Here is a 56580-nt window from a genome sequence, read left to right as displayed (position 1 = left end):
CACGGCCCGCGGCAGGAACCAGCTCGCCGCGGATTCCGGCACGATGCCCCGGCGTGCGAACACGAAGCCGAACTTCGCCGAGGTCGAGGCCAGCCGGATGTCCATCGGCAGGGTCATACTGGCCCCGACGCCCGCCGCGGGGCCGTTGACCGCCGCGATGACCGGCTTGGTGCTGGAGAAGATCCGCAGCGCGACCCGGCCGCCGGTGTCCCGGTGCCAAGCTCCAGCCCTGCGGTGGTCGAAGGACGACCCGCCGGAACTGACATCGGCCCCCGCACAGAACCCGCGCCCGGCTCCCGTCACCACGATCACCCGTACGTCGTCGTCGGCGTCGGCCGCGTCGAAGACGTCGAGAAGGTCGCCCATCATCCGCGGGTTGAAGGCGTTCAGCTTCTCGGGCCGATTGAGCGTGACGGTGAGGATCCGGTCCACCACCTCGGCCCGCACGGTCTCGTACTCCTGCTCCGGCATGCGCGTCCTCCGTCGGGCTCGGCACTCCACGACCTGATTCTCATAAAGCTCAATTAGTTATAGCATTCAACTCTACTGAACTGTTCCTGGATGGTGGCGGTGGAGATGACGGATCTGGTGGTGACGGCCCTCGGGCCGGTCCGACTGATCGAGCTGAACCGGCCGGACCAGCTCAACGCGATGAGCGAGGAGCTGCACTCCGGCCTCGCGTCGGTCTGGGACACGGTCGCCGAGGACCCCGAGGCACGGGTGGTCGTGCTCACCGGCCGGGGCAGGGCGTTCAGCGCGGGCGGCAACTTCGACATCATGACCCGGGTCCAGCGCGACCCCGTCTTCCGGCAGCAGAACGTCGACGAGGCCCGGCGGATCATCATCGGCTTGGTCCGCTGCCCGTTGCCGGTGATCGCGGCGGTCAACGGGCCTGCCGTGGGCCTCGGTTGCAGCCTGGCCCTGCTGAGCGACCTGGTGCTGATCGCGGACGACGCCTATGTGGCCGACCCGCACGTCCAGGTCGGTCTCGTCGCGGGCGACGGCGGCGCGCTCGTCCTGCCCCTGCTCGTCGGCCTGACCCGCGCGAAGGAACTCCTGTTCCTGGGCGAGCGGGTGAGTGCCGAGGAGGCCGTCCGGCTCGGCATCGCCAACCGTGTCGTACCGAAGGACAAGCTCCTGGACGAGGCCATGGACCTGGCCGGACGGCTGGCCGCCCTGCCCGCGCAGGCCCTGCGCGGCACCAAGCGGGCGGTGAACCTGCATCTGGAACAGGCCATGGCCGCCGTACTCGAGCCGGCACTGCTCGCGGAGCGGGACAGCATGCACGACCCGGACCACATCGCCGCGGTGGAGCAGATCATCGCCTCGCGCGGGCGTCGCCGCGCCGGTACGGAGGGCTGAACGGCATGGACTTCGCGTTCAGCGACGAGCAGGAGGAACTGCGGCGCACGGTAAAGGCGTTCCTCGCGCACACCTCGCCCGAGACCGAGACGCGGCGGCTGATGGAGACGCCGGAGGGCTTCGACCGGACGCTGTGGCACCGGATGGGAACGGAACTCGGCCTCCAAGGGCTGGCCGTCCCCGAGGAGTACGGCGGTGCCGGGTGCGGGCCGGTCGAAGTGGGCGCGGTCATGGAGGAGTTGGGCCGGGCGCTGGTGTGCACGCCCTTCCTCTCCTCGGCCGTGCTGGCGACGACCACGCTGCTGCGCTGCGACGACGAGGACGCCCGCAAGCGTCTGCTGCCGGGGCTCGCCTCGGGCGAACTGGTCGGGACACTGGCCCTGACCGAGGACTCCGCCCGCTGGGATGCGACGGGAGTTCGACTCAACGCCCGTGAAACAGGCGGGCGTTGGCTGCTCGCCGGCCATAAGACGTTCGTTCTCGACGGCGCCACCGCTGATGTAGTCCTCACCGTGGCGAGAACCGACGACGGCATCGGCGTCTTCTGGGTGGACGGCGACGCGGCCGGACTGACCCGCACTCCTCTGCCCACGATGGACCCGACCCGCCGACAGGCCCGTCTCGACTACGACGACGTACCGGCGACCAGACTGCGTACGCACGGCGATGGCTGGGACCTCGTCTCGCAGGTGCTCGACCGGGCCGCGGTAGCACTCGCCGCCGAGCAGGTCGGGGTGGCCTCCCGGGCGCTGGACATGGCAGTGGACTACGCCAAGGTGCGGCACCAGTTCGGGCGGCCCATCGGCTCCTTCCAGGCCGTGAAGCACCTGCTCGCCGACGTCCTCCTCGAAGTCGAGTCGGCGCGTGCCGCCGCGCACTACGCACTGCTCGCGGCAGCGAACGAGGACCCGGAACTGCCTGCGGTGGCGAGTCTGACCAAGGCCTTCTGCTCCGACGCGTGTCTACAGGCGACGGCGGAGAACATCCAGGTCCACGGCGGCATCGGCTTCACCTGGGAGCACCCGGCCCACCTGTATCTGAAACGGGCCAAGACATCTCAACTCCTGTTCGGAGACCCGGCGTACCACCGCGAACTCCTCGCGCGTCGCATCGGGTTGGACGCGGTCACAGTGGACGGAGCGGCATGAAGGTCGACGGAAAGCTCAGCGTGTGGGGTACCGCGGAGGTCGTGGCGGAGGCCCGGCACCACGAGAAGGCGGGCTACGACGGGCTGTGGGCCTCGGAGTCGAAACACGACCCGTTCCTGCCGCTGCTGCTCGCGGCCGAGCACACCGACCGGCTGGAAGTGGGCACGGCGATCGCGGTGGCGTTCGCCCGCTCCCCCATGCAACTCGCCTACACCGCACACGACTTGCAGACCTACTCCGGCGGGCGCTTCTCGCTCGGTCTCGGCAGCCAGATCAAACCGCACATCGAGCGGCGCTTCGCCATGCCGTGGAGCCGTCCCGCCGCCCGTATGCGGGAGTACGTGAGCGCGCTGCGCGCCATCTGGGCCGTCTGGAACGAGGGTGAGAAGCTCGACTTCCGCGGTGACTTCTACACGCACACGCTCATGTCCCCCTTCTTCTCTCCCCCGCCCGCGCCCGGCGGCGCCCCGAAGGTCTTCGTAGCGGCGGTCGGGGAGGCGATGACCCGGGTGGCGGGCGAGGTGGCCGACGGACTCCTGGCGCACGGCTTCACCACCGAGCGGTACCTGCGGGACGTCACCCTCCCGACCGTCGAGTTGGGCCTCGACCGGTCCGGTCGCACACGCGCCGACTTCTCCGTCTCCCATCTCCTCCTCACCGCGACCGGCCGCACCGAGAAGGAGTTGGCCCGCGCGATCGACGGCACCCGCCGCCAGATCGCCTTCTACGGCAGCACACCCGCCTATCGCGGAGTCCTGGAACTGCACGGCTGGGGCGAACTCGGCGACGAGCTGAACGCGTTGTCGAAGTCGTCCCGCGAGGACAAGTGGGAAGCGATGGGCGGGCTCGTCGACGACGAGGTCCTGCACACCTTCGCGGTCGTCGCGGAGCCGGAGCGGGTGGCGGGCGAGATCAGTCGCCGGTACGGGAGTCTGGTCGACCGGGTGTCCTTCTACACCGCGTACGAGATCGACGCCGAAGTATGGGAGCCGATCGTGCAGGAGCTGCACGGGAGTTGACGGCACATCAGCCGAGCAGGTCCAGGACCGTCGTCATGGACCTGCTCTGCAACAGGTAGTCCTCGGCCTCCTGAAGATGCAGGCGCCACAGCTCCTCGGCGGCCTCGGTCCGGCGCCCGGCGACCAGTTCGACGAGGGCGCCGTGGGCGCGGAAGCCCCGGCGGTTGGCCCGGATGTTCTCGGGGCTGCCTGCATCGAGGTCGACGTGGGACCAGTTCGCCTGGTCGATGATGTGCCGGACCATGCCGTTGAGGACGCTCAACGTCTCGTTGCCGGCGAGTTCGACGACGAGGGCGTGGAACTCCATGTGGGCACGGATGAAGGCCGAGGGGTCGTCCATCAGTCCTTCCGCCTCGGCGACGGAGGCCCGCAGCCGCTCAAGGTCCCGGTCGGTACGGCGCTGGGCCAGCAGTCCGGCGCACGGCGCCTCGATGACCGTACGAGCGTCGTAGACGTCCTTGAGGGTCGTGCCGCGATACTCCAGGACGACTCCCGCGTAGCGGGCGGCGACCGTGCCCTCCGGGACCTGCACCCGTGCCCCGCCCCGCGCGCCCCGGCGCACGCTGATCAGCGACTCCGACTCCAGTACCCGGAACGCCTCGCGCAGCGTCGGCCGGGAGACGGCGAACTCGGCCATCAGGGCCGTCTCCGCGGGCAGCGCCTCCCCCTCGGCCAGTTCCCCGCGCACGATCTTGCGGCGCAGCTGTGCCGCCACCAGCTCGGCCATCTTGGGGACCCGTACCGGCGTGTTCGCCACGGCATCCATCTCCTTCAGTCGCCTGGGACCGGCACGAAGTACGGCAGGGTGATCTCGTCGGTGAGGGACCGGAAGTCCACGCGCACCCGCATGCCGATGGTCACGTCGTCCGGGTCGCCCGCGTCGACGTGGGACAGCAGGGTGCCGCCTTCGTCCAGGTCGATCACGGCCAGCGCGAACGGTGTCCCGAAGCCGGGGCCGGGCGCGCGGTGGACCACGGTCACGGCGTAGACGGTGCCCCGGCCTGCGCTCGGCACGTACCGCCAGTCCGCCGACATGCAGCCGGGGCAGGCGGGTTCGGGGACGAGGAAGCGCAGCCCGCAGGCCGGGCAGTGCGGAACGACGAGGTCACCGCGCCGGGCCGCGTCCCAGAACGGCTGGGACAGCGCGGTGGGGACGGGGACGGGCCGGCTCATCGTGTCCTCCCCAGGACGCTCATCTCGTAGTGCTGCGCGCCGGAGCCCGCGTTGCCGACGACCGCGAGTTCCGCGCCCTCGACCTGGTGGACGGCCGTTCCGCGCAACTGCCGTACGGCCTCGACGACTTTGAGGGTCATCTGCTGGGTTCCGTTCCACGCGTACGCCAGGCAGCCGCCGTCGGGATTGACGGGGTGCTTGCCGCCGACGGCGATGGCGCCGCTGGCGGCCAGGGGCCCTCCTTCGCCCTCGCCGCACAGCCCGAGGATCTCCAACTGCCGGATGATCTCGAAGGAGTTGGGGTCGTAGAGGGAGAAGACGTCCACGTCCTGGGGGCCGATGCCCGCCATGGCGTAGGCACGCGTGGCCGCGTCCCGGCCGAGTTGGCCGACCTCCCGGTACAGCGCGGGGTTGGCGTACGCGGCCTGGTGGTACTCCATGCCGCCGCCGAGCACGGCGACGGGCGGGTGGGGCAGGTCCCGGGCCCGTTCGGCGGTGGTCACCACGAGGGCGGCGCCACCCTCGCCGACGATGCAGCAGTCCAGCAGGTGGAACGGCGTGGCCACCATGCGGGAGGCGAGCACGTCGTCGGCTGTGTACGGGCCGCGGCCGTACATCATCGCCTCGGGGTTGGTGGTTCCGTTGTTGCGGACGGTGGCGGCGACCTCCGCGAGCTGGTGGGCGGTCGTCCCGTACTGGTGCATGTGCCGGGCCGCCACCAGCGCGAACTGGGCGACGACGTAGCTGCCCCAGACGTCGGCGAACTCCAGCGGGACTCCGGCACCGACGGGGCCCGCGCCGCGCGAGACCAGCTTGCAGCCGCCGACCACGACGGTGTCGGCGAGTCCGGCCCGTACGGCCGCCGCCGCCTTCAGCAGGCCCCGCGAGCCGGCGTTGTCGAGCATCGAGTCGCTGGTCCAGCGCAGGTCCCGGCCGAGCATCCGCGCCCAGGAGCTGCCCTCGCCGGGCACCCCGCCCGGGCCGGGCCAGTCGACCTGGGCGCCGTCGACGTCCGCCGGGGTCAGCCCGGCGTCCTCGATCGCGCCGCGCACCGCTTCGAGGGCAAGGCCCATCGCGTCGCGGTGCGGGAGGGACAGGGCCTGCTCGGTGGCGTGCACGCCGACGACGACGGGTTGGCGGTCGGTCACGGCGTCACCGCCCCGCGCCGAGCGTGTCGCCACCGGGATAGCCGCCCCCGCCGAAGCGCTCGTCGAGCGCCTCGTAGTCCTTGGCGAAGTCCTTGGTGCGCGGCAGCGCCTCGACGAACTCGACCGTCTTCGGCTTCTTGTACGAGGCGATCCGCGCCCGGCAGTGCTCGATGACGTCCGCGGCCGTGACCGGTTCGGCGTCCGGGTGGAGGACGACGACCGCTTTGACGTCCTGCGCCCAACGCTCGTTCGGGACGCCGATCACTGCGGCCTCCTTCACCGCCGGGTGCGACTCGATGCAGTTCTCCACCTCGGCCGGGAAGATGTTCTCGGCCGCCGACTTGAGCATGCGGGTCGTGGTGCCGAGGAAGCTGATCGTGCCGTCCGCCTCACGCCGGCCGAGGTCGGTGGTGTGCCACCAACCGAAGCGGAAACGCTCCTCGTTGATCTCGGCCCGGTTCCAGTAGCCGAGGTGCACGAGGTCGCCCCGGGCGCAGATCTCACCGGCCTGGCCGATCCCGCACTCCTTGCCGGTGCCGTCCAGGATGCGTACGGCGGTGAAGGGGCCGGGGCGTCCGGCGTTGCCGGTGCCCGTACCGCCGTAGGCGCCGGTCACGGCGAAGCCCGTCACCTCGGTCTGGCCGTAACCGCGACCCTCGCCGCCGCCATTGCGGGTGAAGCGGCTGGTGTCGGTGGGGACCGTGCCCTGCCACAGGGGGGCGGCGACGCTGGCCCGGAGGTTCGAGAGGTCGTGGCCCGCTTCCCGGTTGAGGGCGACGAGTTGGGCGATCGTCGGCGGCATCAGGTACGCGTGCGTGCACCGCTCCGCCGCCAGCAGCGGGAGCAGGTCCTCGGCGACGACCCGGCGGACGACGACGTTCTTGCCGCCGTGCACGAAGGCCGGGACGCCCCAGAACTGGTAGTTGCCGATGTGGAACATCGGTCCGGCGCCGAGGAAGGCCGTCTCGGTGCCGATGTCCCCCATCCAGGCGGCGCTCGCGCCCATGGCCAGGAGGTTGCGGTGCGAGAGCATCGAGCCGGACTGGCGTCCGGAGATGGCCGCGGTGTAGATGACCAGGAGCGCGGAGTCCGGGTCGACGTCGACGGCCGGGTCCTCGGCCGAACCGGAGGCCAGGAAGGACTCGTAGGAGCCGGGGCCCTCGGAGTCGTGCCGAAGCCACAACGCCCGGTGGTCGCTGCCCAGTTCGGCTCTGGCCTTGGCGACCGTGTCGCCGATCTCCTCGTCCTGCCAGACCACGACCCTGGGGTTGAAGTCCTCGACGGCGAACGCCATTTCGGGGGCGGCCCAGCGCCAGTAGCCGGCACAGACCATGGCGCCGATCTTCGCGGCGGCGCCGAGCAGTTCCCAGATACGGAAGGAGTTCTGTCCCAGCCAGAGGATCCGGTCACCGGGGCCGACCCCCGCGATCGTGAGGGCGTTGGCGAGACGATTGGTGCGCTCGTCCAACTGCGGCCAGGTGAGACGGACTTCGCCGTCGACGAGGGCGATGCCCTCGGGGTAGGACCTTCGGTGCTCGCGGATGATGTCGCCGAACGTCAGGCGGCGGGCGGAATGCATGCTCTTGGCTCCCAGGGCTTTCGGAAGGCGGGTGTCAGACGCGGCTAATGCCGACACCCTTGACGTGGACGAACTCGTCGAGACCCGCCTTGCCGCCCTCCCGGCCGAACCCGCTCGTCCCGACGCCGCCGAACGGCGTGGTGGGCGAACTGATGGGGTTGGGGCCCGGGTTGACGTAGACCGTCCCGGCTTTCAGACGGGGCACCAGACGGTTCACGCGCCCGATGTCACGGGACTGGATGTAGGCGGACAGGCCGTACTCGGTGTCGTTGGCGAGGGCGACGGCCTCGTCCTCCGTGTCGAAGGGGGTGACGGCCAGGACCGGGCCGAAGATCTCCTGCTGGGCGAGGTCGCTGCGGTTGTCCACGTCGGCGAAGACGGTCGGGGAGACGAAGTAGCCGTCGGCGCCGATGCGTTCACCGCCGTACACGAGCCGCCCCGCACCACTCTCGACCGCCTTGTCGATCACTCCCTGGACACGGTCGCGGGCGGCTTCGTCGATGAGGGGTCCGATGTACGTCGCCGGGTCGAGCGGGTCACCGACGGGCAGGTGCGCGACCACACCGGCGACGCGCGCGACGACCTCGTCGTAGATCGACCGCTCGACCAGCAGCCGGGTCGGCAGTGCGCAGCCCTGGCCGGTGTTGCTCATGGCGAAGGCCGCGCAGTACGGCACCACGGTGTCGAGGTCGGTGTCTGCGAAGAGCAGGTTGGCGGACTTGCCGCCGAGTTCGAACAGGACGGGTTTGAGGGTCAGCGCCGCGTCGGCCATGATGCGGCGTGCGGTGGCGGGTCCTCCGGTGAAGGAGATCTTGTCCACGCCGGGGTGGGTGACCAGGGCCGATCCCGCGTCGCCGAGTCCGGTGACGACGTTGACGACTCCCTCGGGGATGCCTGCCTCGCGGGCCAGGTCGGCGAAGAGCAGCGCGGAGAACGGCGTGGACTCGGCCGGTTTGATGACCACGGTGTTGCCGGCGGCGAGCGAGGGCGGGACCTTCATCGCCAGGGACAGTGCGGGTGAGTTCCAGGTGATGATGTGGCCGATGACGCCGTAGGGCTCGGCGATGGTGTACTCGACGTTCTCGTGCGGGCTGTAGGCCGCGCCGACCATGCCCTCGATCTTGTCGGCCCAGCCGGCGTAGTACTCGGTCCATTCGGCGACATGCGGTCCGACGTTCGTAGCCCAGCCGCCGACGCAGATGCCGTTCTCCAGCGGGCAGATCGCCGCGAAGTCGGGGATGTGGTCGCGGAGGAGCTGCGCGAAGCGGGTGAGCAGGCAGCGGCGCTCGGCGGGGCGCATGGTGCCCCACACCTCGAAGGCCTGGCGTGCGGCGGCGACGGCCCGGTCCACCTCGGCGGGGCCCGCGAGCGGGATGTGCGCCTGGACGAGGCCCGTCGCTGGGTTTCGGTGCTCGTACTGGCCACCGCTTGTGTCGGTGAGGTCCTTACCGCCGATGACCAGGCGGGGGCGCGGCAGGTCGTGCTCGGCTCTGTCCTGGTGCAGCTTCACGTCGACCGTGACCACGGTTGCCTCCTTGAGCCGCATCCCGCATCCCGCGCATCTCGCTTAAATAGCTAACCTATTTATCCAAGACAGTCAATGCGTTCGCCCGAGTGTCACAACCCCAGCGACCGCCCGATGATCTCCTGCATGATCTCCGAGGTCCCGCCGAACACCCGCTGCACCCGGCTGTCGCGCCAGATCCGGGCGATCTCGTACTCGTTGACGTAGCCGTAGCCGCCGAACAGCTGCATACAGCGGTCGATGACCTGCCAGCCGGTCTCCGAGGTCCAGTACTTGGCCGCCGCGGCCTCCTCGGGCGTCAACTCGCCCTGGAACAGGGCCATGATGCAGCCGTCGACGTAGACGCGGGCGGCGCCCAGCTTGGCCTTGACGTCGGCGAGGGCGAACCGGTTGGCCTGGAACTCCCCGATCGGCTGCCCGAAGGCGGTACGGGTCTTGGCGTAGTCCAGCGCCAGTTCGTACGCCCGCTCTGCGGCCGCCAGCGAGGAGACGGCGATGGCGAGGCGCTCGGTCGGGAGGTTGCCCATCATGTGATAGAAGCCGCGGTTCTCCTGCCCGATGAGGTTCTCGGCGGGGACGCGGACCTGGTGGAAGAAGAGTTCGGCGGTGTCCTGCGCCTTCATGCCGACCTTGTCCAGCTTGCGCCCGCGCTCGAAGCCCTCCATGTCCCGCTCGACGACGATCAGGCTGATGCCCTTGTGCCCGGCTTCGGGGTCGGTCTTGCATGCGACGATCACCAGGTCGGCCAGGATGCCGTTGGTGATGAAGGTCTTGGAGCCGTCGATCACCCACTCGTCACCGTCCCGGCGGGCGGTGGTGCGGATGGCCTTGAGGTCGGATCCGGCAGCCGGCTCGGACAGCGCGAGTGCGCAGATCGTCTCGCCGCTGGTCACTCCGGGCAGCCAACGGGCCTTCTGCTCAAGGGTGGTCAGGTGCATCAAGTAGGGCGGGATGACGTCGTTCTGCAGCCCGAGCCCGATGCCGACCGAACTGGTGGCCGCCATCTCCTCCGCCATGATGGCGTTGTAGCGGAAGTCCCAGATCCCCTGGCCGCCGTACTCCTCCGGGAACTGCCAGCCGATGAGTCCGGCCTTGCCCGCCGCCGCCCACGCGGCCCGGCTCACCTGCCCGTCCCGCTCCCACTGCTCGGCGTACGGGGCGCATTCCCGCAGGTAGTAGGAGCGGGCGGTCTCCCGGAACAGCTCGTGCTCCTCGGTGAAGATCGTTCGGCGCATGCTCGACTCCGCTCAGGCATCTCGCTTATTTAGCTGAAGTAGTTATACGATAGCGCTGTATCGGCAGCCGGACGAGGGAGGGCGCGTGAGCGTACGGGACAAGGTGGCTCTCGTCACCGGAGCGGGCCGCGGCATCGGCGAGGCGATCGCCGACCGGCTCGCCGCCCAGGGAGCCGCTGTCGCCGTCTGCGATCTCGACGCGGAGGCGGCCGGCAAGGTCGCGGGCCTGCTCGCGGAGCGGTACGGCGTGCGCGCCGCGGGAGTCGGCGCGGACATCTCCGACAGCGCGGCCGTACGCACGGCCGTGGACCGGGTGGCCGCCGAACTCGGCACGGTGGATGTCCTGGTGAACAACGCGGCCGTCGACGTCATCGGGCGGTTCGCCGACAGCTCCGAGGAGACCTGGGACCGGATCATCGCCGTCAATCTGCGCGGGACGATCACGATGACCCGGGCCGTCCTCGACCCGATGATCGAGCGGGGCGGCGGCCGGATCGTCCACATCGCCTCGGACGCCGGCCGGGTCGGCTCGTCCGGCGAGGTCGTGTACTCGGCGACGAAGGGCGGGGTCATCGCCTTCGGCAAGGCTCTGGCCCGCGAGGTCGCCCGGCACGGCATCACCGTGAACAGCGTCTGCCCGGGGCCCACCGACACCGCGCTGCTCGGGCAGGTCGCCGAGTACAGCCAGAAGATGTACGACGCGACCCTGCGGGCGATCCCGCTGCGCCGCGTCGCCCAGCCCGCCGACATCGCCGGTGTGGTGGCCTTCCTCGCGTCCGACGACGCCGCCTACATGACCGGGCAGACGCTCTCGGTCAGCGGCGGACTCACGATGGTCTGAGGTGAACACCGTGCTGCGTGTCGAACTCCGGGACAGAATCGCCGTGTTGACCCTCGACCGGCCGGGGCAGCTCAACGCGATCGGGTCCGAGACCGTGGACCGGCTCACCCTCGCCCTGGCCGAGCTGCGCGACAACGACGACGTACGCGCCCTGGTCGTGACCGGGGCGGGCCGGGCCTTCTCGGCCGGGGCCGACATCGGGGAGATCGAGTCGTTCACGGCACCCCGGCAGTTCCACTCCTTCGTCCAGCGACTGACCGACGCGTACGCGCTGTTGGAGGACTTCCCCAAGCCCTCGGTCGCGGCCGTCCACGGGTTCGCCTTCGGCGGCGGCCTCGAACTCGCGCTCGCCTGCGACCTGCGGGTCGCGGAGCGGAGCGCCCGGCTCGGCCTGCCCGAGATGAAGCTCGGCGTGCTGCCGGGCGCGGGCGGCACACAGCGGCTGCCACGCCTGATCCCACCCGCGATCGCCAAGCAGATGATCCTCACCGGCGAACCGATCGACGCGGAACGGGCCCACGCGCTCGGACTGGTCAACGAACTCGCCGAGCCCGGCGAGGTGTTGGGCGTCGCCGAGAAACTCGCCGTGGCGCTGACGGCCGGGGCCCCGCTGGCCCTCGCGGCGGGCAAGCGGCTGATCGACTACGGCCTCGGGATGGATCTGGAGGCGGCGATCTCGTACGAGCGCGAGACCGTCTCGGTGCTCTTCTCCACCGAGGACAGGGTCGAGGGGCTGAAGGCCTTCCGGGACCGCCGACCCGGCGATTTCCAGGGCAAGTAGCGGGCGTACCGACAGACAGGGAGGTGGGTTGTGCGGCCACTGGAGGGCATTTCGGTCGTCGAGCTGGGCATGTGGGTGGCGGCTCCGGCCGCGGCCACCATGCTCGCGGACTGGGGCGCGGACGTGGTGAAGGTGGAGGCGCCGACCGGCGATCCCAACCGCTACACGCTCCGGCACGTCGGCCAGGACATCGACAGCGCGCCCCCGTTCGAGACGGACAACCGCGGTAAGCGCGGGATCGTCCTCGACCTGCGCTCGGAGGACGGCAAGGCCGTACTGGAACGGCTGCTGGAGCGGGCCGACGTCTTCGTCACCAACCTCCGCCCCGGCGCGCTGGAGCGGCTGGGCCTGGACCCGGACGAGCTGCGTACCCGCCATCCCCGTCTGGTCGTCGGCACGTTGACCGGTTACGGCTGGACGGGCGCCGAGCGCGACCGCGCCGGCTACGACGTCTCCGCCTTCTGGGCGCGGCCCGGCATCGCCGCCATGCTCAACCCGGCGGGCGAACCACCGCCCGGCATCCGCCCAGGGCTTGGTGACCGCACGGCCGCGGCGAACCTGGTGGCGGGCGTACTCGCCGCGCTGCTGCGCCGCGAACGCACCGGCGAGGGCGGTGTGGTGGACGTGTCACTGCTGCGGTCCGGCACCTACGCGAACGGGAACGACCTGGCCCTGCAGAACTTCTTCGGCAGGCGCGGCCGCACCCGGCACCGCACCGAGCACGAGTCCCCGCTCTACAACTCCTACCGGGCCGCCGACGACCGCTGGTTCTGGCTGGTCGGCCTGGAGGGCAACCGGCATTGGCCCGGCGTTATCAAGGCACTCGACCGCGCGGACCTGGAGACGGACGAACGGTTCGCGACGGGCAAGCAACGACGTGCGCACGTAAGGGAGTTGATTGCCGTGTTCGACGAGGAGTTCGCTCGGCGGCCACTGGCCGAATGGGCGGCGCGGTTCGACGCCGAGGGCGTGTGGTGGGCGCCGGTGCAGACGCTCGCGGAGGTCGCGGCCGATCCGCAGGCCGAAGCCGTCGGGGCGTTCGTCGAACAGCCCGGCATGGGTGACGCGCCACCGCTGCGGACCGTGGCGACACCGGTCAGTTTCTGGGGTGTTGACGACAAACCGCGCAGCGGTGCGCCGACGCTCGGCGAGCACACAGACGACGTACTCCGCGAACTCGACACAACCGGGAGGTAGCAGGTGGGCATCCTCGACGACAAGGTCGCCGTCGTGACCGGCGGTGGCCGGGGTCTTGGCCGGGCGCACTGCCTGGCGCTGGCCGAGGCCGGCGCGACCGTGGTGGTGAACGACCTCGGCTCCGGCGTGCACGGCGAGAGCACCGGCGACTCCCCCGCCGACGAAGTCGTGGCCGAGATCACCAAGTTGGGCGGGCAGGCGGTCGCCAACCACGCGTCGGTGACGGACTGGGCGGCGACCGAGACCTTGGTCGCGGACACGGTCGCGGAGTTCGGGCACCTGGACATCGTCGTGAACAACGCGGGGATCGTGCGCGACCGCATGCTGTTCTCGATGACCGAGGCGGAGTTCGACGCCGTGATCGCGGTCCATCTCAAGGGCACCTTCGCGCTCACCCGGCACGCCTGCGCGTACTGGCGCGAGGCGTCGAAGCGGGGTGAGCGCGTCACCGGCCGCGTCATCAACACCACGTCCGGGACCGGCCTGTTCGGCAACCAGGGGCAGTCCAACTACGGTGCCGCGAAGGCCGGTATAGCCGGGCTCACCGTGCTCACCGCCCTGGAGATGCGCAAGTACGGTGTCACGGCGAACGCCATCTCGCCGATCGCGGCCACCCGGATGACGGACGGCCTGTCCGTAGGCGCCTCCCTCCAGGCCGTCGACGGCTTCGACCCGCGCGACCCCGCCAACGCCTCGGGCGTCGTCGTCTACCTGGCCTCCGACAGCGCGGCCTGGCTGACCGGCCAGGTCCTGCGCATCGAGGGCAACCGGCTGAACCGGCTCCAGGGCTGGACCGTCGCCGGCGTCCACCCCAGCGTGTCGGGACAGGCCCTCACCCACGACGAACTCGTTGACGCCGTACCGCAGTTGTACGGCGTCGCCCCCGCGGGACGGGCCACCGGAGTCGCTCAGTGAGGGCGCCGGGCCATGACGTCGCCGCGCTCGTGCTGCGGGCGACGCTAGGCCCGATGCTCTTCGCGCACGGCTGGAACAAAGTCGCCGGGCCTGGCAGGCTCAAGGGCACGACGGGCTGGTTCGAGTCACTCGGACTGCGGCCCGCGGAGGTCCACGCACGTATGGCCGCCGGGACGGAGATGGCGGCCGGCGTGGGGATCGCGCTGGGCGCGGCCAATCCCCTCCCGGCGGCGGCAACCGTCGGTCTGATGACGGTGGCGGCCCGAACCGACCATCGAGGCAAGGGTTTCTTCGTCTTCAAGGGCGGCTGGGAGTACGTCGGTGTCGTGGGCGGCGCGGCCGTCGCCCTGGCGGCGCTGGGCCCCGGCAGATACTCGCTGGACGGGGTGCTGCGCCGCCAACGCGCGGGCGCGGGGCCCGCGTTGCTGGCCCTGGGGGTCGGCACGGCGAGCGCCGCCGCGCTGCTGGCCGCGTGCTACCAGCCGGAGCGAAAGCCGGACGAGACGGAAACAGACAACCAAGGGCGATAAGGGAGTCGACATGGACGCGGCTGACTTCAGCGCGGTGCTGTCCGAGGTCCGGCGCTTCGTGCGCGAGCGCGTCGTACCACTTGAGGCGGAGATCGACGAGAAGGACGAGATGCCCGCGGAGATCCGCGAGGCGGCCAAGAAGATGGGCCTGTTCGGCTTCGCACTGCCCGAGGAGTACGGCGGGCTGGGACTGTCGATGTACGAGGAGGCTCAGTTGATGTTCGAGCTGGGGTACACCACCCCGTCCCTGCGCTCGATGTTCGGCACGAACAACGGCATCGCCGGGCATGTCCTGATGGTCGGCGGCACCGAGGAGCAGAAGGCGGACTGGCTGCCGAGGATCGCCACGGGTGACGTCCTGGCCTCGTTCGCGCTCACCGAGGCGGAGGCGGGTTCCGATCCCTCGACCCTGACCACGCGGGCGCACCTGGAGGGCGACGAGTGGGTGATCAACGGTGCCAAGCGGTACATCACCAACGCCCCGCTCGCCGACGTCTTCATGGTCTTCGCCCGCACCGACCCCGACGCCCCGCGCACCCGCGGCATCTCCACCTTCCTGGTCCCGGCCGACACCCCGGGCCTCACCGTGGCTCCCAAGGACCACAAGATGGGCCAGTTCGGCGCCTGGACGGCGGACGTGTACTTCGACGACGTCCGCGTACCGGCGTCCGCGCTCGTCGGTGGCGAGGCCGGCCTGAACCGGGGCTTCGGCACGGCGATGGGCTGCATCGCGCACGGCCGGGTGCACATCTCGTCCCTGTGCGTGGGCATGGCCGAGCGGCTGGTCGACGAGTCCGTCGCATACGCCCGCACCCGCCGCCAGTCCGGGAAGCTCATCGGCTCCTTCCAGCTCGTACAGGGTCTGATCGCCGACTCCATGACCGACTACTACGCCGGCCGCGCCACGGTCCTGGAGGCCGCCCGCGCGTTCGACGCCGGAACGGACACCAAGATCGGCCCGTCCTGCACGAAGTACTTCGCCAGCGAGATGGTGTGGCGGGTCGCCGACCGCGCGGTCCAGGTCCACGGCGGAGCGGGCTACATGCGCGGGGTCGCGGTCGAGCGCTTCTACCGCGACGCCCGGCTGTTCCGCATCTACGAGGGGACGAGCCAGATCCAGCAGGTCATCATCGCGAAGGCGCTGCTGGGCGAGGCGGCCCGGGGCTGACCCACACCGAAGACGAAGGCCCCCGCTGCCCCGGGGGCCTTCGTCTTCGTGCAGACCCAGGCTCAGATCCCGAGCCGGTCCAGCAGCCGCTCGTGATACACGGCGGGCCCGCCGAACAGCAGCTGCGAGGACTTCGCCCGCCGGAAGTACAGATGCGCCGGGTGCTCCCAGGTGAAGCCGATGCCGCCGTGGACCTGGATGTTCTCCATGGCCGCGAACATGTACGCCCGTGAGCAGCAGGCGTGCGCCACGGCCGCCGCGACGGGGAACTCCGCCGAGCCCTCGTCGGCCAGTCGCGCCGCCTCCCGGGACGCGGCCTCGGCCAGCTCCACCTGGACGAGCATGTCCGCGCACTTGTGCTTGACCGCCTGGAAGGAGCCGATCGGCCGGCCGAACTGGTGCCGGGTACGGGCGTATTCGGCACTCGCCTCCAGACACCTGCGGGCCCCGCCCGACTGCTCGGCGGCGAGTGCGACCGACGCGATGTCCAGCACCTTGGCCATGGTGCGCCCGGCCGACCCGTCCGCGCCGATGAGGATCGCGGGCACCGCGTCGAACGTCAACCAGGCCATCGCCCGGGTCGCGTCCAAGGTCTCCATCGATACGGCCGACAGTCCCGAGGCTTCTCTCTCCACCGCGAAGAGCGAGGGACCCGCGACGGTGCGGGCGACGACAAGGATCAGGTCGGCGGTCGTGCCGTCGATGACGAAGGACTTGCGGCCGCTCAGCTTCCAGCCGCCATCCGTGTCCGGCACGGCACGCGCCGAGATCAGGGCAGGGTCCCAGGACCCGCTGTCCTCGGAAACCGCGAGCGCTGCCGTCGTCGCGCCGGCCGCGATACCGGGGAGGTGACGCGCGCAGGCCTCCCGGTCACCGGAGGCGAGCAGCGCCTGGGCCGCGAGCACGACCGTCGCGAAGAAGGGCGCGCACAGCAGGGCGCGGCCCATCTCCTCCAGCACGACGCCGAGTTCGACGAGGCCGAAGCCGTCGCCGCCGTACTCCTCCGGGATCACCAGGCCCGGCACCCGCAGTTGGTCGGCCGCCTGCGCCCACACCGCAGGGTCGTAGCGCGGCTCGCTCTCCATGAGCTTGCGGACGGCTTCTTCAGCCGACTTGACCTCCAGGAACTCCCGTACCGAGGCCCGCAGTTCGCGCAGTTCGCTCTCGTCGGCCGTCATGACCGCACCTCCTTGGGCAGTCCGAGGACGCGTTCCGCGAGGATGTTCTTCATGATCTCCTCGGTGCCGCCGAGGATGCGCAACGCGGGGGTGGCGAGGAGGAGTTCGGACCAGGCGTAGGTGCCCCACCGTCCGGTGTCGGCGATGATCCGGGGGCCGAGCACGTCGGACACGAAGTGTGCGGCGCGGGTGAGGTTCTGGCCGTACATCAGCTTCGAGACGGACATCTCGGGGCCCGGCGTGCCGCCGGCGCGCAGTGTGCGCAGGGCGCGGGTGTTGAGGTGCCGGGTGGCGAGGGTGTCCACGAGGAGTTCCGCGAGCCGGGCGCGCAGGGCACGGTCGTCCCAGGTCCAGGTGGCGCGCATCAGGGCCGAGAGGTGGTCCGGGGACAGCGCGGCGGCCACGGGTCCCACGCCCTCGCTGCCGACGGTCGCGCGCTCGTTCATCAGGGTGGTCAGGGCGACCGTCCAGCCGCCGTCGACCTCGCCGAGCCGGTGGTCGTCGGGGATGCGGACGTCGGTGAGGAAGACCTCGTTGAAGTCCGCGCCGCCGGTCATCTGGCGCAGCGGCCTGACCTCGACGCCGGGTGCGTCCATGGGGACCAGGAAGGCCGTGATGCCTCGGTGCTTGGGCGCGTCCGGGTTCGTGCGGGTGAGGGCGAGGCCGATCTGGCTGTGCTGGGCGACCGAGGTCCACACCTTCTGGCCGTTCAGCACCCAGCCGTCGCCCTCGCGGACCGCCCGGGTGGCGACGCTCGCCAGGTCGGATCCGGCGCCGGGTTCGCTGAACAGTTGGCAGGCGATGGCGTCCCCGCGATACAGCGCGGGCAACCACCGTTCCTTGATATGGGGTTGGGCGTGGGCGAGGATCGTGGGTCCGATCATGCCGAGGCCGATCACGCTGAGCACTCCGGTGTCGGCGACGTCGTACTCGGACTCGACGGCGTCGTAGAGCAGGTCGTGGACGGGGGTCAGGCCCCGGCCGCCGTACTCGACCGGGCCGGTGATCCAGCCGAAGCCGTGCTCGTGGCGGACGCGTTGCCAGTCTCGCGCCCGCTGTACGTGCTCCCGTTCCGCCTCGGGCGGGAGGCTGCTGAAGTACGCCATCGAGTCGTCGCCCTCGCCCCAGGTCGGGGCGGTGCGGTCGGGGGCCTTCGGCGCGTGGGCGTCGAGGAAGGCGCGTGCCTCGGCCGCGAAGTCCTGCATGTCGTCTGCCATGTCCGCTCTGCCCTCAGGTGCTCAGGATGGTGACCGCCGAGACGCCCGGCGCGCCGTACAGGTGGGTGTAGCCGACGCGTGGTGTGCCGGGGATCTGCCGGTCTCCCGCCGTGCCGCGCAGTTGGAGGACGATCTCGTGGATCTGGCGCAGTCCTGACGCGCCGATCGGTTCGCCGTTGCCGAGGAGTCCGCCATCGGTGTTGACCGGGAGTCTGCCGCCGATCTCGGTGGCGCCCTCGGCGATGAGGCGTTCCTGCTCGCCGTCCTTGCAGAGGCCGTTCTCGGCCATGTGGATGACCTCCGATCCGGCGTCGGTGTCCTGGAGTTGGGCGACGTCGACGTCCTCGGGACCGATGCCCGCACGTTCGTACGCCTCCCGCGAGGCGTCCACGGTCGGGCTCGCGACGACCTCCCCGACGGGGAAGGACGGGCTCTGCACCTCGAAGGCGCCGAGCCGACGGCTGCGCAGGGCGGTGGACCGGATCCGTACGGGCTTCCCGGTGTACTTGTGGGCCTGGTCGGCCCGGCACAGCACGAGGACCGCCGCTCCTTCGTCCGGGCCGCAGTACATGTACTGGCGGAGGGGGTGGTTGAGGACCGGGGAGGCGAGAATCTCCGCCACGGACAGGGGAGTTCGGCGCCAGGCCTTCTCGTTGCGGGCCGCGTTGCCGAAGTTCTTGGCCGCCACGCGCGCGAGGGTCTCGTGGGAGATGCCGTGGTCGTGCATATAGCGGTTGATCTTCATGCCGAAGAAGTGGGTGGTGAGGAAGAGGCCGGTCTGCCCGTACCAGGACGGGATGCCGGCCACGGACGGGTCGGCGGCGAACGCTCCGCGCGGGTGCTTGTCCAGGCCGATCGCGATGGTCAGGTCGTGCTCTCCGGTCTCGATGGCGCGGGCGGCCAGCGCCACCGCCGTACCGGCCGTGGCACAGCCGTTGAACACCCCGCGTAGGGGTACGCCGGTCAGGCCGAGCCGGGCGACGATCGCGTCCGGGTTGGCGACCTCGTAGCTGCCGATGTAACCGCCCTGTATCTGCGGCCAGTTGACGCCCGCGTCGGCGAGCGCGAGCCGTACCGCGTCCGCGCCCATGTCCAGTGCGGGCTTCCCGGGGAACCGGCCGAAGGGGTGCAGCCCCACGCCGATGATGACGGCCTCGCTCACGGTGTCTCCTCCTCGGCCGGGGCGAACGCGAACGTCACGATCTCGGTGCCGTCGTCCCGCACGGTGTAGGGCACGAGCGTCAGCCGCATCTCCTGCCCGATCCGCAGCTTGTCCGGGTCGGGTTGGGTGAGGCGGGCCTCGACCAGCAGTTCGCCGGGGAGTTCGATGTACCCGACCGCGTACGGCTCGAAGGTCTCGGGGCCGTCGTACGGCGGGGACGGGGGCCGGAAGTCCTGGGTGGTGTACGTCCAGAGCGTCCCGCGGTCGGCCAGGAGCCGTTCCTTGGACTCGGTGCTCGCACACCGGACGCAGTCCGGGGCGGCGGGGAAGCTCACCAGTCCGCAGTCCGTGCACTCGGAGCCGATGAGCCGCAAGGGTGTGCTCTCGTCGGGCGGCCAGGTGAACAGGCCTTCAGCAACTGGTTTTTGAGTAGTCGTCATGTCTTCAGGCCCCGTTCCGGTTGCCCAGCGCGTCGGCGTTCGGAGCCGCCTTGGCCACCAGGTTCGGGACGACCGAGGTCAGTTCCTCCGGTGTCCAGCGCGACTCCGCGCCCACGCCGGGACCGTTGACCCAGCCTTCGAGGACGGTGATGCGGTTGCCGACGACACCGAAGACCCGGCCGGTGACCTCGCGTGAGGCGGCCGAGCCGAGCCACACCACGAGGGGCGAGATCGCTTCGGGGGTGAGGTCCTGGGCCTCGGCGGCCTGTCTCATCATCTCGATGTCCTCGGTGAGCCGGGTGAGCGCGGTGGGCGCGATGGCGTTCACCGTCACGCCGTAGCGGGCGAGTTCGGCCGCGGCGATGACGGTGAGGCTCGCGATGCCGGCCTTGGCCGAGCCGTAGTTCGACTGGCCGGGGTTGCCGAAGATGCCGGACGGGGAGGTCGTGTTGATCACCCGGGCGTCGTTGTCGTGACCGGCCTTGGCTCGCTCGCGCCAGTACGCGGCGGCGTGGTGCAGGGTGGCGAAGCTGCCCTTGAGGTGGACGCCGATCACGCTGTCCCAGTCCCGCTCGGTCATCGACACGATCATCCGGTCCCGCAGGATGCCGGCGTTGTTGACCAGGACGTCCAGGCCGCCGTAGGCGTCGACGGCCTGTCGGACGAGCCGGCCCGCACCGTCCCAGGCGGAGATGTCGTCCGTGTTGGCCACGGCCTCGCCACCGGCCTTCTTGATCTCGTCGACCACGGTCTGGGCCGGCCCGGCCGAGGCGCCTCCGCCGTCGCGCGCGCCGCCCAGGTCGTTGACCACGACCTTCGCACCGTGCGCGGCGAACGCCAGGGCGTGGGCCCGGCCGATCCCGTTGCCGGCGCCCGTGACAATCACGACCCGGCCGTCGACCACTCCTTCGGACATCCTCAACTCCTCGATGATGTGAGCTGGTTGGCCTCGGCGAACAGGACCCGTGGGTCCTCGCTGCCGCAGGCGCAACGGCCGGTGAGTACGCGTCCGGCGATGCCGAGCGGGGTCTCGGGAAGCAACGAGGTGCGTCCCTCCCCCGCCGCCACGGACAGCTGTCCGTCCCGCGTGTCGACCCGCCACTCGGCGGCGTTGACATGCGCGCCGCCTCGCTCGGGGCACTCCAGGGCGAGGGCCGGTCCCACGGTCGCGATCAGGGCGGCGGACACGCCCACCCCGCGCAGCACCGGTACGGCGGCGGGCCGGGCCAGCACGAGCGGCGTCGTCCGGAACATCTCACCGACGTCGGCCGCACCGGCCAGCCCCTCCAGGGTCTCCGCCGACAGGCCGATGACCGCGTGCGGGGCGAGTTCGCGATGGAAGACGGCGGTCCTGCGGTGGTCCCAGCCCATCGCCTCGGCGATGCCGTACGGCACCTTCAGAGCGCGCAGGGCACCGATCACCGCGTGGCCCCAGAAGCCCTCGAAGCCTGAGGTGGTCAGCAACGCCCGCTGTCCTGCGGCGAGTCCGTGGTCCCGGAACCGTGCGGTCACCCAGTCGGTGTCGCGGGCGAGTTCCGCCCAGGTCAGTTCCATGTCCCGGATGCCGTCGGAGGTGGGGAAGCGTACGAGGTAGGCGAGTCCGGGCCGGTCGAGGGTGCGGGCCCGGGCCAGAGTGTCGGCGCGGGCCATCAACTCTTCACCACCCGGGGGAACTTGGCGACGCTGGTCATGGTCTTCAACAGGTCCTCCTCGGTGCGCATGTCGAGCACCGGCTTGACGCCGGTCCGCTCGCGCACGGCCTCGCCCAGGCGTCCGGCCAGGGCGTCGACGTCGCCGGTGAGCCGGGGGTCGTAGCCGACGCGCAGGCGCAGTTCGTCGACCTCGCGTCCGGCGCGGACGATCTGGAAGACGCCCGCCACGGTCTCGGGCTGGTCCTCGACCGCCTGCCAGATGTCCCGCAGGACCACGGAACGCCCCTGAACGAGGGTCTCGTCGCCGCGCCTGCCGGCCACCCACATCCGGGCGTGGGTGCGCCCGCACCCGCAGCGGTCCCTCGACAGGCGGACCAGGTCCTCGCTGCGGTAACGGATCAGTGGCGCGGCCCGGTTGTCGAGGTCGGTGGCGACCAGCTCGCCCAGGTCACCCTCCGCCGCGTCGCGCCAGCCGTGCTCGTCGACCTCGACGCACTCCGCGAAGACGGTGTCCTCCCAGAGGTGGAAGCCGTCGTGTTCGCGGCACTCCCAGGCGGTGCCGGTGTCGGCGGCGCTGGTGTACTCGTAGACGTCGATGCCCCAGTCCTCGCGGATCCGCTCGCGCATCTTCCGGCTGAGGGGCTGTCCGGCGCAGGAGGCGCCCTTGAGAGAGGAGAACGCCTCTTTGAGGTCCGTCCGGGCGGCCAGGTGCTCCAGCTCCACCATCTGCGGATACATCATCTGGAGGTAGGCCGGACGGTAGGTGCGCAGGGCCTCGACGACCTCGTCCATCTTCCCGAGCCAGGTGTCCACCTCGATGACGACCGCGCCGAGCGCCTGGTAGCCGGGGTCCATGAGGTTGCGGAAGGTGCCGGGCGGACTCAGCACCCGGTCCCCCGGCCTGAGGCCGAGTTCCCACAGGTCACGCACCTGTGCGGTGACCAGGGGCGGGGCGTCCTCCCAGATCTCGGCGAAGAACTCCGGGTCGCCCGTGGTGCCCGAACTGGAGGAGACGGAGGTCAGTTCCTCGGTCGGGACGCAGAGCAGACCGCCGAAGGGGTCGCCGGTGCGTGCCCGCTGGGCGCGCACCATGTCCTTGGTGATGAACGGGACGCGGGCCCGGAAGTCGTCCAGGGTGCGGACATCGCGCGGGTGCACCCCGTGCTCGTCCCAGAGCGCGCGGTAGAAGGCGGAGTTGCCGTAGGCGTACTCGACGAGCTCCACCACCCGCTCCTCCTGCCGCGCCCGCAGCTGGTCCCGGGCCATGGTCTCCACCTGTGGCTCGAAGTACCTGTCAGCGGTGTCCCTGTCCCCGGCCATGGCGCCTCCTCGCGGCTCAGCTGCCCAGATCTTCCAGCTATCAGCTCAATCAGTCAACTAATTCGACTGAATCTCGGGGAACCCTCGCGCTCGCTCGATCCATATAGTTAACTATTAGCACTCATTAGAGCCCCGGGAGGGCGATGTGAAGATCGTTGTCTGCGTGAAGCACGTGCCCGACGCCACGGCGGACCGCACCTTCACCGAGGACGGCACCACCGACCGCGCGTCCGTGGACTCACTGCTGTCCGAACTCGACGAATACGCGGTCGAACAGGCCCTGCGGATCGCGGAGTCGAGCCCCGGCGTCGAGATCTGCTACCTCACCGTCGGCCCGGACGACGCGAAGGACGCCCTGCGCAAGGCGCTCGCCATGGGCGGCGACTCGGCGATTCACGTGGCCGACGAGGACATCGAGGGCAGTGACGTGTTCGCCACCTCGCTCGTGCTGGCCGGGGCGATCCAACGGCACGGCTTCGATCTCGTGCTGTGCGGGATGGCTTCGACAGACGGCGGTGCCGGAGTCGTACCCGCGCTGCTCGCGGAGCGGCTCGGTGTCGCGGCCGTCACCCACATCGAGGAACTGACCGTCGAGGACGGGGCGTTGACCGGCCGGCGCGAGGGCGACACCGCGACCGTGCGAGTCCGGGGCGGTCTGCCGGCCGTCGTGTCGGTCACCGACCGTTCCGGCGACGCCCGCTACCCCTCCTTCAAGGGGATCATGGCCGCGAAGAAGAAGCCCCTGGAGACTCTCGGTCTCACCGATCTCGGGATCGACGCAGGGCAGGTCGGCCGTACGGCCGCGAGGACGGCGGTGGACACCGCGAGCCGGCGTCCGCCGCGCACCAAGGGGGAACTCGTCTCCGACGACGGGACGGGCGGGATCGAGCTGGCCGCGTTCCTCACCGCCAAGAAGTTCGTCTGACCGACGAGTTCGCCTGTCCGACACGTTCCTCTGACCGACACGTTCGCCCGACCGACCCAAGGAGCCCAGCACCGTGGCCGAGATCCTCGTACTCGTCGATCACCTGGACGGCGTCGTCCGCAAGCCGACCTTCGAACTCCTCACCCTGGCACGCCGCTTGGGCGAACCGTCGGCGGTCTTCCTCGGCCCGGGCGCGGACACCGCGACCGAGGCCCTCGGCCGGTACGGCGCGCACAAGGTGTACGTCGTGGACGCACCCGAGGTCGGGGAGTTCCTCGTCACTCCGGCCGTCGACGCCCTCACCCAGATCGCCGAGAGCACCACCCCGGCGGCGATCCTCCTGCCGTCGAGCCCGGACGGCAAGGAGACCGCCGCCCGGGTCGCGCTCCGCTTGGGGTCGGGGCTGATCACGGACGCCGTGGACGTCACGGCGGGTGCAGACGGCCGCCCGGTCACCGAGCAGTCCGCGTTCGCGGCGACCTACCAGGTGACGGCGCACGTCACCCGGGGCGCGCCGGTGATCACGGTGAAGCCGAACGCCACGGCACCCGAGCCGGCCCCCGTCACGCCCGAGTTGGAGAAGCGGGACATCGTCTTCGGCCCCGCCTCCACCGCCGTCCAGGTCCTGTCCCGCACGCCCCGCGAGCGCGGCGACCGGCCCGAACTGAGCGAGGCGGACATCGTCGTCTCCGGCGGCCGGGGCGTGAACGGCGCCGAGAACTTCGCCGTCATAGAACGTGTCGCCGACGCCCTGGGCGCGGCCGTCGGTGCGTCCCGGGCCGCCGTCGACGCGGGCTGGTACCCGCACAGCCACCAGGTCGGCCAGACCGGCACGCAGGTCTCCCCGCAGCTCTATCTCGCGGCCGGCATCTCCGGGGCGATCCAGCATCGCGCGGGCATGCAGACGTCCAAGACCATCGTCGCCGTCAACAAGGACGCTGACGCCCCGATCTTCGAACTCGCCGACTACGGCGTCGTAGGGGATCTCTTCCAGGTGCTTCCGCAGCTGACGGAGGAGATCGAGCGCCGGCGGAGCTGATCTCCGCCTCCCCTGACCTCCGCTCCCCAGAACTTCCACCCGGCCTTCCACTCGGCGGCCGATACGATTAAAATCGCTAACTGATTGCATCTATTGACCCGAAGGAGCGCCATGACGAAGATCTGGGTCAACTCCGGGGACTCCCATGTGATGGAGCCCGACGACCTGTGGATCCGGGCGCTGCCGCCGCGCCTCGCCGACCGGGCGCCGCGCAGTGAGCGCGGTGACAAGTACGAGGTGCTGTACATCGACGGCGAGCGCATCGACCGCCAGCTCAACGACTTCATGGACGCCATGCGGCCGCCGGGCGCCCGGGATCTCGACGTACGTCTGAAGGACCTGGACCAGGAGGGCGTCTGGGGTCAACTGGCCTTCCCCTCCATGGGGTTCTGGCTGGTGTCGATCACCGAGCGGGAGCTGGCCCGGGAGACCGTACGGGCCTGGAACGACTGGGCGCACTCCGAGGTCCTGGGGAAGCAGAAGCGCATCATCACTCCCGCCTGTGTGTCGACCGCCGACGTCGAGGACGCGGTCGCCGAGGTGGAGCGGGTGGCGGAGATGGGCTTCCAGTCGGTGTTCCTGCCGTGCCAGACGCGGCCCGGCGAGGAGTACGCCCTGGACCGCTGGGAACCGCTGTGGACGGCGGCCGAGCGGGCCGGGCTGGTGCTGGGCTTCCACATCGGCACCGGCGGCGAGAACGTGGTCTTCCGCGGGCCCGGCGGCGCGGTCGTCAACTACATGGAGACGACCTATCCGGGCATGCGTGTGGTGTCCCACATGGTCGCGGGGGGCGCTCTGGACCGCCATCCCGACCTGAAGATCCTGATCGCGGAGGGTGGCGCGGGCTGGGTGCCGGCCATCGGCGACCGGATGGACGAGGCCTACCGACAACACGGCATGTTCGTCCGGCCGAAGCTCAGCCGGCTGCCGAGCGAGATCATCAGGCAGCAGGTGTACGCCTCCTTCCAGCACGACAAGAGCTCGGTGGAGATCGTCGAGTCGACGGGCTACCGCAACGTGATGTGGGGCGACGACTACCCCCACCTCGAAGGCACCTACGGCCACACCCAGTCCACCCTGCGCGAGCTGTTCGACGGTGTGCCCGCGGACATCCGCGAGCGCGTCACCCGCGGCACCTTCGACGAGCTGTTCCACCTGCCCGAGCAGAGTCCTCAGGAGGCGGCCGTCTGAGCGGCGACACCCCGATGAACAGTCCGCCGTATCCCGAGGATCTGGAACAACCGGGCCTCGTGCGCACCGGCCGGTCGACCTTCGTGCGGCCCGTCCGGCCGGAGGACGTCGACCGCCTGGTCGCCTTCGTCGGCGGACTGTCCCGGGCGACCCTGGCCTACCGCTCGCTCGGTCCGGTGGTCCGCGCCCGCGACGACGTGATCCGGCGCGGCGCCCACGTGGACTACCTCAACGAACTGGCGCTGGTCGCCCTGGCCGGTGACGAGATCGCCGGTCTGGTGCGCTACGTCCGCGACCCCGAGGAACCGGAACACGCGGAGGTCACCTTCACCATCCGCGACGACCACCAGAGCGAGGGGTTCGGCCGGCTGCTCCTGGAGCACATCGCCGCTGCCGCGCGCACCCGAGGCATCCGGGTCCTGGAGGCCGACGTCCTCGCCGACAACACCCGCATGATCAACGTGTTCCTCGGCTCCGGCTACCGCGTCGAGTCCGGGCCGCCGGGCCAGATCGTCCACTTCGAGATCGCCGTCGACCCGCAGGCCCAGGCCGTGGCCCGCGCCGAACGCCGCGAACACACGGCCGTACGGCGCTCCCTGCGACCGCTGCTCGAACCTCGCTCGGTCGCGGTGATCGGCGCGAACCGCGGCCCCCTGACGATCGGCCACGAGATCGTCGCCAACCTGCTGCGGGGCGGCTTCCGCGGCCCGGTGTTCCCGGTCAATCCGCGGGCCGAGCAGGTCGCCGGGGCACAGGCGTATCCGGACGTCCGGGGGCTGCCCGAGGTGCCGGACCTGGCGCTGGTCGCCGTACGGGCCGAGGCGGTGCCCGATGTCGTACGAGAGTGTGCGACGGCCGGCGTCAAAGCGGTGGTCGTCGTCTCAACCGGCTTCGGGGAGACGGGAGTCGAAGGCCGGGCGACCGAGCTGGAGCTGGCCCGCTTCGCCCGCGCCTCCGGGATGCGCCTGGTGGGCCCGAACTGCATGGGCGTGGTAAACACGACGCCCGCGGCCCGGCTGGCCGCCACCTTCTCCCCCGCGCTGCCGGCACCGGGTCGGGTCGCGATGTCCAGCCAGTCCGGGCCGCTCGGGCTCGCGGTGCTGGACTTCGCACGGCGGCTGCGGCTCGGCTTCTCCGGGTTCGTGTCGGTGGGCCACGCCATGGACGTCTCCACCAACGACCTGCTCCAGTGGTGGGAGGAGGACCCCGAGACCTCGGTGGTCCTGCTGCACGTCGAGACCTTCGGCAATCCGCGGCGCTTCGCCCGCATCGCGCGCCGGGTCGCCCCGCGCAAGCCGATCGTCGCGGTGCACCCGGGGCACGCGGACGCGGCGGTCGACTCGCTCTTCGCCCAGTCCGGCGTGATCCGCACCCGCAGCCTCCAGGAACTCTTCGACGTAGCACTCCTGTTGGCGCACCAGCCACCACCGCCGGGCAACCGGGTCGCCGTGATCACCAACGCGGGCGGCCCCGCCGCGCTGACCGTCGGCGCGTGCGAGGCGAGCGGCCTGCGGGTGCCCGCACTGGGTGAGCACATACGACACGCCCTCCATACGGCGCTCTCGCCCCGCGCGGACGTCAGCAACCCGATCGACCTCACCCCCATGGCCACCGCCGCGCACTACCGGCGGGCCCTGGACGCCGTACTGGCCGACGACGGCATCGACGCCGCCGTGGTCCTCTTCATGCCGCCGCTGGCGGACAAGCCCGACGAGGTGGCGGCGGCGATCCTCGACGCGGCCGAGGCCGCGCCGGAGAAGCCGGTGGTGGCGAGTTTCCTGGGCGGCGCGGGCGTCGCCGATCTCCTCCACCGGGGCGAACTCGTCGTACCGACCTACGCGTTCCCCGAGTCCGCGGCGGCCTCGCTCGGCCACGCGGCGGCGTATCAGACGTGGCGCAGCACCCCCGCGGGAGTCATACCGGACCTCGCGGGGGTCGCCCCGGACCGGGCCCGCTCGCTGGTCACCGGGTGTACTCCCGGGGCCGTACCGCCGCGGGTCGCCGCCGAGTTGCTGGCCTCGTACGGCATCTCCGTACGGGACACGCACGCGCCAGGCCCGGACGCGTTCCTCTCCGTCCGCGCGGACCCGGCCTTCGGCCCGGTGATCGCGTTCGGTCTCACCGGGGACTACGCCGACCTCATGGCCGATGTCGCCCACCGGATCACCCCGCTCAGCGACCGCGACGCCCGCGAGATGATCCGCTCGCTGCGGGCCGCCCCGCTGCTGGACGGCCGGGTGGGCGGCCCGGGGGTGGACCTGCCGGCCCTTGAGGAGACCGTCCTGCGGATCTCCGCGATGGTCGAGGACCTGCCAGAGATCGAGTCGATGGAACTGCGTCCGGTACGGCTGCTGCCGCCCGGCGACGGCGTGGCCGTCGCCCGCGCCACGATCCAACTCGCCGACAACACAAGGAGAGGTGGCCCCTCATGAAGGTCGGCATCTACTTCGACATGCGCAACCCCCCGCCCTGGCAACAGAGTTGGTCACGCGTCTATGGATTCGCCCTGGAGATGTGCGAGGAGGCGGACCGACTCGGCCTCGACTCGGTCTGGTTCTCCGAACACCACGGCTTCGAGGACGGCTACCTCCCGCAGCCGCTCACCATGGCCGCCGCGGTCGCGGCCCGCACGCGCAGGGTCCGGCTGGGCACCGCGGTCATTCCGGCACCCCTGCACGCGGCCCCCGAACTCGCCGAACAGGCCGCGATCGTCGACATCATCAGCGACGGCCGCCTGGACCTCGGACTCGGCACCGGCTACCGCGTACCCGAGTACCGGCTCTACGGCGCCGATCTCGCCAAGCGCTATTCCACGACGGACCAGCGCGTACGGGAGATCCGCGGCCTGTGGTCCGAGTCCCTGGTCACCCCCGGCCCGGTCCAGGACCCGTTGCCGATCTGGCTCGGCTACCAGGGCCCGCAAGGCGCACGTCGGGCCGGACGGCTCGGCACCGGGCTGCTGTCCCTCAACCCGGCTCTCCTGACGCCCTACCGGGACGGGCTCGCCGAGAGTGGCTACGACGCGTCGGTGGCCCGGATGCAGGGTTCGTTCACCACGTTCGTCACCGAGGATCCCGACGGCGACTGGCCGGTGGTGCGCAAGCATCTGGCGTACCAGTGGGACAGCTATCGCCGGTACATGGTCGAGGGCACCGAGCAGTCCGTCCCTCGCCCCATCGACCCCGAGAAGTGGCGGGAGACGGGACTGCGGGCGACCGGTGTCGGCCAGTTCCTGTACGGCACCCCGCAGGACATCGCCGATGCCGTCAAGGCGTACGTGGCGGGGTTGCCCGCGGAAGGGGTGTTCCTGTGGGCCTCGCTGGCGGGGATGCCCGAGGAGATGGTGGCGCGCCAAATCCAGCTGATCGCGGGGAAGTTGCGTCCGCTGCTTGCCGATGTCTGATCAACACGTCTGATCCGCACGCCTGGTCCACATGTCTGATCCATATGTCTGATCCGAGGAGAAGCAGCGTGACGAGTACGACTGGTGGGGCCGGTGGAGTCACGACGCCGACGGGGCCCTGGGCGGGTACGGATTTCCAGGAGCCGCCCCGCACTCCGGGCGGCGTGGCGCTGTGCGGCGCGTGCCGTGCCGCCGGTTCCTGCCGTCTGGGTGTCGAGGGCGAACGGCTCGACGAGGACGGCGTGGCGGTGTTCGAGCTCACCTGTCCCCGCGACCAGGAGGGCGGGCCGAATGTCGCTCACGGCGGTTGGACGGCGGCCGTACTGGATGACTGTCTCGGTCATCTCCCGCTCCTGCACCGGGTGTTGAGCGTCACGGCGGAGCTGAGGGTGAGCTTCGTGAAGCCGGTGCCGGTGGAACGGCCGCTGGAGGTCCGGGCCTGGGTCGAGCGGCGGGAGGGCCGGCGCTGGTACATCGCGGGCGAGATGGTGCTGCTGCCGACCCGTGCCGTGCTGGCCCGGGTCTCCGGGATCTGGGTGACCCGCGACCAGGGCCACTTCGCGCGGCACGAGGCGTGGCTGGCCGCCCAGGAGGCCAGCGGCGAGAACCGGAGCGCGGCTCAGTAGGACCGCAGCCCCATGCTGCGGGCGATGCCGTTGCGCTGTATCTGGCTGGTTCCCCCGGAGATCGTGGCCACGATCGACTCCCGGTAGCGGAAGCTCATCACGCTCTCGGTCGAGAAACCGTGCCCGGCACACACCTGCATCCCGAGCCGGGCAGCGGCCACATACGTCTCGGACCCCTTCAGTTTCGCCATCGAGCCCTCCCGGGTGCACGGCCTGCCCTGGGCGAGCAGCCAGGCAGCGCGGTACGCCAGCAGCCGGGCGGAGTCGATCTCGGTCTGCAGGTCGGCCATGTCATGGGCAAGCGCCTGGAAGTTCCCGATCGGACGGCCGAAGGCGTGCCGTGTACGGGAGTACTCCAGCATCTCGTCCAACGTGGCCTGCGCGGCGCCGAGATAACCCCCGGTGATGATCACCTTCTCCAGTTCGATGTTGGAGAGCATGACCTTCCAGCCCTCGTCGCGCGGGCCGACAAGGTTCTCCTTCGGGATCAACGCGTCATTGAAGAAGACCTCGTTGGTCCCGAGGATGTGCCGGGCCAGCGTCGGCGTCCGGCGCACTTCGACGCCTTTCGTCGCGGGATCGACGAGCAGCAGGCTGATACCGCCGTGTTTGGGCTCGCGGGGACCGGTACGCACATAGGTCGCGATGGTCGTGTCCGGTAGACCGCCGCCGGTGCACCACGCCTTCTGGCCGCGGACGATGAATCGGTCGCCGTGGTCCTCGGCGGTGGTGCGCAGGGCGGCGGCATCGGACCCGCTGTCGGGCTCACTGAGGCCGACGGCGAGCCGATGGCGCCCGGTCATCACCTGCTCACGGATGAAGTCGCGCTGCGCCTCGCTGCCCCAGCGGAACACGGTGATCCCCGGGATGAGCACGCCGATGTAGCACATGGCGACATCGAAGCTGGCCCGCCCCAACTCCTCGGCGATCAGGATGAGTTCGAGTGGACCGCCCCCGTCGCCGCCCTCCTCCTCACTGAACGGGAGGGAGAACCACCCAAGATCGGCCATGCCGCGGAACAGTTCGGGCGGCACGACACCCTCCTCGTCCCAGCGCTTGGCCCTCTCGGCCGGACACACGTCGGCGACGAACTGCCGTGCCGTCGCGCGCAACAGGTCCTGCTCGTCGGTCAACCCGAAGTCCACGGCCGCTCCTCACCCACGCCAGGCTATTCATCTAGCTAATTATTCTATGTTAGCGGATAAGGCGGCCCAGTCGGAATGCGTCGACGAGGCGCGACGCCCTGCGCGCGGATCGCCCATGGGCCACCACGTACGGCCGCGCCGACCGCGGGCCACACGTAACGGCCTCACACCCCACCCTTGCCCCGCCCCTCTCCGCCACCTAGCCTGATTTTGTGCCGCTAATAAACAAAACCCGATCGCACAGCGCCGTGCCGGGCAACCGCAGCGAGCTCGCACGCCTCCGCACCGCTCTCACCGTCTTCTTCGCCCTCGACGGCTTCGTCTTCGCCGGCTGGGTCGTCCGCATCCCCGCCATCAAGCACCAGACCGGCGCCTCCGCCAGCACACTCGGCCTCGCTCTCCTCGGCGTGTCCGCCGGCGCCGTCATCACCATGATGATCACCGGCCGGCTCTGCCGCCGCTACGGAAACCACCAGGTCACCGTCGTCTGCGCCGTCCTCCTCTCCCTCAGCGTCGCCCTCCCCCCGCTCACCCACTCCGTCCTCGCCCTCGGCCTCGTCCTCCTGGTCTTCGGCGCCGCGTACGGCGGGATCAACGTCGCCTTCAACAGTGCGGCGGTCGACCTGGTGCGGGCCCTGAAGCGGCCGATCATGCCCAGCTTCCACGCGGCCTTCAGCCTGGGCGGAATGGTCGGCGCCGGGCTCGGCGGACTGGTCGCGGGCGTGCTCACCCCGACCCAGCACCTGCTCTGTCTCACCGTGATCGGCCTGCTCGTCACCGCGTTCGCGGGCCGTGTCCTGCTGCGCATCCAGCCCCCGGAACCGCCCGAGACCGCACCGAGCCGGCAGCCCGCGCCGCGCCGTCTGGACTCCCGCACCCGCGGCCTCGTCATCACCTTCGGCCTGATCGCCCTGTGCACGGCCTACGGCGAGGGGGCCCTGGCCGACTGGAGCGCCCTGCACCTGGAACAGGACCTCGACGCCTCGGCCGGCGCGGCGGCGGTCGGTTACTCCTGTTTCGCGCTCGCCATGACCGTCGGCCGGCTCTCCGGCACCCGGCTGCTCGAACGCCTGGGCCGGACCCGGACCCTCATCTCCGGCGGCACGGTCGCCGCCTTCGGCATGCTGCTCGGCGCCCTCGCCCCCACCCTCTGGGCCGCGCTCATCGGCTTCGTGATCACCGGCCTCGGCCTCGCCAACCTCTTCCCCGTCGCCATCGAACGCGCCGGCACACTCGCCGGCCCGGACGGCGTCGCCATCGCGTCCACCTTCGGCTACGGCGGCATGCTTCTCGGCCCACCCGCGATCGGCTTCATGGCCGACTGGTTCTCCCTCCCCGCCGCCCTCACCAGCGTCGCGGTACTGGCGGCGACGGCAGCGGTGATCGGGCTTGTGACACGGGGCGCGGCCGAGCGCTGACCCGTCGAACCGCGGGGCCTCGGCAGATCAGTCCGGGTCAGCCCACCGGCCCGGTACTCCCCCGCACCACCAACCGCGGCGCCAACACCACTTCCCGCGCCTCGGTCCGCCCCTCGTCCAGCCGCTCCAGCGCGGCCCGTACCGCCTGCCCCGCCTGTTCCTTCGCGCTCTGGCTGACCGTGGTCAGGTCGAAGCAGCTCAGGCGGGACAGCGCGTCGTCGTCGTAGCCGGCGACGGAGACGTCGGTGGGCACGCGGACCCCGGCCCGGGTGAGCGCCGCGAACACGCCGATGGCGGACTGGTCGTTGAACGCGACCACGGCGGTGGGGAGTTGGTCACCGTCGAGGAGGTGACGGGCGGCCCGTTCGCCCGCCGCTTCGGTGTGGTCGCCGGGCAGGACACGGACGTACTCGTCGAGACCGTGGCGGCGCATCGCCGTGCGGTAGCCGCGGCGGCGGTCGGTCGCGATGACGCCCTTGCCGCCGTCGACGTAGACGATCGAGCGGTGTCCTTGCTCCGCCAGGTGGTCGACGATCTGGCCGACGCCGTCGTCGTCCGCCGTACGTACGACGTCCAGTTCGGCGCCGGGGATGCGGCGGCCGACGACGACCACCGGGGCCTTGCGGTGGAGGGAGGCCAGGGTGTCGGCGGGGGCGATCGGGCCCAGCAGGATGAGGGCCTCGCTGCGGAAGGCGAGGAGGGTCTCGACCGCGGTGTGTTCGTCGCGGGTGCGGGTCTGGGTGCTCAGGACCAGGTCGTAGCCGACCTCGGCCGCGGCCGTGTGGAGGTGCTCGACCAGTTCGGCGTGGAAGGGGCTGTGGATGTCGACCATCACGCCGAGCAGTCTGCTGCGTCTGCTGGCCAGCAGGCTGGCGTTGCGGTCGGGCTGGTAGCCGAGGGCGGCGGCCGCGTCGAGGACGCGGCGGCGGGTCCGCTCGCTGGGGCCGGGGGCGCCGCGCAGGACCAGGGAGACCGAGGCGGTGGACAGGCCGACCCGCGCGGCCACGTCCTCCAACCGGGGCCGGGAACCTGCGTCGACCACTGGGCCTCCTGTCGGAATCTCCTCGCGCAACACCCTTGACACGCCCGTGAAACCGGTCTGATAGTACCAGGACTTAAAGCGCTTTAAAAAGTTCTATTGCCTGGACATGGATCCGGATCGGGACAGGGGTCTCGGACCCGGATCAGGGCTGAGAGAGGACTCCACATGGCTTCTGAGTCGATCGGCGTGGCCGTCATCGGCGCCGGCATGGCCGGACGCGCGCACCTCGGCGGATACCGGACCGCCTCGACGTTGTACGACGCCGGGCTGCCCGAGGTCCGGCTGGTCGCCGTCGCCGACACCCACGAGCCGTTCGCCCGTGAGGCCGCCCGTCGCTACGGCTACCGGCGGGCCGAGACCGACTGGCGGGCGATCGCCGAGGCCGACGACGTCGACGCGGTGAGCGTGGTCGTCGCCAACCCGCTGCACCGCGAGATCGTCGAGGGGCTGCTGGCGGCCGGCAAGCACGTGCTGTGCGAGAAGCCGCTCGCCCCGACCGTGGCCGACGCCGAGGCGATGGTGAAGGCGGCCGAGGGCACCGGGCTGGTGGCCGCGACCGGGTTCACCCTGCGCCGCTCGCCCGCGATCAACGGCATACGGCAGCAGCTCGGCGACGGCGGGCTCGGGCGGGTGCAGCACTTCAACGGGCACTACTGGTGCGACTACGGGCACAACCCGGGCGCCCCGATCAGCTGGCGGTACCGCGGGCCGCTGGGCTCGGGGGCGCTGTCGGACATCGGCAGTCACCTCGTCGACCTGGGCGAGTACTTCTGCGGGCCGGTGGAGAGCGTGCGGGGCGCGGTGCTGTCGACGCAGGTGCGGGAGCGGCCCGTGCCGCTGGGCACCGCCGTGGGGCACTCGGCGGACGTCCGGGTGAGCGAGGAGCGGGAGGCCGTCGAGAACGAGGACATCGCGACGTTCACCGCGACCTTCGCCTCGGGCGCCGTCGGCACCTTCTCCGTCTCCCGGATCGCCTGCGGTCTCGCCAACTCCCTTGGTTTCGAGGTCTTCGGGGAGGGTGGCGCGGCCACGTTCGACATGGCGCGACCGGCCGAGTTCGGCTTCGCGGACTCCTCGCTGCCGGCCGCGACCGGCGGGTACCGGCAGGTCGTGGTCGGCCCGCAACACCCTTATGTCGCAGGCGGGTTGCCGATGGACTTCCCCAGCGTGGGCCACGGTCAGAACGACTTCTTCACCTGGCAGGCGCGCGCCTTCCTGGAGCAGATCGCGGGCCTGGACCGGCTGCCGCACTGCGCCTCCCTCGCCGAGGGTCTGCACAACCTGCGGGTGCTCGACGCGATCGTCGCCTCCGCGAGCGCCGACGGCCAGGCCGTCACCGTCCAGTGAGCGGCCCGTCGACGAACCCCGTGATGAACCAAGGAGCCACGCGATGAAGCTCGGTGCCTACACCGCCGTCCTGCACGACAAGCCCCTGCCCGAGGCGCTGCGGATCCTGCGCGAACTCGGCCTGGACAGCGCGGAGATCAACTCCGGCGGCTTTCTGCCCGCCCCGCATCTCCCGATCGCCGAGATCAGGGCGAGCAAGGCCGCGCGGGACGCGTACCTGGCGCTCTTCGCGGACGCCGGTGTCACCCTCACCGCCCTGAACTGCAACGGCAATCCGCTGCACCCCGACCCCGAAGTGCGCGCCAAGCACGGGCAGGACGTGCGCGACGCGATCGAACTGGCCGCCCTGCTCGGGGTGAAGCGGGTGGTGACCATGTCGGGGCTGCCCGCCTCCGATCCGGCCGGCGGGCTGCCGTCCTGGTCCGTACTGCCGTGGGACAGCGCCTACTTGGACGCCCTCGACTACCAGTGGGGCGAGGTGGCGATCCCGTACTGGAAGGACATCCAGGCGCGGGCGGCCGACGCCGATGTGAAGGTCTGCATCGAGATGCACCCGCACAACCTCGTTTACAACGTCGGCACGATGGAACGCCTTGCCACGGAGATCGACGCGACCCATGTGGGCGCCGAGATGGACCCGAGTCACCTGTTCTGGCAGGGCATCGACCCGGTCGCGGCGGTACGCCGGCTCGGCAACCTCGTCTACAACGCGGCCGCCAAGGACACCCGGATCAACGAAGAGGCCCGGATCAACGGCGTCCTCGACCATCGCCACCAGCGCGTGCTCCCCGACGAGCCGGACGCCGTCTCCCTCGGCGGCCGGTACACGCTCAGCCGCTGGCCGAAGAACGCCTCCTGGGACTTCGTCGCAGTCGGGCGCGGTCACGGCGTCGAGTTCTGGGCCGAGTTCCTGACGGCGCTGCGGGACGTCGATCCCGGCATGGCCGTGAACATCGAGCACGAGGACCAGGAACTCGACCAGTTCGAGGGCCTGCGCCTGGCCGCCGAGAACCTCAGGGCCGCCGCGGCCCGCATCTGAACGCCGGCCCGCGTGCGGCCGCCGACTCCCGTCCCCCTGTTGCACAGTGAGGTGCATCGACCATGAACCGCTCGACAACTCGCCCCACCAGTAACCGCGTTCGCAGAATCACCCCCGTCGTGGCCGTCGCCGCGGTGGCCGCCCTCGCCCTCGCCGGCTGTTCCAGCGGTTCCGGCGGGAAGAAGTCCGAGGAGAGCACGGCCGACGTCTCGGCCGGGAAGGCCTCCACTCCGCGCATGACCATCGCGATGGTCACCCACGCGCCCTCCGGTGACACCTTCTGGGACACCATCCGCAAGGGCGCCCAGGCAGCCGCCGCCAAGGACAACGTCAAGCTCATCTACTCCAACGACGAGACGGCCGCCGACCAGGCCAACCTGGTGCAGAACGCGATCGACCAGAAGGTCGACGGCATCGCGGTCACCCTGGCCAAGCCCGACGCGATGAAGGACGTGGTCGCCAAGGCGGAGCAGGCCGGCATCCCCGTCGTCGGCTTCAACGCGGGCCTCACGGACTGGAAGAAGCAGGGGCTGCTGTCCTTCTTCGGCCAGGACGAGTCCGTCTCCGGGCAGGCGCTCGGCACCAAGCTCAACGGCACCGGAGCCAAGCACGTCCTGTGTGTGATCCAGGCGCAGGGTGACGTCAACCTCGAACAGCGGTGTGCCGGGGTGAAGAAGACCTTCGGCGGCAAGACCGACAACCTGTACGTCAACGGCACCGACATGCCGTCCGTGAAGTCGACGATCACCGCCAAGCTCAAGACCGACTCCTCCATCGACTACGTCGTCACCCTCGGCGCCCCGTTCGCGCTGACGGCGGTGCAGTCGGTGTCCGAGTCGGGCAGCAAGGCCAAGGTCGCCACCTTCGACCTCAACAAGGACCTGGTGGCCGCCGTGCAGAAGGGCACCATCCAGTTCGCCGTCGACCAACAGCCCTACCTTCAGGGCTACTTGGCGGTCGACTCACTGTGGCTCTACAAGACCAACGGCAACTACAGCGGCGGCGGCGAGGAGCCGGTGCTGACCGGCCCTGCCTTCGTCGACAAGTCCGACATCGCGAGCGTCGCGAAGTTCGCCGCGAAGGGAACCCGTTGACACCATGAGGATCGCACTCGACCCGTACATGATCCGCAATGTCCCGCTGCTCGAACTGCCCGCCGTCGTGGCCGAGTTGGGCTACGAGTGGATCGAGCTGTCACCCCGCGAGGACTTCATCCCGTTCTTCCGGCACCCGCGCGTCGACGACGGCACGGTACGCGCGTTCCGTAAGGCCCTGGACTCCGCCGGCGTCGGCATCACCTCGCTCCTGCCGCTGTTCCGCTGGTCAGGGCCGGACGAGGACGACCGACAGGCCGCCGTACGGTACTGGAAGCGGGCCATCCAGATCGCCGCGGACCTCGGGGTCACCAGCATGGTCTCCGAGTTCAACGGACGCCCCGAGCAATCCGACCGCAGCGAGGCCCAGTTCTGGAGGTCGCTGGAAGAACTCCTCCCTCTCTTCGAGCGGGAGGGCATCGGCCTGGCGCTGGAGCCGCACCCCGACGACTTCATCGAGAACGGCTACGACGCGGTCAACCTGATCCGGGGCATCAACCACCCGGCCGTCAGCTTCCTCTACTGCGCCCCGCACACCTTCCACATCGGCGCCGACGCCCCCGGCATCATCAAATACGCCGGTGACCTCTTGACCCACGTCCACCTGGCCGATGCCTTCGACCACACCGCGTCCTCCGGCAACCGCTACATCCTCAACCCGCCCGGCACCCCGGCCCGCATCCACCAGCATCTGGACATCGGGCAGGGCGAGGTCGACTTCGACGAACTCTTCCGCGAGCTCAGGGCGAACGGCTTCGACGGCACTCTCACCGCCTGCGTGTTCGCGTGGGAGGAACGGGCCCGCGAGTCCTCGGTGTTCATGCGGGAGAAGATCACGGAGTACCTGGCCGCCCACCCGTGACGGCCCCAGCAGTGACAGTGGTGGCGGTGGCGAACCGAAAAGCGCCGTCACCGCTTCCCACCGTCAGCCACACGTACTCTCCCTCCCTGACCAGCCTGAGCGCGATGTGGTCGCAGCCGGGGCAGCGGGCGGTCAGGCCCGGTTCGGGCCCGTAGACGTGGAGTTGGGCGAGCGGGCCCGACCTCGCACAGCCCGGGCAGCGCCACCAGGCCGTGGTGGGTTCCGCCGCGAGGATCTCCGAGAGCGGGCCGGCTAGGCAGTTGCCGTCGAGGTGCGCGGTTTCGTCAGCCATCGTGGCCTCCGGTCAGCCGAAGCGTTCGGTACGGATGGTGGTGGGGTCCCGTCCCAGGTCGACGAGGAGGTCGGCCACGGTCTCCACGAAGGCGGTGGGGCCGCAGACGTAGACCGGACTGGTGGGTTCGAGTCGGGCGGCCGGCTTGTCGAGGTCGGCCTGCGTCAGGCGGCCTGGCGCGCGGGGGCTGCCCGGCGGGGCCTGTCGCGTGTACAGCAGGCGCACGTCGAGGTGCGGGTCCCGCTCGGCCAGGTCGTCGCGGTACCAGACGTCATCGGGGGTGCGTACCGAGTACAGCAGGTGGAAGGGAGCCTCGGAGCGCGCCTCGCGGTGGGCTCGGATCATGGCCGCGAGGGGTACGACTCCGGAGCCGCCGGCGACCAGCAGGGCGGGCTCGGTCTGTTCCGGCCGCCACACGAACCAGTTGCCCAGCGGACCGCGCACCTCGACCTCGGCGCCCTGCGGCAACTCGTCCGTGAGATACGGGGAGACTTCGCCCTCGGGGACGCTCTGCACACCGAGTTCGATCCGGTCGCCGTCGGCGGGCGCGGCGAGGGAGTAGCTGCGTACGGCCTGGTAGCCGTCGTCGGCGGTGAGCCGTACGTCGACGTGCTGGCCGGGCAGATGCCCCGGCCAGCCCGGCGCGCTGAAGACGAGGGAGCGGGCCGTGGCGGTCTGTGGGCCGCGCCGGTCGAGGCGGGCGGCGCGCCAGGTGATGGCCATGGTCAGTCGCCCCAGTTGCGCTGCTCGCGCCAGGGGTCGCCGTGGTTGTGGTAGCCGACCGACTCCCAGAAGCCCGGCCGGTCGTCGTGGGTGAGCCGCAGTCCGCGCACCCACTTGGCCGACTTCCAGAAGTACAGGTGCGGCACGAGCAGCCGGGCCGGGCCGCCGTGCTCCGGCGAGAGCGGGAAGCCGTCGTAGGTGTGCACGAGCCACGCCTTCCCGCCGAGGAGGTCCGTCAGCGGGAGGTTCGTGGTGTAGCCGCCGTAGCTGTGGGCGACGACGTATGCGGCCGTGGTGTCGACGTTCTCGAGGAAGGCCTCGACGGGGACCCCGCGCCACCGGGTGTCGAACTTCGACCAGCGGGTCACGCAGTGGATGTCCTTCGTCGTGTCCTCCTGCGGGAGGGCCAGCATCTGGTCCCAGGTCCAGCTGTGCGTCTCACCGTTCTCGGCCGTCACGGTGAAGGCCCACGACTCGGTCGCCACCTTCGGGGTGGGCCCCGCGGACAGCACGGGGAACTGTTCGGTGGGGTACTGGCCGGGCGGCAGCCGGTCCGCCAGGGACCGGGCGCGCCCGCGGAATCCGGGAGAGAAGGAGCTCATGGACGTCATCTCCTGACCTCGTCGGGCGCCACGGCCGGACATCACCGGGGCGCGCCCGGTCCTCGCCGGGGCATGGCCGGGCGCACGTCCATCATGTGCCGCACTCCCCCTCGACCGCACTCGATACGGCACACTCGCCCCCATGGACACCACGGACTTCGTCGCCCACCTGGACCGGGAGGGCCGTCTGCTGGCCGCGGCCGCCGAGCGGGCGGGGACCGATGCGGAGGTGCCGACCTGCCCGGAGTGGCGGGTGCGGGATCTGGTGCGGCACACGGGCATGGTGCACCGGTGGGCGGCCGCGTTCGTGGCCGAGGGGCACACGGCCTACCACCCCGACGGCGGGCTGCCCGAGCTGGACGGCGCCGAGCTGCTGGCCTGGTTCCGCGAGGGCCACGGCCATCTCGTCGAGACCCTGTCCGCCGCGGCTCCCGATGTCCGGTGCTGGCAGTTCATGCCGGCGCCCTCGCCGCTCGCCTTCTGGGCCCGGCGGCAGGCGCACGAGACCACCGTGCACCGGATCGACGCCGAGTCCGCGCGGGGCGGTACGCCCACCGGGATCTCCACGGACTTCGCGGCCGACGGCATCGACGAACTGCTGCGCGGCTTCCACGCCCGGTCCAAGAGCCGGGTCCGCAGCGAGGAGCCGCGGGTGCTCCGAGTGCGGGCGACGGACGCGGACGACGCGGTGTGGACCGTACGACTGTCTCCGGAGCCGCCCGTGACCGTACGGGGCGAAGACGGCGAGGCCGACTGCGAACTGGCCGGGCCCGCCGCGCAGTTGTACCCGGCGCTGTGGAACCGGCAGCCGTTCCCGAGCGTGACCGGGGACGCGGCGGTGGCCGCACTGTGGCGCGAGAAGTCGGCCGTCACCTGGAGCTGACCGTCGGCGGACGGCCGACCGTCAGGCGGTGAGCATCCGTGTCAGTACCGCGCGCTGTACGGGCAGCACCTCGCCGTGCAGTGCGCGTCCCTTGTCCGTGAGTCCCACGCGCACGCCCCGCCGGTCCTCCGGGCACATGGTGCGCTCGACGAGGTCGTCCTTCTCGAGCCGGGCGATCAGCCGCGACAGCGCGCTCTGGCTCAGGTGGACGCGCTCGGAGATCTCCTGCACGCGGTAGGCGCAGGCGTCGCCCGCGAGGACGTCGAGCACTTCGAAGTCGCTGGCGCACAGGCCGTGTTGGTGCAGCGCGCGGTCCAGTTCGCACTGGGTGCGCGCGTGCAGCGCGAGGATGTCCCGCCACTGGTCCACGAGCCCCTGCTCGGCATTCTTGGCGGCCATGCGGGCACCGTAGCAGAGAACCAAGATTATTGCACGTACATTAAATGCGTTTGCATTCCATGCATGTGCATGTAGTGTCTGCGGACATGACCTCACCGCTCACCATCCCCGCGTCCGACGGACGCTGGACTCCCCGGCTCTGGGGCACCCTGCTGGTGCTCTGCGCCGCGATGTTCCTGGACGCGCTGGACGTGTCCATGGTCGGCGTGGCCCTGCCGTCCATCGGCTCCGACCTCGACCTGTCCACCTCGACGCTGCAATGGATCGTCAGCGGCTACATCCTCGGCTACGGCGGTCTGCTGCTGCTCGGCGGTCGCACCGCCGACCTGCTCGGCCGCCGCCAGGTCTTCCTCATCGCCCTCGGCGTCTTCGCACTCGCCTCGCTGCTCGGCGGCCTCGTCGACTCGGGCCCGCTGCTGATCGCCAGCCGCTTCATCAAGGGCCTGAGCGCGGCCTTCACGGCCCCCGCCGGCCTGTCGATCATCACCACGACCTTCGCCGAGGGCCCGCTGCGCAACCGGGCCCTGTCGATCTACACCACCTGCGCGGCCACCGGCTTCTCGATGGGCCTGGTGCTGTCCGGCCTGCTCACCGAGGCCAGCTGGCGGCTGACCATGCTGCTGCCCGCGCCCATCGCCGTGATCGCCCTGCTGGTCGGCCTGAAGCTGCTGCCGCGCAGCGAGCGCGAGAAGGACCACAACGGCTACGACATCCCCGGCGCCGTCCTCGGCACCGCGTCGATGCTGCTGCTCGTCTACACGGTCGTCCAGGCACCGGAGTCCGGCTGGGGCTCGGCCCGCACCCTGCTGTCCTTCCTCGCGGTCGCCGTCATGCTGACCGTCTTCGTACGGATCGAGCGACGCTCGGCCGGTCCGCTGATCCGGCTCGGTGTACTGCGTTCCGGCAACCAACTCCGCGCCCAGCTCGGCGCGATGGCGATGTTCGGCTCGTACGTCGGGTTCCAGTTCCTGGTGACGTTGTACATGCAGTCCCTGCTCGGCTGGTCGGCGCTGCACACCGCGCTCGCCTTCCTGCCCGCGGGTGCGATCGTCGCCCTGTCCGCGACGAAGATGGGCGCGATCGTCGACCGGTTCGGCACGCAGCGGCTGATCGTCGTGGGCTTCGTACTCATGATCACCGGATACGCGCTGTTCCTGCGCGTCAGTCTCGACCCGACGTACGCGACGCTGATCCTGCCGTCGATGGTGCTGATCGGCGGGGCCTTCGCGCTGATCTTCCCGTCGCTCAACATCCAGGCCACCAACGGCGTCGAGGACCACGAACAGGGCATGGTCTCCGGGCTGCTCAACACCTCGGTGCAGGTGGGCGGCGCGATCTTCCTGGCCGTCGTGACGGCGGTGGTCACGGCGGGCGCTCCCGGGAACGCCGACCCGCAAGCGGTCCTGGACAGCTACCGCCCGGGCCTGATCGTGGTCACGGGCATCGCCGCCGCGGGTCTCCTGATCTCCCTCCCCGGCCTGCGCACCCGGCGTCGGCAGCGGTCCGTGGTGGTCGCCAAGTCCACATCCCAGGAGGCGGAGCGGGTTTCGGTCCGCGACTAGGGGGACGCCTCCGCAGTGTGTGCCCGGCGGGATCCGATTCCCGCCGGGCACACGGCTGAGCGGCCGGCTCACGCCGTCAGGAAGTCGGTCAGGGTCTTGTTCACGGTGTCCGGACACTCCAGGTAGCCGTAGTGACCGCAGTCCGGTATCTCCGTGTACCGCGCCCGCGGTATCGCCTCGGCGAGTTCGCGGGACAGGTGCGGGCGGACGACCAGGTCGTCCTGGAAGCCGATGACCAGGCAGGGGCGGTCGATCGCCCGGTAGTGCGCCAGACGGTTCGGGATGACCTCCATGCCGAGTTGGCGACGGACCGCCGCCGGGTCGGGCGTGCTCATCTCCAGCACGGCCAGCCAGTCCCGCAGCCTCTCCTCGTCGTTGAGGGTGCGCGGGGAGAGGTTCTGCAGCGCGAGCTGGTAGGCGGAGACCGCAGGCGGGAGTTCGACTCCGCTGTCGGCGAGTTCGAGGTCGGCCGCGGCCATGGCCCTGATCAGCTCGTCGGCGCGGCCGCAGCTCGACATCAGGACCGCCCGGCTGACGAGGTCGGGCCGGGCGAGCAGGAGTTCCTGCGCGATGATCCCGCCCAGCGAGTGGCCGACCACCCGGCAGGGCCCCTCCCCCAGGTGCTCGATCAGGGCCGCGACGTCCGCGACCATGTCGCCGAGGGTGAACCCCGCCGCGCCGGCGGCGGTCAGTCCGCTGCCCCGGTTGTCCACGGTGATCACCCGAAGGCCCGCCTGCCGCAGCGCGGGCACCTGGTGGGCGCGCCACACGCGGCCGGGCGTACCGGTGCCGGGCACCATCACGACCGGCTCACCACGACCGTGGTCGTCGAACCAGAGATCGACTCCGTTCACGTGTGCCCTCGGCATCGGTGTGCTCCTCCCTGACGGCTGATGGCTTCAGCGCGTGGACCGCGGCACGGTCACTGCCCGGACCAGACCGGGTCACGCCCCTCCGCGAAGGCCCGGGGGCCCTCCTGCGCGTCCGCGCTGTGCATACGCCGTTCCTCCCAGGCGTAGCGGGTGGCGAAGGCCTCTTCCAGGGGGCGGTCGAGCGAGCGCATCACGGACTCCTTGATGGCCCGCACCGACAGCGGGGCGCTGCGGACCAGGTCGTCGGTCCAGGCGGTGACCCGCTCGTCCAACTCCCCCGGTTCTACGACCTCGTTGACCAGACCGAGGCGGAGTGCGGTGGCCGCGTCCATCCGACGGCCGGTGAGGAGATGTCCCATGGCGGTCTTCAGGGGCAGCTGCCGGGCCAGCCGGAAAGCGCCGCCCGCGCCGGGGACCAGCCCCAGCCGCGCCTCGGGGAGGGCGAACACCGCGTCCGTGGCGGCGACGACCAGGTCGCAGGCCAGGACCAGTTCGAAGCCGCCGCCGAGTGCGTAGCCCCGCACGCGTGCCAGGACGGGCTTGGACAGGGAGAACCGTTCGGTGAGCCGTGGCCAGCCGGGCAGACCGCGGCTGCCGAACGTCGTAGGCGCCGTTCCGGCCGCGGTGAGCCGGGCGCGTTCCCTGAGGTCCTGGCCGACGGAGAACGCCCGGTCCCCGGCGCCGGTCAGGACCACGGCGCGGACCTCGTCGTCGGCCTCCACGTCGTCCCAGACCGCGGCGAGTTCCTCGTGCGTGCGCAGGTCCATGGCGTTGAGGACCTCGGGCCGGTCCAGCGTGACGCGGGCGACGCCGTCCTTCTTCTCGTACCGCACCCGCGGGCGGTCGGCGTCGCCGGCGCCCGCCGTCACGAGGAGCCCGCCGCGAACCGGCCCACCTTGTCGATCACGTCGGCCCCGTAGAGCCGCAGCGCCTGCTGGAGCGCGAACTCGGCCATGTACGCGCGGAAGGCGTCGGCCGGTTCGTCGGCGAGGTTGAGCATGTGCCGGTTGGCCAGCACCGCGTCACCGTCGAACCGGGCCAGGGAGCGCTCCACGGCGGCGTCCAGTTCCTCCGGCTCCACCACCTCGTCGACCAGCAGCCGGGCCGCCGGTTCCGCTGCCCGGATCCGGCGTCCCTCCAGGACGATCTGGCGGGACAGCCGCGGTCCGACGTACCGGCCGAGGCGGAAGTTGGCGACGCCCGGGATGATGCCCTCCTTGGCGGCCGGCAGGCTGAGGTAGGCGTCGGAGGCGGCCAGGACGTGGTCGAAGACGAGCAGCAGCTGGGCGCCGCCGCCGATCGCGAAGCCGTCGACGGCCGCGACCCAGGGCTTCTCGGTGTACGGCGTGTGCCAGGCGGCGGGGTTCTCGGTGCGGATCCCGCGGACCAGCTTGTGCAGGTAGCCCAGTTCGCGGCGGAGCAGGAAGTCGACCAGGGAGATGTCGCCGGAACTGAGGTTCTTCAGGTTGATGCCCGCGCTGAAGACCCTCCTGCCCCGGTAGCGGGGGTGGCTCATCTCGCCACCGCGCACCAGACCCACCCGGACCTCGGGGTCCAGCAGGGCCAGGTCGACGGCGGTCTCCATGTCGTCGACCTGCTGGTCGTCCTCGGCGTTGAGGCGGTCGTCCCGGCAGAGGGTCAGCCGGGCGACCCCGTCGCGCCGCTCCAGTCGTACGGCCGTCGTCCGTACAACTCCCGTCCGGCGGAACTCCGGGAGCAGCGCGAGCGCGCGGTCCGTGGGGCGGAGCATGGCCGCCAGGAGGTGGGGTCCGGCGACGGGTGAGCGCAGGACGGCCCGCAGGAAGATGCCCTGGTCGATCTCGTGGCCTTCCTTGTCCGCCTGTCGGCGGTCCCGCTCCCGCGCCAGCAGAGACTTCGCGGGCACGAGACCGGGGTAGGCGGTCGCGGCGGCCTCGACCAGTTCGCCGATGCGGAGTTCGCGGGCACGTCCGTCGGTGAGGCGGTCGTAGACGGCGTCGGCGTGGGCGTCGAGGAACCCGGCCCGCTCGGCGCGTGCCCGGTTCTTCACGGCGTCGGCCGCAGCCCGTTGTGCGGCGGTGCGGTCCGCCGGAGCGGGCAGCGCCGACAGCGTCCTCTCGGTCTGCCGCACGGTGTCGCTCAGCCGCTGCCAGCCGTCGAGCACGGGCCCCGGCCTGGGCGGTGCCGTCGTCATGCGGCCACCTCGTCGGCGGCGCCGCGTCGAAGTACGCGGTCGCAGGCCGCCAGGTGCGGCCCGAGGGCGTCCTCGAAACTGGTGTGCTGGGCGTCGAACAGCAGCTGACGGCGGATGGCGATCTCCTTGCCGGACAGCTCTTCGATCAGCTGGTCCGCGGCGGCCGCCGCCGCGTCCGCGTTCTCGGCGAGTTCGTCGGCGATGCCCGCTTCGAGGGCGTCGGACGCGGAGAGCGGCTGCCCGTAGAGCACGGCGCGGCGGACGCGGGCCGCACCGGCGAGGCGGACGAGCCGATAGGTCGCCATGCCGGGCCAGGTGGACTCTCCGTCGAAGGACACGAGGAGCCGGACGTCCGGGGTCGCGATACGGATGTCGGCGACGAGGAACGCGTCGAGCGCCGTTCCCCCGCAGTCGCCGTCGGCGAGGGCGACGACCGCTGCGGGCAGTCGTTCCAGCCTCCGCAGCACCCGCTCCCACTTGCTGACCAGAGCCACGTCCAGAGCGCCTGTCCAGCCCGGCTCGGGCGCGCCGGTGACCCGCAGGGTGACGATCCCCCCGGGGTCCCGGTCCTCGGCCCGGTCGCACAGGACGGACAGGTCCTTGACGGTCCCGAGGCTCAGCGGCCGGGTCCCGTCCACGGTCGCGGTCAGTACGTCACTCATGTCTCGCACGGCGTTCTCCCCCGTCGTCACCACTGGACCAGCGCCGTCTCGAGCGTGGATCCCGGACCCATCGTCATCAGCACCCCGTAGTCACCGGGCGTTGTCACCTGCTCGTCGAGAAGCCGTTCGTAGGAGAACAGGAACGAGCCGCTCGACACGTTGCCGTAGTCCCTGAGGACCCCGGTGGTGTGCCGCAGGTCGTGGCGGGTCAGCCGGAGGTTGACGCTGACCGCGTCGATGACCTTCTTGCCGCCGGAGTGGACCAGCCAGTGACCGATGTCGCTGCGCCGCAGGCCGGTGCCGGCCAGCAGCCGGTCGACGACGATCTCGGCGTGCGCGCCGACGACGTACGGGATCTGCGGGTCGAGGTAGAAGCTGAACCGGTCCAGCTCGCGGTCCCAGTCGTAGCGCATCGCGTCGATGGCGTCCGGGATGATGCAGCTGGCGAACTTCAGGACGGCCGGCCCTTCGGTGGCCCCCGACACCTCGTCACCCGGCCCGGACAGCAGGGCGATCGCGCCGGCTCCGTCGCCGAAGAGGCTGTTGACGACCGCGGTACGCATCGAGGAGTCCATCGCGTACGCGGCGGAGCACGCCTCCGCGCACAGGACGACGGCGAGTTCGCCGGGGTGGGCGGCGGACCAGCCCGCCACCACGTTCAGCGCGTTGAGGCCCGCGTTGCAGCCCATGCCGACGATGTCGCTGCGGCCGCAGTGGCGGTCGATGCCGAGTTCACGGATCATCAGAGCGCTCAGGCCGGGGGTGAGGAAACCGGTGGAGGAGACGCAGCACAGATGGCGCAGGTCGGAGAGTTCGGCACCGGCCCGCTTCAGGCAGGCGCGCAGCGCCTCGGCGCCCATGCCGACGGCCATGGCCTTGTGCTTGTCCAGCAGATCGCCCTGCGGCTCCGGCCGGCGGACGCCGTCGGTGTCCGGTTCGGGCAGGGTCAGATGGCGCCGGTCGATGGCGCTGTTGCGGAAGACGGAGCCGATCCTGGCGTCGGTGATGGCGAAGGCGTCGAGCACCTCCTGCTGGGTGTAGACGGTGGGCGACGTGGCGGTGCCCACGCCCACGATCCGCGGCCGGTACGGCGTCTTCAGGGCCCCGTCGCCGGTCAGCACCGGACGTCGGTCGAGCGCGTCGAGCCGGTCGAGGCCGTCGAGTCGGCCGAGGCTTGTGGTCATCGGAAGGTCCACCCCCACATACGCGGCTTGCCGCGCGGTTTCCGTGCGCTGACAGCGGTCACTTGTCCTCGTCGCCTTTCTCCGTGGAACGGTCGGGAAACGATGGTGAACTGACGTGAGTGCGTTTCTTCAGCGCGCCTGCGCGCTGTACGCCTCGATGAATCGGGCGAGCCGGTCGATGCCCTCTTCGATGTCCGCGTCCGTCAGATAACTCGTGGACAGTCGAAGGGAATCGAGGCCGCCGCCCTGTGGATAGAAGTAGTTCATCGGCGTCCAGATGACGCCGAAGTCCTGCGCGGACCGGGTCAGGGCCGCGTTGTCCGCCGGGAAAGGGACATGGACGGTGAGGAAGAATCCGCCGGTCGGTTCGTTCCACCGCACGCCGAGTTCCGCACGCCGGGCGGCCGGCAGGCGGAGGTCCAGCCGGCGCAGCGTGGAGCTCATGGCCTGCCCGTAGTGGGCGGCGGGTTCCGCGTTCAGTTCCGAGATCCGGCCGGCCGCCGACAGCAGGGCTCCGGCGACGGCGGCCTGGCTGAGCGACGAGGTGTTGACCGTCACCATGCTCTTGATCTTGGCGAGTTCGTCCGCGAGGAGACCGATGCGGCCCGTGTCGTCGGCCACGCTCTGGTCGGCGACCACGAACCCGACCCGCGCTCCCGGGAAGACGGTCTTGGCGAAGGAGCCGAGGTGCACGACCGTGCGGGAGCGGTCCAGGGACTTCAGGGTCGGGAGCGGTGTCCCCGGGCTCACCCAGCGGTAGGGGCTGTCCTCGATGACCAGGATGCCGTGGTGTTCGGCCAGTTCCAGGAGCGCGGCCCGGCTCGCCGCGTCCATCGTGGTGCCGGAGGGGTTGGAGTGGTCGGGGACCACGTAGACGGCACGGGGCCTGCGCCCCGCCGCCCGCTCCCGCCGGATCGCCGCCTCGACGTCGGCGCAGGCGAGCCCGTCCTCCCGCTCCGCCACGGCGGTGACCGACACGTCCAGCAGCCGGGCCGCGCCGGTGATGCCCACATAACAGGGGCTGGCCACCAGGAGGACGTCGTCCGGGCCGCGGAAGAGGGCCCGCAGCACCAGCAGCATGGCCTCCTGGGCGCCGACCGTGATGACGATCGACTCGGCCGGCACGTCGATGTCCTCGTCCACGTGCAGCGAGTCGGCGACGATGTCGCGGATCTGCCCCGCCGTCGGGCCGTACTGGTACATGGCGGTCCGTATCTCGTCCCGCGACCGGCCCTGGGCCTCCAGTTGATCCAGGTACGTACGGAGATAGGCGAAGATCCGCTCCGTGTCGAAGAACCCGTCGTAGGGCCGTCCGGGGGCGAAGGAGATCGCGTCCGGGTAGCGGTGCGTGACCTCGTTCAGGAAGTTCATCGTGTCGAGGACCGGGTCGGCGAGGCTGCGGTGCAGCTCGCTTCTGCGCAGATCGGGCCCGGCCTCCGTCGCCCCCGGCTCCGTGCGGAATTCCGGGAGGACGGGCACCGGGTCTTCTCGGGTCAGCCGCGCATAGTCGTCCAGGCTCCGTCCGGCCATGGATATCCCCTCGGCGGTTCGCATTTCGGCGTGTTGATTTCGGCGGCCAGGATCACATGATTCCAACCGGCGTCACAATGCTGTCCAACACGCCAAAATGCTCACTTGGACGGGGAGTTGCCGAGGCATTTCCCTGGCGGCCGACAATGCCGTACGTTTTTACCCTCCGTTGGGTGCGCAGGGGAGATCCGTGAAACTTCGGAGCTCCGTCGGCAGATCCTTTCGTCTGCGTACCTTCAGTTTCCGGTAGATTTTCGTCAGATGCTGCTCGACCGTGCTGACGGTGATGAAGAGCTTGCCGGCGATCTCCCGGTTGGTGCAGCCGGACGCGGCGAGCGCGCCCACCCTCAGTTCCGCCGAGGTGAGTTCGAGCAACGAGTCCGGCACGCCGTTCGTGGAGAACAGCTCACCGGTGGGTTCACGGAAGGGCTCGGCGTCCGCGGAACGGTGGTGCTGCGGCAGTTCCTCCGGTTCCGGGCGGCCCGTCGGAGCTTCCCAGGGCCAGGCGCGCTCCCGCTCGGCGGTGTCCCGGTACGCCGACCGTACGGCCTCCGTATCGGCCGATGGTCGCCTGAACTCCGTGTCACCGCCGGCCTCCAGGAGCCGCAACGCCTCCTGGAGCAGGGGCAGCCGCTCGTCCGGGGCGCTGGTGGCGACCAACGCGCGGAGGGTCGCGAATGCGGAGCGGGGCCCGTCGCCGCTCAGCTGCCAGGGCTCGTCGCTCACCCCGAGCCGTGGTTCCTCCCCGCGCGGGGCAGGTCGGCGCCGATAGGTCTCCCGTCCGCGAACGCTGTCACCCGTCGCTTCGAGCGCGGCCGCCACGCCCGCCCGCCAGTCCACGAGTTCGGGCAGGTCGAGCCCCCACCGCGCCATCAGCTCCCCACAGGTCTCGAAGTGCCGCAACGCGGCGCCCGGCCGTCCCGCACCGAGGTGGTGGCGGCCGAGCGAATGGAGGTAGGGCAGGGCGAAGGGCGTCTCGAACATGGCCGCGGGCACGGGCACGTCGAGGTACGCCATGGCGGTGTCGAAGTCGCCGCCCGTTGTCGCCGCCCGCACCGCCAGGGACAGCGGAACGCCGATCACGACACCCCATGCCTCGGAGCCGACCAGGGTCAGCGACGCCCGGGCCGCCTCGGCCGCCGAGGGGATGTCGCCGACGCGGAGCGCCTCTGCCGCGGCGTGTGCTTCGAGCAGGGCACGCCGCATGGGCACGCGCCGGTTTCCCGGTTCTTCCAGCAGTCGTCGGGGCCACGACTCGGGGTCGTCCGTGCGGCGTCCCTCGGTCGTACGGAGGAACAGTCCGGTGGGTGGGCTCGCCAGGCGGGCGACGGGGGCGATGCCGCGTGTTCCCGGCGGACCGTGCTCCGACGTGACCACCCCCGCCGTCAGGTCGACCATGGCCCCGGCCGGGAGCCGGGCGGGGACCGTGGACATGAGGTCCGGTCCGGGCGGCGGGTCGGCCCGGGGATCGCCCTCCGACCCGGGCTGCCAGAAGGAGAGTTGGAGCCGGACCAGCCGCAGACCCGCCCGGACGGCGGACGAGGCCGGGCCGACGCCGTCCCAGTGATCGGCGGGCTCGGCGGCGGCCCGGCCCTCGATGATCCGCAGCAGTGTGTCGGCCTGGGCGAAGTCGCCGCGCCAGGCGAGCTGTTCGACGGCCACCAGGGCCTGGGACACGGGCAACCGGCCGTCGCGCACCATGCGGTCGAGCTGCGGGAGGTACCGGGAGGCTCTCGGCGGGTCGATCAGCCACTGTGTCTCGGCGAGCGCGGCGGTCACCGCGGCCTCCTGCCCCGGGTCCGTGCAGATGCCGGAGGCGTGCCGCAGGTACTCGACGGCCGTGCCGATGTCTCCGGCGTCCCGGGCGTCCCGGGCGGCGCGCCGGAGGATGCCGGGCTGCCAGGCGGCGGCGCCGGGGTCGTGGGTGGCGAGCAGCTGTTCGGCCACGGCGATGGCGGAGGCCCCGCTCTCGTGGAGCAGGTGGGCAGCCGCGGACCGCATCGCGAACAGGTCCTTGGTGGGGATGTCGGCGAGGACGGCGGTCCGGGCGCGCTCGTGCCGGAATCGCACGCCGGAGACCAGGCCGGCGGCGTGCAGTTCGGCGATGCTGCGACGCACCGAGGTGATGTCCTCGCCCAGGAGGTCGGCGACCAGCGCCGGGCTCGCCTGCTCACCGAGTACGGCGAGCGCCCGGGCGGCGGAGAGCAGCGCCGCCTCGCCGCGGTGCAGACAGCGCAGTACCGCGTAGCGGAAGGACTCCCCCGGCACCGGGACGCGTGTACGGACACCGACGGGCGCCGGCCCGGCCGGACCGCGCCCGACGGTCGGGGCCGCGCCGTCGGACGGCCGTTCACCGACGGCCTCCGGGTCCAGGAGCAGCCGGTCTCCGGTCTGTTCCGGAGCCGCGGCGAGGGAGGCGCCGAGCACGTCCTGACGGGACGGGGTGTGGCTGCCGCCCGCCGACCGGTTCGACGGAACCTGGCCGGTGGGTGCGTCACGGTCCGTCGCGCCCTTGCCGGTGAACGTCCCGCGGTCCGGCGGGACTTGGCCGTCGGAGGGCTCCTGGCGCGACGCGCCCCGCCCTGGGGAACCGTTCCGTGCGGGCGTGTCCTGACCGGTGCCCGCCCTCCGGCCCGGCGCGCCGGGTTCCTGCGGTCTGCCGTCCTCCGCCACGTCGTCGATGAGGGCGTGCAGCAGCAGCGGGTTGCCGCCGCTCGTGCGCGTCCACGGCTCGGCGGCCTCCCGGGCACCGGGCGGGATGACCCCGCGGGCGGCCAACTGCCCGGCGACACCGTCGAGTCCGAGCGTGCCCAGCCGGACGCGGTGGCTGGAGGGCAGGTGCAGGGTCTCGGCGTGGAAGGTCACGAGGCCCTGCTCGTGGCAGGAGCTCTCGGTCAGCACGACCATGATCGGGGCCGTGTCGATACGGCGGATGAGATAGCTGAGGCAGTCCAGTGAGGCGTCGTCCGCGAAGTGCACGTCGTCCACCGCGATGACCAGCGGCCCCTCGCCGGCGAAGCCGATGACGGCGCGGCAGATGCGCTGGAGCAGGGCGAGCGGGACCCGCCCGGCCTCGATCGCCGCGAGACCGGCGACAGCACCCGCGCCGTCCTCCGCGGCGAAGGGGTACTCCACCATGCCCTCCGCCCGCATGGCGCTCATCAGCCGGTCGACGAGACCGAGCCAGTCGAATCGCTCGCTCGCGGAAGCCGTCACCGAGAGGAAACGGCCTTCCTGTGTTCCGACCCAACCGGCGAAGCTCTGGATCAGAGCCGTTTTCCCACAGCCGACAGGAGCGTTCACCAGAGCGACCGCGCCCTTGCCGTCCACAGATCTCGAATAGATCTGCTGCAGCAGTCGTAGTTCTGCGTCCCTTTCACTGAGATTCACGTCTCGGAACTTCAAAGGACCCCCCGTGATCCATTTCCGTACGCACGGCGGCGCCGCACTCGATGCCGCCGACTCGAGAAACCCTCGCAATTGGTTCAGGATTCAATTTGAACCGCCTCGGGCCTGCGCCGATGCAGACGGCCGATACCGGCGACCGATACAGATGTGGGGGGATGAGTTACAGCCCTGCCGGATGCGGAAGAAGCGATACCTTCAGGATACCGGCTCGATCCCGTCGCCCGTCGTCTGGATTTCGGACAGGTGGGCCGGAGTGTATCGATCGTTTTGAGACATCCTCCATTTCGGCATCGTGAAATCGTCCGGGGGCGATGACAGGCCGAGAACTGTCCACATATTGAAACGCACAGGCCGGGGCGCAGGCCTGAGGGGACGAGTCAGCGAGTTCCGATGGCGGCCACGCAAAAAGTGACGCGGGTTGCGCGCGGACCAAACAGCGCAAACCAGTACGTGGCGATCCGGCGGAAAGCACGCGCGTCACGGACCCGAGCGAACCGCCGCCGACGTCGACGCGTGCCCGGAAGGCACCTCGTACCTCCACTTCAGCACACCGCGCTCACGTCCCGGCGGTGGCCGGTACCACCCGGGTGCACGCGGACGGCCGGAAGGTCACCCTCGCCACAACTGGCCGAAACACTTCTGTGGCCACGTGGGTCAGAGGGGTGCGTCGGCTCTGCCGGTAGATCGATCTGAGCCATGCAAGTGGAATGTTTGCCGCCGGGACCCGGTCGGCGCTGTCGGCACCGGCTTCGGCGGCGTCTCCGGCTCGGCCGCCCACCCCTCGCCACGGAGGGTACGGAGTACGGGTGTCGCCAGCTCGGACGGGACCGGGATCCGTATCTCCAGCGCGCCGCCGACCGCGTCACCGCCGGCCGGCAGGACCGCCGTCTCCTCCGGGACGACTCCGAACTCCCCCACCACACGCAGCAGTTCGCCCAGCGCGCCGGGACGCCCGGGGACGACCACCACAATCCCGGCGTCGGTCACCCCGCCGCCCGCCCCGACGACCGGCAACACGGCCAGGCCCTCGACTCCCCGGTCGAGCAGATCGACCATCGCCCGCAGACCGCGGTCGCGTCCGCTCGGGCCGGCGACGAGGCTGAGGTCGGGGGTGGATCCGAGGGTGGATCCAGGAGTGGGGTCGGACCCGGAAACGGTCTCCGGCGCCGCCTCGGCCAGCAGGTCGAAGGCCGTCACCAGACGGGACAGGTCGGCGTGCAGTTCCCTGACGACCCCGGCGATGGCCGGGGCGTTGGCCTGGAGGATGTCGCCCCAGAGCCGGGAGTCGCCGCCCGCGATCCGGGTGACGTCCCGCAACCCCTGCCCGGCGAACCGGGACATCCCGTCGGGCCCTTCGCGCAGTCGCGCGGCCATCAGACTGGCCACCAGGTGCGGCACGTGCGAGGTCAGGGCCACGACGTCGTCGTGGTCGCGGCTGCCGGTCAACACCGGGACCGCGCCGCACAGTTCCACCAGCTCCCGGGCGAACCCCAGCGCCAGGTCGGAGGTGCACGCCGACGGGGTGAGTGCCCAGGGCCGGCCGTGGAACAGGTCGGCCCGCGCGGCCAGCGGACCGGACCGCTCGCGTCCTGCCATCGGGTGCCCGCCGACGAAGCGGGCCGGGTCGGGAGCGTGGCTGAGGGCCATCCGCACGGGCACGGACTTCACGCTGGCCACATCGGTGTAGCTGCGGGCCAGGAACCGCCGCTGGGCCCCGGCGAGCACCTCGCCGACCGCACTCGGCGGCACCGCGAGGACCGCCAGGTCCACCGGCCCGACGGGTTCCTCGGCCAGCCCGGCCCCCAGCGCGGCCGCCGTCCGCGCGGCCGTCGGGTCACGATCGGAGAGAAAGACCGTCACTCCGCGCAGGCTCGCCGCGAGCGCCACCGAGGTGCCGATCAGCCCCGTACCGACGACGGCAATCGTGCGCACCATGAGACATCACTCCGTCCAAAAGCCATCGACGTGCGAGTGAAATGCGGACCGAGTTTATGAAGCAGTGCCCTCCGACTGCCAGAGCAGACGAATACCGATATGGATCGAGCCTGCTCCGCTTTCCCGTCCAACCAATGCAGCCCGTCCCGCATGGCATTTTCCGCAGGCCGCGCCCTACAGTGCAGAAAACTCGTTCCTTTTCTGGTTGGGGGACACATGCGGGATATATCGAGTACCGGGGCCGCGGATCCGCTCGGCGACCTCTCCGTCGACTATGTCGAGCTGTACGTCGAACATCTGGAGGAAGCGGTATTCAACTGGGTCGACCGGTACGCGTTCACGGTCAGCGGCACCGGCGGTTCGGCCGACCACCGCAGCATCGCGCTGCGCCACGGCCGGATCACCCTGGTGCTGACCCAGGCCACCTCGGATCAGCACCCCGCCTCGGCCTACGTCGCCGCGCACGGTGACGGTGTCGCCGACATCGCGCTGCGCACCGCGGACGTACGAGCCGCGTTCACCGCCGCCGTCGCCCGTGGAGCCCGCGGCCGCCGCGGTCCCACCCGGCACACCGAAGGCGGCCCCGGCACGGCGGGCGGACCCGAGGTCACTGCCGTGCTCGAAGGGTTCGGCGACGTCGTGCACACGCTGGTGCAGCGCGCCCCCGGCGAGGGCCCGGGGCTGCCGTCGGGGTTCGTGCCGGCGCTGCGCGGCCACGACGAACGGGCCGACGACGTGGGCCTGGTGGACATCGACCACGTCGCCGTCTGCCTCGACGCCGGCGACCTGGGACCGACCGTGGACTACTACATGCGCGCCCTCGGGTTCCTCGACGTCTTCGAGGAGCACATCGTGGTGGGCGCACAGGCCATGGACTCGAAGGTCGTGCAGAGTCCCTCCGGCTCGGTCACCCTGACGCTGATCCAACCCGACGCGTCCGCCCAGCCCGGGCAGATCGACGAGTTCCTCAAGGGCCATCAGGGCGCGGGCGTCCAGCACCTGGCGTTCTCGTCCGGGGACGCGGTCCGATCCGTACGCGCGCTGGGGCGTCGCGGAGTCGATTTCCTGAACACGCCGTCCGCCTACTACGACCTGCTCGGCGAGCGCATCGAGCTGGATCCGCAGCGGCTGGCGGACCTGCGGGCCACGCACGTGCTCGCGGACGCCGACCACGGCGGGCAGTTGTTCCAGATCTTCACCGCCTCCACCCACCCGAAGCACACCCTGTTCTTCGAGGTCATCGAGCGGCAGGGCGCCGAGACCTTCGGCAGTTCCAACATCAAGGCGCTCTACGAGGCCGTGGAACTGGAGCGGACGGGTCAGCGTGGCTTCCAGCCCTGATCCGGAGCCGACGGCGGGCGGCGCCGGCGTGGTGAGTCCGTTCGTCACCGAGCCGGAACGGGCCCAGTCCCTGGCTGACTTCGAACAGGCGGCCCTGGCCGTACTGCCCGCCGATGTCCGGGACTTCGTCGCGGGTGGCAGCGGTGCCGAGACGACGCTGCGCGCCAATCGCGCCGCGTTCGACCGCGTCTTCGTGGTCCCCCGGATCCTGCGGGACGTCTCCGCGTGCACGACGGACGCCACGCTGCTGGGCCGGTCGGTGAGCATGCCGGTCGCCGTCGCCCCGGTGGCGTACCAGCGGCTGCTGCACCCGGAGGGCGAACTGGCCGTCGCCCGTGCGGCGAAGACGGCCGGTGTGCCCTTCACCGCCACCACGATGAGCAGCGTCCCGGTCGAGGAACTGACCGCCCTCGGGGGCACCGTGTGGTTCCAGTTGTACTGGCTGCGGGAGGCGGAACGGTCCCTGAACCTGGTGCGCCGGGCGGAGGACGCGGGCTGCGAGGCGATCGTGCTCACGGTCGACGTGCCCTGGATGGGGCGCCGGATCCGCGACATACGCAACCGCTTCACGCTGCCGGCACAGGTGACGGCGGAGCACCTCGCGCACGGCGCGGAGTCCGCGGCGCACCGCCGTCCCGGGGACGAGGTGTCCGCAGTGGCCGCCCACACCCGGCAGGCGTTCTCCTCCTCGGTGACCTGGCGTACCGTCCGCGCGCTGCGGGAGTGGACGAGCCTGCCGCTCGTGCTCAAGGGCGTGCTCGCGCCGGAGGACGCGGTGCGGGCGGCGGAGGCCGGGGTGGACGCGGTCGTGGTCTCCAACCACGGTGGCCGTCAGCTCGACGGCGCCCTCCCCGGCGTCGAGGCGCTGGGGCCGGTGGCGAAGGCGGTCGGGGCGCACTGTCAGGTGCTGATGGACAGCGGAGTACGCGGGGGCACCGACGTGCTGCGGGCGCTCGCGCTCGGCGCCGACGGTGTCCTGGTGGGGCGGCCGCTGATGTGGGGCCTGGCCACAGCCGGCGAGGCGGGCGCGGCCCGCGTGCTCGCACTGCTGGCGGACGAACTGCGGGACGCCCTCGGTCTGTCCGGTTGCGCGGGCGTCGCCGAGGCGGCGCGCCTGCGCACGGTCCGCACCGGCGCGGAGGCGGTGAACCCCTACGGGGGCGAGTAGCGAACAGGGGTCGTCGACATGGGGAGGCCGCCCCCCCGCCGGCAAGGGGGGGGCCGCCCACGGCACCCACCCCACCGCCACGCCCCCCCACCCGCCCCGGAACCCCGGGCGCCCACCCGCCGCGA

Annotated in this window: 52 protein-coding genes (1 of these 52 only partly in view); 24 read left to right on the top strand and 28 right to left on the bottom strand. The window is 71.0% G+C overall.

Features of this window, described 5'->3' with window-relative positions:
• Positions 1–471: the 5' portion of a crotonase/enoyl-CoA hydratase family protein gene (locus tag ACIP6U_RS42980; RefSeq protein ID WP_401728400.1), read on the bottom strand. The gene continues 396 nt to the left of window position 1, outside the view; 471 of the gene's 867 nt are visible here — the first part of the coding sequence; it begins with the start codon at positions 469–471; its stop codon lies beyond the left edge, outside the window.
• A 105-nt stretch (positions 472–576) separates the two neighbouring features.
• On the opposite strand from ACIP6U_RS42980, the gene ACIP6U_RS42975 reads away from it, so the two are divergent.
• Genes ACIP6U_RS42975 through ACIP6U_RS42965 form a run of 3 tightly spaced genes read left to right on the top strand, consistent with a single transcriptional unit; the run spans position 577 to position 3529 of the window.
• Complete coding sequence (locus tag ACIP6U_RS42975; RefSeq protein WP_401728399.1) at positions 577–1362, top strand: enoyl-CoA hydratase/isomerase family protein; 786 nt, start codon at positions 577–579, stop codon at positions 1360–1362.
• Positions 1363–1367: 5 nt separating this feature from the next.
• Positions 1368–2510 carry an acyl-CoA dehydrogenase family protein gene (locus ACIP6U_RS42970; protein ID WP_401728398.1) on the top strand — a complete coding sequence of 381 codons (1143 nt, stop codon included), beginning with the start codon at positions 1368–1370 and terminating at the stop codon, positions 2508–2510.
• Complete coding sequence (locus ACIP6U_RS42965) at positions 2507–3529, top strand: LLM class F420-dependent oxidoreductase (RefSeq protein WP_401728397.1); 1023 nt, start codon at positions 2507–2509, stop codon at positions 3527–3529. Before ACIP6U_RS42970 ends, ACIP6U_RS42965 begins: the two co-directional genes overlap by 4 nt.
• Before the next feature lie 7 nt (positions 3530–3536).
• Here the strand turns inward: ACIP6U_RS42965 and ACIP6U_RS42960 are convergent, their stop codons facing one another.
• From ACIP6U_RS42960 to ACIP6U_RS42935, 6 genes are all read right to left on the bottom strand, one after another.
• Positions 3537–4295 carry a FadR/GntR family transcriptional regulator gene (locus ACIP6U_RS42960; protein WP_401728396.1) on the bottom strand — a complete coding sequence of 253 codons (759 nt, stop codon included), beginning with the start codon at positions 4293–4295 and terminating at the stop codon, positions 3537–3539.
• 5 nt (positions 4296–4300) lie between these two features.
• On the bottom strand, positions 4301–4702 hold the full coding sequence (locus ACIP6U_RS42955) for a Zn-ribbon domain-containing OB-fold protein (RefSeq protein WP_401728395.1): 402 nt from the start codon (positions 4700–4702) through the stop codon (positions 4301–4303).
• A complete protein-coding gene (locus tag ACIP6U_RS42950; RefSeq protein ID WP_401728393.1) occupies positions 4699–5850 on the bottom strand; it encodes a thiolase family protein in 1152 nt (383 codons plus the stop codon). Before ACIP6U_RS42950 ends, ACIP6U_RS42955 begins: the two co-directional genes overlap by 4 nt.
• 4 nt (positions 5851–5854) lie before the next feature.
• A complete protein-coding gene (locus ACIP6U_RS42945) occupies positions 5855–7429 on the bottom strand; it encodes an AMP-binding protein (RefSeq protein WP_401728391.1) in 1575 nt (524 codons plus the stop codon).
• A gap of 34 nt (positions 7430–7463) precedes the next feature.
• Entirely contained in the window at positions 7464–8954 is a 1491-nt protein-coding gene (locus ACIP6U_RS42940) for an aldehyde dehydrogenase family protein (RefSeq protein WP_401728390.1), read from the bottom strand.
• A 92-nt stretch (positions 8955–9046) separates the two neighbouring features.
• Positions 9047–10189: an acyl-CoA dehydrogenase family protein gene (locus tag ACIP6U_RS42935; RefSeq protein ID WP_401728389.1), complete on the bottom strand. Its 1143-nt coding sequence runs from the start codon at positions 10187–10189 to the stop codon at positions 9047–9049.
• 85 nt (positions 10190–10274) lie between these two features.
• Between ACIP6U_RS42935 and ACIP6U_RS42930 the strand changes: the two genes are divergently transcribed.
• The 6 genes from ACIP6U_RS42930 to ACIP6U_RS42905 are packed head-to-tail and all read left to right on the top strand — an operon-like array spanning position 10275 to position 15621.
• Entirely contained in the window at positions 10275–11030 is a 756-nt protein-coding gene (locus ACIP6U_RS42930) for an SDR family NAD(P)-dependent oxidoreductase (protein ID WP_401728388.1), read from the top strand.
• Between the two features lies 1 nt (position 11031).
• Positions 11032–11811: an enoyl-CoA hydratase/isomerase family protein gene (locus ACIP6U_RS42925; RefSeq protein ID WP_401728387.1), complete on the top strand. Its 780-nt coding sequence runs from the start codon at positions 11032–11034 to the stop codon at positions 11809–11811.
• A 30-nt stretch (positions 11812–11841) separates the two neighbouring features.
• Positions 11842–13008: a CaiB/BaiF CoA transferase family protein gene (locus ACIP6U_RS42920; RefSeq protein ID WP_401728386.1), complete on the top strand. Its 1167-nt coding sequence runs from the start codon at positions 11842–11844 to the stop codon at positions 13006–13008.
• Positions 13009–13011: 3 nt separating this feature from the next.
• Entirely contained in the window at positions 13012–13923 is a 912-nt protein-coding gene (locus tag ACIP6U_RS42915) for an SDR family NAD(P)-dependent oxidoreductase (protein WP_401728385.1), read from the top strand.
• Positions 13920–14453 carry a DoxX family protein gene (locus ACIP6U_RS42910; RefSeq protein ID WP_401728382.1) on the top strand — a complete coding sequence of 178 codons (534 nt, stop codon included), beginning with the start codon at positions 13920–13922 and terminating at the stop codon, positions 14451–14453. Before ACIP6U_RS42915 ends, ACIP6U_RS42910 begins: the two co-directional genes overlap by 4 nt.
• A gap of 10 nt (positions 14454–14463) precedes the next feature.
• Positions 14464–15621 (top strand): acyl-CoA dehydrogenase family protein, encoded by a 1158-nt coding sequence (locus tag ACIP6U_RS42905; RefSeq protein WP_401728381.1) that lies wholly within the window; start codon positions 14464–14466, stop codon positions 15619–15621.
• Between the two features lie 62 nt (positions 15622–15683).
• Here ACIP6U_RS42905 and ACIP6U_RS42900 read toward each other — a convergent pair whose 3' ends face one another.
• Genes ACIP6U_RS42900 through ACIP6U_RS42870 form a run of 7 tightly spaced genes read right to left on the bottom strand, consistent with a single transcriptional unit; the run spans position 15684 to position 22590 of the window.
• Positions 15684–16799, bottom strand: coding sequence for an acyl-CoA dehydrogenase family protein (locus tag ACIP6U_RS42900; protein WP_401728379.1), 1116 nt, complete (start codon positions 16797–16799; stop codon positions 15684–15686).
• Positions 16796–18016: an acyl-CoA dehydrogenase family protein gene (locus ACIP6U_RS42895; protein ID WP_401728378.1), complete on the bottom strand. Its 1221-nt coding sequence runs from the start codon at positions 18014–18016 to the stop codon at positions 16796–16798. The genes ACIP6U_RS42900 and ACIP6U_RS42895 overlap by 4 nt, the downstream gene beginning before the upstream one ends.
• Positions 18017–18029: 13 nt before the next feature.
• Positions 18030–19178, bottom strand: coding sequence for a thiolase family protein (locus tag ACIP6U_RS42890; protein WP_401728376.1), 1149 nt, complete (start codon positions 19176–19178; stop codon positions 18030–18032).
• Entirely contained in the window at positions 19175–19618 is a 444-nt protein-coding gene (locus ACIP6U_RS42885) for a Zn-ribbon domain-containing OB-fold protein (protein ID WP_401728374.1), read from the bottom strand. The genes ACIP6U_RS42890 and ACIP6U_RS42885 overlap by 4 nt, the downstream gene beginning before the upstream one ends.
• 4 nt (positions 19619–19622) lie before the next feature.
• Positions 19623–20534, bottom strand: coding sequence for an SDR family oxidoreductase (locus tag ACIP6U_RS42880; protein ID WP_401728372.1), 912 nt, complete (start codon positions 20532–20534; stop codon positions 19623–19625).
• Positions 20535–20536: 2 nt separating this feature from the next.
• Entirely contained in the window at positions 20537–21268 is a 732-nt protein-coding gene (locus ACIP6U_RS42875) for a hypothetical protein (protein WP_401728371.1), read from the bottom strand.
• Positions 21268–22590 carry a phenylacetate--CoA ligase family protein gene (locus ACIP6U_RS42870; protein ID WP_401728370.1) on the bottom strand — a complete coding sequence of 441 codons (1323 nt, stop codon included), beginning with the start codon at positions 22588–22590 and terminating at the stop codon, positions 21268–21270. The genes ACIP6U_RS42875 and ACIP6U_RS42870 overlap by 1 nt, the downstream gene beginning before the upstream one ends.
• 163 nt (positions 22591–22753) lie before the next feature.
• Here ACIP6U_RS42870 and ACIP6U_RS42865 point away from each other — a divergent pair, with 163 nt between their 5' ends.
• The 6 genes from ACIP6U_RS42865 to ACIP6U_RS42840 all read left to right on the top strand — a co-directional run bounded on the left by ACIP6U_RS42865 (position 22754) and on the right by ACIP6U_RS42840 (position 29774).
• Complete coding sequence (locus ACIP6U_RS42865; RefSeq protein WP_401728369.1) at positions 22754–23515, top strand: electron transfer flavoprotein subunit beta/FixA family protein; 762 nt, start codon at positions 22754–22756, stop codon at positions 23513–23515.
• 73 nt (positions 23516–23588) lie between these two features.
• A complete protein-coding gene (locus tag ACIP6U_RS42860; protein ID WP_401728368.1) occupies positions 23589–24554 on the top strand; it encodes an electron transfer flavoprotein subunit alpha/FixB family protein in 966 nt (321 codons plus the stop codon).
• Between the two features lie 111 nt (positions 24555–24665).
• Positions 24666–25745, top strand: coding sequence for an amidohydrolase family protein (locus tag ACIP6U_RS42855; protein WP_401728366.1), 1080 nt, complete (start codon positions 24666–24668; stop codon positions 25743–25745).
• Positions 25746–25759: 14 nt separating this feature from the next.
• Entirely contained in the window at positions 25760–28177 is a 2418-nt protein-coding gene (locus ACIP6U_RS42850) for a GNAT family N-acetyltransferase (protein ID WP_401728364.1), read from the top strand.
• On the top strand, positions 28174–29148 hold the full coding sequence (locus ACIP6U_RS42845) for an LLM class flavin-dependent oxidoreductase (RefSeq protein ID WP_401728363.1): 975 nt from the start codon (positions 28174–28176) through the stop codon (positions 29146–29148). Before ACIP6U_RS42850 ends, ACIP6U_RS42845 begins: the two co-directional genes overlap by 4 nt.
• A gap of 68 nt (positions 29149–29216) precedes the next feature.
• Positions 29217–29774: a PaaI family thioesterase gene (locus tag ACIP6U_RS42840; protein WP_401728362.1), complete on the top strand. Its 558-nt coding sequence runs from the start codon at positions 29217–29219 to the stop codon at positions 29772–29774.
• On the opposite strand, the gene ACIP6U_RS42835 is transcribed toward ACIP6U_RS42840, so the two are convergent.
• On the bottom strand, positions 29768–30919 hold the full coding sequence (locus tag ACIP6U_RS42835) for an acyl-CoA dehydrogenase family protein (protein WP_401728361.1): 1152 nt from the start codon (positions 30917–30919) through the stop codon (positions 29768–29770). The two genes, ACIP6U_RS42840 and ACIP6U_RS42835, sit on opposite strands and share 7 nt — an antisense overlap.
• Before the next feature lie 248 nt (positions 30920–31167).
• Here ACIP6U_RS42835 and ACIP6U_RS42830 point away from each other — a divergent pair, with 248 nt between their 5' ends.
• Entirely contained in the window at positions 31168–32337 is a 1170-nt protein-coding gene (locus ACIP6U_RS42830) for an MFS transporter (protein WP_401728360.1), read from the top strand.
• 37 nt (positions 32338–32374) lie between these two features.
• Here ACIP6U_RS42830 and ACIP6U_RS42825 read toward each other — a convergent pair whose 3' ends face one another.
• The gene (locus ACIP6U_RS42825) at positions 32375–33379 is read right to left on the bottom strand and encodes a LacI family DNA-binding transcriptional regulator (RefSeq protein ID WP_401728359.1); all 1005 of its coding nucleotides are present in this window, start codon (positions 33377–33379) and stop codon (positions 32375–32377) included.
• Between the two features lie 165 nt (positions 33380–33544).
• Here ACIP6U_RS42825 and ACIP6U_RS42820 point away from each other — a divergent pair, with 165 nt between their 5' ends.
• From ACIP6U_RS42820 to ACIP6U_RS42805, 4 genes are all read left to right on the top strand, one after another.
• Positions 33545–34726, top strand: a complete 1182-nt coding sequence (locus ACIP6U_RS42820; protein WP_401728358.1) for a Gfo/Idh/MocA family protein — start codon at positions 33545–33547, stop codon at positions 34724–34726.
• A 43-nt stretch (positions 34727–34769) separates the two neighbouring features.
• On the top strand, positions 34770–35765 hold the full coding sequence (locus ACIP6U_RS42815; protein WP_401728357.1) for a sugar phosphate isomerase/epimerase family protein: 996 nt from the start codon (positions 34770–34772) through the stop codon (positions 35763–35765).
• Positions 35766–35827: 62 nt separating this feature from the next.
• Positions 35828–36859 carry a sugar ABC transporter substrate-binding protein gene (locus ACIP6U_RS42810; RefSeq protein ID WP_401728356.1) on the top strand — a complete coding sequence of 344 codons (1032 nt, stop codon included), beginning with the start codon at positions 35828–35830 and terminating at the stop codon, positions 36857–36859.
• Between the two features lie 4 nt (positions 36860–36863).
• A complete protein-coding gene (locus ACIP6U_RS42805; RefSeq protein WP_401728354.1) occupies positions 36864–37721 on the top strand; it encodes a sugar phosphate isomerase/epimerase family protein in 858 nt (285 codons plus the stop codon).
• On the opposite strand, the gene ACIP6U_RS42800 is transcribed toward ACIP6U_RS42805, so the two are convergent.
• Genes ACIP6U_RS42800 through ACIP6U_RS42790 form a run of 3 tightly spaced genes read right to left on the bottom strand, consistent with a single transcriptional unit; the run spans position 37693 to position 39338 of the window.
• A complete protein-coding gene (locus tag ACIP6U_RS42800) occupies positions 37693–38013 on the bottom strand; it encodes a DUF6510 family protein (protein ID WP_401728353.1) in 321 nt (106 codons plus the stop codon). The genes ACIP6U_RS42805 and ACIP6U_RS42800 overlap by 29 nt on opposite strands.
• Positions 38014–38025: 12 nt before the next feature.
• The gene (locus ACIP6U_RS42795; protein WP_401728350.1) at positions 38026–38736 is read right to left on the bottom strand and encodes a ferredoxin reductase; all 711 of its coding nucleotides are present in this window, start codon (positions 38734–38736) and stop codon (positions 38026–38028) included.
• 2 nt (positions 38737–38738) lie between these two features.
• The gene (locus ACIP6U_RS42790) at positions 38739–39338 is read right to left on the bottom strand and encodes a sulfite oxidase-like oxidoreductase (protein WP_401728349.1); all 600 of its coding nucleotides are present in this window, start codon (positions 39336–39338) and stop codon (positions 38739–38741) included.
• A 142-nt stretch (positions 39339–39480) separates the two neighbouring features.
• Between ACIP6U_RS42790 and ACIP6U_RS42785 the strand changes: the two genes are divergently transcribed.
• Positions 39481–40221 (top strand): maleylpyruvate isomerase family mycothiol-dependent enzyme, encoded by a 741-nt coding sequence (locus ACIP6U_RS42785; RefSeq protein ID WP_401728348.1) that lies wholly within the window; start codon positions 39481–39483, stop codon positions 40219–40221.
• A 21-nt stretch (positions 40222–40242) separates the two neighbouring features.
• Here the strand turns inward: ACIP6U_RS42785 and ACIP6U_RS42780 are convergent, their stop codons facing one another.
• The gene (locus ACIP6U_RS42780; protein WP_401728347.1) at positions 40243–40620 is read right to left on the bottom strand and encodes a MarR family winged helix-turn-helix transcriptional regulator; all 378 of its coding nucleotides are present in this window, start codon (positions 40618–40620) and stop codon (positions 40243–40245) included.
• 86 nt (positions 40621–40706) lie between these two features.
• Between ACIP6U_RS42780 and ACIP6U_RS42775 the strand changes: the two genes are divergently transcribed.
• Positions 40707–42182 carry an MFS transporter gene (locus ACIP6U_RS42775; RefSeq protein WP_401728345.1) on the top strand — a complete coding sequence of 492 codons (1476 nt, stop codon included), beginning with the start codon at positions 40707–40709 and terminating at the stop codon, positions 42180–42182.
• Between the two features lie 68 nt (positions 42183–42250).
• Here ACIP6U_RS42775 and ACIP6U_RS42770 read toward each other — a convergent pair whose 3' ends face one another.
• The 8 genes from ACIP6U_RS42770 to ACIP6U_RS42735 all read right to left on the bottom strand — a co-directional run bounded on the left by ACIP6U_RS42770 (position 42251) and on the right by ACIP6U_RS42735 (position 53946).
• Positions 42251–43051: an alpha/beta fold hydrolase gene (locus ACIP6U_RS42770; protein ID WP_401728343.1), complete on the bottom strand. Its 801-nt coding sequence runs from the start codon at positions 43049–43051 to the stop codon at positions 42251–42253.
• A 53-nt stretch (positions 43052–43104) separates the two neighbouring features.
• The gene (dpgD, locus tag ACIP6U_RS42765; RefSeq protein WP_401728342.1) at positions 43105–43923 is read right to left on the bottom strand and encodes an enoyl-CoA-hydratase DpgD; all 819 of its coding nucleotides are present in this window, start codon (positions 43921–43923) and stop codon (positions 43105–43107) included.
• Entirely contained in the window at positions 43920–45227 is a 1308-nt protein-coding gene (dpgC, locus tag ACIP6U_RS42760) for a (3,5-dihydroxyphenyl)acetyl-CoA 1,2-dioxygenase DpgC (RefSeq protein ID WP_401728341.1), read from the bottom strand. Before dpgC ends, dpgD begins: the two co-directional genes overlap by 4 nt.
• Positions 45224–45889 (bottom strand): enoyl-CoA-hydratase DpgB, encoded by a 666-nt coding sequence (gene dpgB / locus ACIP6U_RS42755; RefSeq protein ID WP_401728340.1) that lies wholly within the window; start codon positions 45887–45889, stop codon positions 45224–45226. The genes dpgC and dpgB overlap by 4 nt, the downstream gene beginning before the upstream one ends.
• 26 nt (positions 45890–45915) lie before the next feature.
• Entirely contained in the window at positions 45916–47073 is a 1158-nt protein-coding gene (gene dpgA, locus ACIP6U_RS42750) for a 3,5-dihydroxyphenylacetyl-CoA synthase DpgA (RefSeq protein ID WP_401728339.1), read from the bottom strand.
• Between the two features lie 129 nt (positions 47074–47202).
• Positions 47203–48603: a PLP-dependent aminotransferase family protein gene (locus ACIP6U_RS42745; RefSeq protein WP_401728338.1), complete on the bottom strand. Its 1401-nt coding sequence runs from the start codon at positions 48601–48603 to the stop codon at positions 47203–47205.
• A 159-nt stretch (positions 48604–48762) separates the two neighbouring features.
• Entirely contained in the window at positions 48763–51993 is a 3231-nt protein-coding gene (locus tag ACIP6U_RS42740; RefSeq protein WP_401728337.1) for an AAA family ATPase, read from the bottom strand.
• 672 nt (positions 51994–52665) lie between these two features.
• Complete coding sequence (locus tag ACIP6U_RS42735; RefSeq protein ID WP_401728336.1) at positions 52666–53946, bottom strand: prephenate dehydrogenase; 1281 nt, start codon at positions 53944–53946, stop codon at positions 52666–52668.
• Between the two features lie 216 nt (positions 53947–54162).
• Here ACIP6U_RS42735 and hppD point away from each other — a divergent pair, with 216 nt between their 5' ends.
• Positions 54163–55287 carry a 4-hydroxyphenylpyruvate dioxygenase gene (gene hppD / locus ACIP6U_RS42730; RefSeq protein WP_401728335.1) on the top strand — a complete coding sequence of 375 codons (1125 nt, stop codon included), beginning with the start codon at positions 54163–54165 and terminating at the stop codon, positions 55285–55287.
• 28 nt (positions 55288–55315) lie between these two features.
• Positions 55316–56455, top strand: a complete 1140-nt coding sequence (locus tag ACIP6U_RS42725) for an alpha-hydroxy acid oxidase (protein WP_401728549.1) — start codon at positions 55316–55318, stop codon at positions 56453–56455.
• Positions 56456–56580: the final 125 nt, after the last annotated feature.

It is taken from the genome of Streptomyces sp. NPDC088794 (genome assembly GCF_044750545.1).
In the GTDB taxonomy this organism is placed as follows: domain Bacteria; phylum Actinomycetota; class Actinomycetes; order Streptomycetales; family Streptomycetaceae; genus Streptomyces.
This window is presented reverse-complemented; position numbering and strand designations above follow the sequence as displayed.

Excerpts from the sequence above, each read along its gene's own strand:
- ACIP6U_RS42870 (WP_401728370.1), bottom strand. The coding sequence starts at position 22,590 with ATGGCCGGGGACAGGGACACCGCTGACAGGTACTTCGAGCCACAGGTG.
- ACIP6U_RS42880 (WP_401728372.1), bottom strand. The coding sequence starts at position 20,534 with ATGTCCGAAGGAGTGGTCGACGGCCGGGTCGTGATTGTCACGGGCGCC.
- dpgB (WP_401728340.1), bottom strand. The coding sequence starts at position 45,889 with ATGAGTGACGTACTGACCGCGACCGTGGACGGGACCCGGCCGCTGAGC.
- ACIP6U_RS42800 (WP_401728353.1), bottom strand. The coding sequence starts at position 38,013 with ATGGCTGACGAAACCGCGCACCTCGACGGCAACTGCCTAGCCGGCCCG.
- ACIP6U_RS42845 (WP_401728363.1), top strand. The coding sequence starts at position 28,174 with ATGAAGGTCGGCATCTACTTCGACATGCGCAACCCCCCGCCCTGGCAA.
- ACIP6U_RS42775 (WP_401728345.1), top strand. The coding sequence starts at position 40,707 with ATGACCTCACCGCTCACCATCCCCGCGTCCGACGGACGCTGGACTCCC.
- ACIP6U_RS42960 (WP_401728396.1), bottom strand. The coding sequence starts at position 4,295 with ATGGATGCCGTGGCGAACACGCCGGTACGGGTCCCCAAGATGGCCGAG.
- ACIP6U_RS42850 (WP_401728364.1), top strand. The coding sequence starts at position 25,760 with ATGAACAGTCCGCCGTATCCCGAGGATCTGGAACAACCGGGCCTCGTG.
- ACIP6U_RS42815 (WP_401728357.1), top strand. The coding sequence starts at position 34,770 with ATGAAGCTCGGTGCCTACACCGCCGTCCTGCACGACAAGCCCCTGCCC.
- ACIP6U_RS42900 (WP_401728379.1), bottom strand. The coding sequence starts at position 16,799 with ATGACGGCCGACGAGAGCGAACTGCGCGAACTGCGGGCCTCGGTACGG.
- ACIP6U_RS42805 (WP_401728354.1), top strand. The coding sequence starts at position 36,864 with ATGAGGATCGCACTCGACCCGTACATGATCCGCAATGTCCCGCTGCTC.
- ACIP6U_RS42945 (WP_401728391.1), bottom strand. The coding sequence starts at position 7,429 with ATGCATTCCGCCCGCCGCCTGACGTTCGGCGACATCATCCGCGAGCAC.
- ACIP6U_RS42790 (WP_401728349.1), bottom strand. The coding sequence starts at position 39,338 with ATGAGCTCCTTCTCTCCCGGATTCCGCGGGCGCGCCCGGTCCCTGGCG.
- ACIP6U_RS42905 (WP_401728381.1), top strand. The coding sequence starts at position 14,464 with ATGGACGCGGCTGACTTCAGCGCGGTGCTGTCCGAGGTCCGGCGCTTC.
- ACIP6U_RS42735 (WP_401728336.1), bottom strand. The coding sequence starts at position 53,946 with ATGGTGCGCACGATTGCCGTCGTCGGTACGGGGCTGATCGGCACCTCG.
- ACIP6U_RS42770 (WP_401728343.1), bottom strand. The coding sequence starts at position 43,051 with ATGCCGAGGGCACACGTGAACGGAGTCGATCTCTGGTTCGACGACCAC.
- ACIP6U_RS42885 (WP_401728374.1), bottom strand. The coding sequence starts at position 19,618 with ATGACGACTACTCAAAAACCAGTTGCTGAAGGCCTGTTCACCTGGCCG.
- ACIP6U_RS42895 (WP_401728378.1), bottom strand. The coding sequence starts at position 18,016 with ATGGCAGACGACATGCAGGACTTCGCGGCCGAGGCACGCGCCTTCCTC.
- ACIP6U_RS42810 (WP_401728356.1), top strand. The coding sequence starts at position 35,828 with ATGAACCGCTCGACAACTCGCCCCACCAGTAACCGCGTTCGCAGAATC.
- ACIP6U_RS42780 (WP_401728347.1), bottom strand. The coding sequence starts at position 40,620 with ATGGCCGCCAAGAATGCCGAGCAGGGGCTCGTGGACCAGTGGCGGGAC.
- hppD (WP_401728335.1), top strand. The coding sequence starts at position 54,163 with ATGCGGGATATATCGAGTACCGGGGCCGCGGATCCGCTCGGCGACCTC.
- ACIP6U_RS42785 (WP_401728348.1), top strand. The coding sequence starts at position 39,481 with ATGGACACCACGGACTTCGTCGCCCACCTGGACCGGGAGGGCCGTCTG.
- ACIP6U_RS42970 (WP_401728398.1), top strand. The coding sequence starts at position 1,368 with ATGGACTTCGCGTTCAGCGACGAGCAGGAGGAACTGCGGCGCACGGTA.
- ACIP6U_RS42975 (WP_401728399.1), top strand. The coding sequence starts at position 577 with ATGACGGATCTGGTGGTGACGGCCCTCGGGCCGGTCCGACTGATCGAG.
- dpgC (WP_401728341.1), bottom strand. The coding sequence starts at position 45,227 with ATGACGACGGCACCGCCCAGGCCGGGGCCCGTGCTCGACGGCTGGCAG.
- ACIP6U_RS42935 (WP_401728389.1), bottom strand. The coding sequence starts at position 10,189 with ATGCGCCGAACGATCTTCACCGAGGAGCACGAGCTGTTCCGGGAGACC.
- ACIP6U_RS42955 (WP_401728395.1), bottom strand. The coding sequence starts at position 4,702 with ATGAGCCGGCCCGTCCCCGTCCCCACCGCGCTGTCCCAGCCGTTCTGG.
- ACIP6U_RS42745 (WP_401728338.1), bottom strand. The coding sequence starts at position 48,603 with ATGGCCGGACGGAGCCTGGACGACTATGCGCGGCTGACCCGAGAAGAC.
- ACIP6U_RS42820 (WP_401728358.1), top strand. The coding sequence starts at position 33,545 with ATGGCTTCTGAGTCGATCGGCGTGGCCGTCATCGGCGCCGGCATGGCC.
- ACIP6U_RS42965 (WP_401728397.1), top strand. The coding sequence starts at position 2,507 with ATGAAGGTCGACGGAAAGCTCAGCGTGTGGGGTACCGCGGAGGTCGTG.
- dpgA (WP_401728339.1), bottom strand. The coding sequence starts at position 47,073 with ATGACCACAAGCCTCGGCCGACTCGACGGCCTCGACCGGCTCGACGCG.
- ACIP6U_RS42855 (WP_401728366.1), top strand. The coding sequence starts at position 24,666 with ATGACGAAGATCTGGGTCAACTCCGGGGACTCCCATGTGATGGAGCCC.
- ACIP6U_RS42795 (WP_401728350.1), bottom strand. The coding sequence starts at position 38,736 with ATGGCCATCACCTGGCGCGCCGCCCGCCTCGACCGGCGCGGCCCACAG.
- ACIP6U_RS42875 (WP_401728371.1), bottom strand. The coding sequence starts at position 21,268 with ATGGCCCGCGCCGACACTCTGGCCCGGGCCCGCACCCTCGACCGGCCC.